This window comes from Streptomyces sp. NPDC054770 (assembly GCF_053611985.1).
Genome location: NZ_JBSHBL010000009.1, coordinates 57,672 through 115,342, shown reverse-complemented (window position 1 = coordinate 115,342; position 57,671 = coordinate 57,672). Strand labels below are relative to the sequence as shown.

General features: G+C 72.3%; 43 protein-coding genes (2 of these 43 cut by a window edge). 27 read left to right on the top strand and 16 right to left on the bottom strand.

All coding sequences use genetic code 11. The features are described from left to right. Nucleotides 1-725, bottom strand: partial view of a helix-turn-helix domain-containing protein gene (locus tag ACWGKQ_RS11230; RefSeq protein WP_453291628.1) — the 5' portion only. The gene continues 640 nt to the left of window position 1, outside the view; 725 of the gene's 1,365 nt are visible here — the first part of the coding sequence; its start codon is at nucleotides 723-725; its stop codon lies beyond the left edge, outside the window. A gap of 177 nt (nucleotides 726-902) precedes the next feature. Here ACWGKQ_RS11230 and ACWGKQ_RS11225 point away from each other — a divergent pair, with 177 nt between their 5' ends. The 3 genes from ACWGKQ_RS11225 (at nucleotide 903) to ACWGKQ_RS11215 (ending at nucleotide 2,920) form a co-directional block, all read left to right on the top strand. Further along, on the top strand, nucleotides 903-1,523 hold the full coding sequence (locus tag ACWGKQ_RS11225) for a hypothetical protein (protein WP_453291627.1): 621 nt from the start codon (nucleotides 903-905) through the stop codon (nucleotides 1,521-1,523). Nucleotides 1,524-1,702: 179 nt separating this feature from the next. Continuing rightward, a complete protein-coding gene (locus tag ACWGKQ_RS11220) occupies nucleotides 1,703-2,164 on the top strand; it encodes a hypothetical protein (protein ID WP_453291626.1) in 462 nt (153 codons plus the stop codon). A gap of 306 nt (nucleotides 2,165-2,470) precedes the next feature. Next, entirely contained in the window at nucleotides 2,471-2,920 is a 450-nt protein-coding gene (locus ACWGKQ_RS11215; protein ID WP_453291625.1) for an ATP-binding protein, read from the top strand. A gap of 91 nt (nucleotides 2,921-3,011) precedes the next feature. On the opposite strand, the gene ACWGKQ_RS11210 is transcribed toward ACWGKQ_RS11215, so the two are convergent. Both ACWGKQ_RS11210 and ACWGKQ_RS11205 read right to left on the bottom strand, forming a co-directional pair. Continuing rightward, nucleotides 3,012-4,046 (bottom strand): DUF2637 domain-containing protein, encoded by a 1,035-nt coding sequence (locus tag ACWGKQ_RS11210; RefSeq protein WP_189266992.1) that lies wholly within the window; start codon nucleotides 4,044-4,046, stop codon nucleotides 3,012-3,014. A 340-nt stretch (nucleotides 4,047-4,386) separates the two neighbouring features. Beyond that, nucleotides 4,387-5,211 (bottom strand): (2Fe-2S)-binding protein, encoded by an 825-nt coding sequence (locus ACWGKQ_RS11205; protein ID WP_453291624.1) that lies wholly within the window; start codon nucleotides 5,209-5,211, stop codon nucleotides 4,387-4,389. 162 nt (nucleotides 5,212-5,373) lie between these two features. Between ACWGKQ_RS11205 and ACWGKQ_RS11200 the strand changes: the two genes are divergently transcribed. Continuing rightward, nucleotides 5,374-6,141, top strand: a complete 768-nt coding sequence (locus ACWGKQ_RS11200) for a GntR family transcriptional regulator (RefSeq protein ID WP_453291623.1) — start codon at nucleotides 5,374-5,376, stop codon at nucleotides 6,139-6,141. A gap of 189 nt (nucleotides 6,142-6,330) precedes the next feature. On the opposite strand, the gene ACWGKQ_RS11195 is transcribed toward ACWGKQ_RS11200, so the two are convergent. From ACWGKQ_RS11195 to ACWGKQ_RS11185, 3 genes are all read right to left on the bottom strand, one after another. Continuing rightward, a complete protein-coding gene (locus tag ACWGKQ_RS11195; RefSeq protein WP_453291622.1) occupies nucleotides 6,331-6,831 on the bottom strand; it encodes a DUF2231 domain-containing protein in 501 nt (166 codons plus the stop codon). A 74-nt stretch (nucleotides 6,832-6,905) separates the two neighbouring features. Next, nucleotides 6,906-7,673: a hypothetical protein gene (locus ACWGKQ_RS11190; RefSeq protein WP_453291621.1), complete on the bottom strand. Its 768-nt coding sequence runs from the start codon at nucleotides 7,671-7,673 to the stop codon at nucleotides 6,906-6,908. Between the two features lie 168 nt (nucleotides 7,674-7,841). Next, entirely contained in the window at nucleotides 7,842-9,515 is a 1,674-nt protein-coding gene (locus tag ACWGKQ_RS11185; protein WP_453291620.1) for a PucR family transcriptional regulator, read from the bottom strand. Between the two features lie 374 nt (nucleotides 9,516-9,889). Here ACWGKQ_RS11185 and ACWGKQ_RS11180 point away from each other — a divergent pair, with 374 nt between their 5' ends. The 5 genes from ACWGKQ_RS11180 to ACWGKQ_RS11160 all read left to right on the top strand — a co-directional run bounded on the left by ACWGKQ_RS11180 (nucleotide 9,890) and on the right by ACWGKQ_RS11160 (nucleotide 16,708). Beyond that, nucleotides 9,890-10,780, top strand: coding sequence for an FAD binding domain-containing protein (locus tag ACWGKQ_RS11180; RefSeq protein ID WP_453291619.1), 891 nt, complete (start codon nucleotides 9,890-9,892; stop codon nucleotides 10,778-10,780). After that, a complete protein-coding gene (locus ACWGKQ_RS11175) occupies nucleotides 10,780-11,367 on the top strand; it encodes a (2Fe-2S)-binding protein (RefSeq protein WP_453291618.1) in 588 nt (195 codons plus the stop codon). Before ACWGKQ_RS11180 ends, ACWGKQ_RS11175 begins: the two co-directional genes overlap by 1 nt. Before the next feature lie 5 nt (nucleotides 11,368-11,372). Then, complete coding sequence (locus ACWGKQ_RS11170; protein WP_453291617.1) at nucleotides 11,373-13,769, top strand: xanthine dehydrogenase family protein molybdopterin-binding subunit; 2,397 nt, start codon at nucleotides 11,373-11,375, stop codon at nucleotides 13,767-13,769. 169 nt (nucleotides 13,770-13,938) lie between these two features. After that, on the top strand, nucleotides 13,939-15,399 hold the full coding sequence (locus ACWGKQ_RS11165; protein ID WP_453291616.1) for an NCS2 family permease: 1,461 nt from the start codon (nucleotides 13,939-13,941) through the stop codon (nucleotides 15,397-15,399). A 151-nt stretch (nucleotides 15,400-15,550) separates the two neighbouring features. After that, nucleotides 15,551-16,708 (top strand): XdhC family protein, encoded by a 1,158-nt coding sequence (locus tag ACWGKQ_RS11160; protein ID WP_453291615.1) that lies wholly within the window; start codon nucleotides 15,551-15,553, stop codon nucleotides 16,706-16,708. 195 nt (nucleotides 16,709-16,903) lie between these two features. On the opposite strand, the gene ACWGKQ_RS11155 is transcribed toward ACWGKQ_RS11160, so the two are convergent. Next, nucleotides 16,904-17,557 carry a Crp/Fnr family transcriptional regulator gene (locus ACWGKQ_RS11155; protein ID WP_453291614.1) on the bottom strand — a complete coding sequence of 218 codons (654 nt, stop codon included), beginning with the start codon at nucleotides 17,555-17,557 and terminating at the stop codon, nucleotides 16,904-16,906. Nucleotides 17,558-17,671: 114 nt separating this feature from the next. Next, complete coding sequence (locus ACWGKQ_RS11150; protein ID WP_453291613.1) at nucleotides 17,672-18,112, bottom strand: SRPBCC family protein; 441 nt, start codon at nucleotides 18,110-18,112, stop codon at nucleotides 17,672-17,674. A 156-nt stretch (nucleotides 18,113-18,268) separates the two neighbouring features. Between ACWGKQ_RS11150 and ACWGKQ_RS11145 the strand changes: the two genes are divergently transcribed. Continuing rightward, entirely contained in the window at nucleotides 18,269-19,294 is a 1,026-nt protein-coding gene (locus ACWGKQ_RS11145) for a DUF2278 family protein (RefSeq protein WP_453291612.1), read from the top strand. Between the two features lie 146 nt (nucleotides 19,295-19,440). Further along, complete coding sequence (locus ACWGKQ_RS11140; protein WP_453291701.1) at nucleotides 19,441-20,637, top strand: cytochrome P450; 1,197 nt, start codon at nucleotides 19,441-19,443, stop codon at nucleotides 20,635-20,637. A 3-nt stretch (nucleotides 20,638-20,640) separates the two neighbouring features. Here the strand turns inward: ACWGKQ_RS11140 and ACWGKQ_RS11135 are convergent, their stop codons facing one another. Then, nucleotides 20,641-21,429: a polysaccharide deacetylase family protein gene (locus tag ACWGKQ_RS11135; RefSeq protein ID WP_453291611.1), complete on the bottom strand. Its 789-nt coding sequence runs from the start codon at nucleotides 21,427-21,429 to the stop codon at nucleotides 20,641-20,643. 125 nt (nucleotides 21,430-21,554) lie between these two features. On the opposite strand from ACWGKQ_RS11135, the gene ACWGKQ_RS11130 reads away from it, so the two are divergent. The 3 genes from ACWGKQ_RS11130 (at nucleotide 21,555) to ACWGKQ_RS11120 (ending at nucleotide 23,656) form a co-directional block, all read left to right on the top strand. After that, nucleotides 21,555-22,196 (top strand): phosphoribosyltransferase, encoded by a 642-nt coding sequence (locus ACWGKQ_RS11130; protein ID WP_453291610.1) that lies wholly within the window; start codon nucleotides 21,555-21,557, stop codon nucleotides 22,194-22,196. 16 nt (nucleotides 22,197-22,212) lie between these two features. Then, nucleotides 22,213-22,632 (top strand): TIGR03668 family PPOX class F420-dependent oxidoreductase, encoded by a 420-nt coding sequence (locus tag ACWGKQ_RS11125; RefSeq protein ID WP_453291609.1) that lies wholly within the window; start codon nucleotides 22,213-22,215, stop codon nucleotides 22,630-22,632. Between the two features lie 61 nt (nucleotides 22,633-22,693). Beyond that, nucleotides 22,694-23,656, top strand: coding sequence for a serine/threonine-protein kinase (locus ACWGKQ_RS11120; protein ID WP_453291608.1), 963 nt, complete (start codon nucleotides 22,694-22,696; stop codon nucleotides 23,654-23,656). Nucleotides 23,657-23,719: 63 nt separating this feature from the next. Here ACWGKQ_RS11120 and ACWGKQ_RS11115 read toward each other — a convergent pair whose 3' ends face one another. Then, a complete protein-coding gene (locus tag ACWGKQ_RS11115) occupies nucleotides 23,720-26,122 on the bottom strand; it encodes a SpoIIE family protein phosphatase (RefSeq protein ID WP_453291607.1) in 2,403 nt (800 codons plus the stop codon). Between the two features lie 260 nt (nucleotides 26,123-26,382). Here ACWGKQ_RS11115 and ACWGKQ_RS11110 point away from each other — a divergent pair, with 260 nt between their 5' ends. The 3 genes from ACWGKQ_RS11110 to ACWGKQ_RS11100 all read left to right on the top strand — a co-directional run bounded on the left by ACWGKQ_RS11110 (nucleotide 26,383) and on the right by ACWGKQ_RS11100 (nucleotide 27,991). Beyond that, nucleotides 26,383-26,613 (top strand): response regulator transcription factor, encoded by a 231-nt coding sequence (locus ACWGKQ_RS11110; RefSeq protein WP_453291606.1) that lies wholly within the window; start codon nucleotides 26,383-26,385, stop codon nucleotides 26,611-26,613. Nucleotides 26,614-26,691: 78 nt separating this feature from the next. Next, nucleotides 26,692-27,855 carry an NAD(+)/NADH kinase gene (locus tag ACWGKQ_RS11105; protein ID WP_453291700.1) on the top strand — a complete coding sequence of 388 codons (1,164 nt, stop codon included), beginning with the start codon at nucleotides 26,692-26,694 and terminating at the stop codon, nucleotides 27,853-27,855. Further along, nucleotides 27,827-27,991 (top strand): hypothetical protein, encoded by a 165-nt coding sequence (locus ACWGKQ_RS11100; protein ID WP_453291605.1) that lies wholly within the window; start codon nucleotides 27,827-27,829, stop codon nucleotides 27,989-27,991. Before ACWGKQ_RS11105 ends, ACWGKQ_RS11100 begins: the two co-directional genes overlap by 29 nt. A gap of 33 nt (nucleotides 27,992-28,024) precedes the next feature. Here ACWGKQ_RS11100 and ACWGKQ_RS11095 read toward each other — a convergent pair whose 3' ends face one another. Beyond that, on the bottom strand, nucleotides 28,025-28,219 hold the full coding sequence (locus tag ACWGKQ_RS11095) for a hypothetical protein (protein WP_453291604.1): 195 nt from the start codon (nucleotides 28,217-28,219) through the stop codon (nucleotides 28,025-28,027). 165 nt (nucleotides 28,220-28,384) lie between these two features. Between ACWGKQ_RS11095 and ACWGKQ_RS11090 the strand changes: the two genes are divergently transcribed. Continuing rightward, the gene (locus tag ACWGKQ_RS11090; RefSeq protein WP_453291603.1) at nucleotides 28,385-29,701 is read left to right on the top strand and encodes an amidohydrolase family protein; all 1,317 of its coding nucleotides are present in this window, start codon (nucleotides 28,385-28,387) and stop codon (nucleotides 29,699-29,701) included. A 51-nt stretch (nucleotides 29,702-29,752) separates the two neighbouring features. On the opposite strand, the gene ACWGKQ_RS11085 is transcribed toward ACWGKQ_RS11090, so the two are convergent. The 3 genes from ACWGKQ_RS11085 to ACWGKQ_RS11075 all read right to left on the bottom strand — a co-directional run bounded on the left by ACWGKQ_RS11085 (nucleotide 29,753) and on the right by ACWGKQ_RS11075 (nucleotide 32,636). Continuing rightward, the gene (locus ACWGKQ_RS11085) at nucleotides 29,753-30,598 is read right to left on the bottom strand and encodes a GNAT family N-acetyltransferase (protein ID WP_453291602.1); all 846 of its coding nucleotides are present in this window, start codon (nucleotides 30,596-30,598) and stop codon (nucleotides 29,753-29,755) included. A 45-nt stretch (nucleotides 30,599-30,643) separates the two neighbouring features. Next, on the bottom strand, nucleotides 30,644-31,549 hold the full coding sequence (locus tag ACWGKQ_RS11080; protein ID WP_453291601.1) for an alpha/beta fold hydrolase: 906 nt from the start codon (nucleotides 31,547-31,549) through the stop codon (nucleotides 30,644-30,646). A 145-nt stretch (nucleotides 31,550-31,694) separates the two neighbouring features. Further along, on the bottom strand, nucleotides 31,695-32,636 hold the full coding sequence (locus ACWGKQ_RS11075; RefSeq protein ID WP_453291600.1) for an aldo/keto reductase: 942 nt from the start codon (nucleotides 32,634-32,636) through the stop codon (nucleotides 31,695-31,697). A 144-nt stretch (nucleotides 32,637-32,780) separates the two neighbouring features. Here ACWGKQ_RS11075 and ACWGKQ_RS11070 point away from each other — a divergent pair, with 144 nt between their 5' ends. Beyond that, nucleotides 32,781-33,371, top strand: a complete 591-nt coding sequence (locus ACWGKQ_RS11070) for a TetR/AcrR family transcriptional regulator (protein WP_453291599.1) — start codon at nucleotides 32,781-32,783, stop codon at nucleotides 33,369-33,371. Nucleotides 33,372-33,393: 22 nt separating this feature from the next. On the opposite strand, the gene ACWGKQ_RS11065 is transcribed toward ACWGKQ_RS11070, so the two are convergent. Both ACWGKQ_RS11065 and ACWGKQ_RS11060 read right to left on the bottom strand, forming a co-directional pair. Further along, nucleotides 33,394-35,124: a hypothetical protein gene (locus tag ACWGKQ_RS11065; protein WP_453291598.1), complete on the bottom strand. Its 1,731-nt coding sequence runs from the start codon at nucleotides 35,122-35,124 to the stop codon at nucleotides 33,394-33,396. A gap of 134 nt (nucleotides 35,125-35,258) precedes the next feature. Then, on the bottom strand, nucleotides 35,259-36,332 hold the full coding sequence (locus ACWGKQ_RS11060) for a substrate-binding domain-containing protein (RefSeq protein ID WP_453291597.1): 1,074 nt from the start codon (nucleotides 36,330-36,332) through the stop codon (nucleotides 35,259-35,261). 111 nt (nucleotides 36,333-36,443) lie between these two features. On the opposite strand from ACWGKQ_RS11060, the gene ACWGKQ_RS11055 reads away from it, so the two are divergent. From ACWGKQ_RS11055 to ACWGKQ_RS11020, 8 genes are all read left to right on the top strand, one after another. Next, nucleotides 36,444-36,950 (top strand): MarR family winged helix-turn-helix transcriptional regulator, encoded by a 507-nt coding sequence (locus ACWGKQ_RS11055; protein ID WP_453291596.1) that lies wholly within the window; start codon nucleotides 36,444-36,446, stop codon nucleotides 36,948-36,950. A gap of 211 nt (nucleotides 36,951-37,161) precedes the next feature. Further along, nucleotides 37,162-37,494: a WXG100 family type VII secretion target gene (locus tag ACWGKQ_RS11050; RefSeq protein WP_453291595.1), complete on the top strand. Its 333-nt coding sequence runs from the start codon at nucleotides 37,162-37,164 to the stop codon at nucleotides 37,492-37,494. 32 nt (nucleotides 37,495-37,526) lie between these two features. Then, nucleotides 37,527-37,817 carry a WXG100 family type VII secretion target gene (locus tag ACWGKQ_RS11045; RefSeq protein WP_453291594.1) on the top strand — a complete coding sequence of 97 codons (291 nt, stop codon included), beginning with the start codon at nucleotides 37,527-37,529 and terminating at the stop codon, nucleotides 37,815-37,817. A gap of 2 nt (nucleotides 37,818-37,819) precedes the next feature. Beyond that, nucleotides 37,820-38,434 carry a hypothetical protein gene (locus tag ACWGKQ_RS11040; RefSeq protein WP_453291593.1) on the top strand — a complete coding sequence of 205 codons (615 nt, stop codon included), beginning with the start codon at nucleotides 37,820-37,822 and terminating at the stop codon, nucleotides 38,432-38,434. Nucleotides 38,435-38,494: 60 nt separating this feature from the next. Further along, nucleotides 38,495-41,719: a WXG100 family type VII secretion target gene (locus tag ACWGKQ_RS11035; RefSeq protein WP_453291592.1), complete on the top strand. Its 3,225-nt coding sequence runs from the start codon at nucleotides 38,495-38,497 to the stop codon at nucleotides 41,717-41,719. 160 nt (nucleotides 41,720-41,879) lie between these two features. Further along, the gene (locus tag ACWGKQ_RS11030; RefSeq protein ID WP_453291591.1) at nucleotides 41,880-42,314 is read left to right on the top strand and encodes a YbaB/EbfC family nucleoid-associated protein; all 435 of its coding nucleotides are present in this window, start codon (nucleotides 41,880-41,882) and stop codon (nucleotides 42,312-42,314) included. A gap of 42 nt (nucleotides 42,315-42,356) precedes the next feature. Beyond that, nucleotides 42,357-42,722: a hypothetical protein gene (locus tag ACWGKQ_RS11025; RefSeq protein WP_453291590.1), complete on the top strand. Its 366-nt coding sequence runs from the start codon at nucleotides 42,357-42,359 to the stop codon at nucleotides 42,720-42,722. Next, a protein-coding gene (locus tag ACWGKQ_RS11020) for a WXG100-like domain-containing protein (protein WP_453291589.1) crosses the window boundary here: on the top strand, nucleotides 42,719-57,671 show its 5' portion. The gene runs 10,334 nt beyond the window's last position; the window shows 14,953 of its 25,287 coding nt (coding positions 1-14,953); it begins with the start codon at nucleotides 42,719-42,721; its stop codon lies off the right edge, out of view. The genes ACWGKQ_RS11025 and ACWGKQ_RS11020 overlap by 4 nt, the downstream gene beginning before the upstream one ends.

Below are 57,671 nucleotides of genomic sequence, written 5' to 3'. Positions count from 1 at the left end.
GTGCCGGGTGTGTTGTGGCCGGCGGGGGAGGAGGTCCCGGCGCCGCCCGAGGAGGAGGGGGACGAGGGGGACGGGGTGCCCGAGGTGCGGTTCGGCGCCGGGCCGGTGGCGGCGGCGCCGCGGTGCTCGGCGTCGCCGGCGGCGGTCCTGGTGGAGGAGCCGGTGTCCCGGACCGCGCTGCCGGCGTCCGGCCGGTCGTCCGGGAGCGCGGCCAGGCTGCCCAGCGTCGCCAGCACCACGGTGACCACGGCCGAGGCGACCAGCGTGCGCCGCCGCCGGTACCAGGGGCGGGCGCCGGGGGCCGCTTCCGTTACAGGGGCCGCTTCCGCTGCTGGCGCCGCTTCCGCTAACGGCTCGGCGGCGGCTTGCGGCTCCTGCGGGATCTGCGGGATCCGCTCTTCCGCCGTCGCGGGTCCGGCGCCCTCCCCGGTGCGCGGTCGCTGGCGTGCTGCCACCGCTCGCAGCCAGTGCTCGTGCAGAGCGAGCCGTTCCTCCGGTGCCGCCCCGCAGAACGCGGCAAGCCGTTCCACCGGAGCGAAGTCCAGCGGTACCGCCTCGCCCGCGCAGTAGCGATGCAGGGTGGAGGTGTTCATGTTCAGGCGGCGGGCCAGGGAGCCGTAGCTCCGGTCCGTACGGTCCTTCAACTCCCGCAGCAGCGCCGCGAACTCCTCGACGTCGTCGCGCACCGGCACCTTCCCCCGCTCGTCCGTATCCCAGGCACTCATATACCTGCACGTCAGCAGGGCTGGGATGGTTCCAGGCCGGCGAAACGGACGGTGACCGTTGCCGTTCGGCGAGGTGACGGCCGATGCTTCTGGTGTCGCACCGACCAGGGCCGGACCGACCATCCGGCGCCGTCGGCGGCATCCCGCACCCATGCACCGACCCACGGGGGATCAGTCATGTCCAAGCGCACCCGAGCAGGCGCGCTCACCGCATTCGCCGGCGCCGCACTCGTCGCCGGCACCGCGCTCGCCGCTCCCGCGGCGGCCGCACCCAAGGCGCCCGGCTTCCTCACCGCGGCCGACCTGCCACCGCGGGCCGGCTCGTCCTGGACGGCCGGCAAAGTCACCGCCGGCATACCGGACGAGGTCAGGCAGGACACCTGCGTGGGCGTCGCGCTCGGCGGCGGCCAGGACTCCTGGTACCGGGAGTTCCGGACCGACCTCGACACGAGTGCCCGTCAGATCAGTGCCGAGCTGCCCAGCGTCAGGGTGGCGAAGGGCCGGTTCGCGAAGCTCGACGAGGACATCGTGTCCTGCGCGGACCGGATCGAGATGGACGATCCGGCGACGCAGGCCACGTTCCAGGACCACGGCACCCTGCCGGTGGGGGACGGCGCCCATGTCTACGCCCTGCACACCGTGACGTCCTGGGGCGCCAGTGACATCCGGCTCGTCTCCATCGGCCGGGAGGGCCGCACCGTCACCGTCGTGGACTGGGGGCAGCTGGGCGACTTCGCGGACGCGCCCGTGAAGGCCTTCAAGAAGACCACCACCACGGCCGTGAACAAGCTCCACTGACCCACGCGAGGACCGGGGCCGCCCTCTCCCTCGGGGGAGGGGAGGGCGGCCCCTGACACAGAACAGCAAGAGACAGCAGGACAGCAGGACAGCAGGACAGCAGGACAGCAGGACAGCAGGACACAGAACAGCAAGACACCGGACAGCAAGACACCAGACTCGGAAAACGGGGAACAGACATGAGCAGCAAGACCCGCGCCGTCCTCACCGCCGGCGTCCTCGCCGTGGCCCTCGGGCTCGGCGCCACCGCCCAGGCCTCGGCCGGCGCACCGCGTACCGTCAGCGGCAACCCTGCCGACAACATCAGCCGGATCGCCGACTTCTACGGCGCCTACATCGACGCCGAGAGCGACCCGGACGGCAGCGGCAACCTGCCCACCGCGCTGCGTGCCTACTACATCGCCCCGACCTACCTGAAGAAGCTGAAGGCCTGGGAGAACCGCGAGCACGCGGACGGGGTGCTGCGTGCCCAGAACACCCCGCTCAAGTGGAAGGTCACGGAGACCGGCACCGGTAAGTACACGGAGGCCGTCGTCACGCTCACCTGGAGCCGCAACACGACCACGAAGCTGGTCGTCGACATGACCCGCGACACCCACAAGATCGTCAACATCGGCACCAAGGGCCTCGGGGGCAAGTAGCCGGAAGGTCGGCTTTCGGCCAGGTTCGCCGGTGCCGCGGACCGCGTGAAACAGCTCGGGGGGTTGCGTACGGGGCTGAATCACGCCGGGTCCGCGGCACCCTTGGCGCGTACGGGACGGTCCGGACGGAGACGTACGGGCCGGAGCGGACCCGGGACTTGGCCGAACACCCGGTCGTCATCGGCGTGACATGACTGGCCCGTGCCCGAGCGGGCATGGATCCCGTGAACGTGTTCGATCAGGAGGGGATCCGGCAACAGCGTGCGGGCGGGGGTCATGAACAGTCAGGCACGAGGGGGCGGTCCCGTGGCCATCGGGGCCTCCTCGGCGCAGACGGCGGGGGAAGAGACCGACACGACGGAACGGGGACACCCGCCGCAGTTCAGACGCCGACTGGGGCGGTCCGACCTGCGGGCGGTGCCCGAGACACGCAGGGAACTGCGCGAACTGCTGCGGCACTGGGGGCGTCCCGGCCGCTCCGAGATAGCGGAACTGCTCACCAGCGAGCTCGTCACCAATGCGCTCGTCCACACGGACCGCGAGGCGGTACTGACAGCGGTCGTGGAGCCGGGCCAACTGCGGGTGGAGGTACGGGACTTCGTGTCCCGCAGGCCGCGGATCTGCGCCCCGGACACCGACGACGGCACCCACGGCCGGGGCCTGGTGCTGGTCGACGCCTTCGCCGACGCGTGGGGCGTCCAGGCACACGAGGTCGGGAAGTCGGTGTGGTTCGAACTGGACGCGGAGGCCGCTTAGCGAGGCCACGGCCGTAGTACGCACAACGGGACGGGGGCGTGACCCTGATGGTCACGCCCCCGTCCCGAAGTACCGTACGGCCGGCCGGTGATCAGCCGAACTGCTGCTCCAGGTCCTTGAGCTTGCGCTCCAGGGAGTCGAGGCGCGGGAGCGCCATTGTGTCGTCCTCCGCGGTCAGGTCGACCGTGATCGGGTCAGACCCTTTGCGGACGGGCTGAAGGGAGGGCCGCTGGCGTACGGGCAGCTGCTCCGGCGCCGATATGGCAGGCTCCGCAGTGGGCTGGGAGGCGCGCTCCACCTGGTGCTGCACCTCGTCCTGCCGGCCGCGGCCGACGAAGCCGCGGTGGCCCCGGCTTATGGCCTTGAGCTGGGCCCGCTCCAGACGGTCCTGCTCGCGGCGGCGCAGCCGGTTCGTCTCCTTCTGCCGCTTGTCCTCGCGCACCTCGTCGACCGCCTCGTCCAGGCTGCGCACGCCCTCCAGGAGCATCAGCGACCAGGCCTTGTAGGTCTCACGGGGGGCCCGCAGCCAGCGGACGATGCGGATCTGCGGCAGCGGACGCGGCACCAGGCCCTGCTCACGCAGGGCGGCCTTGCGGGTCTGCTTCAGCGCACGGTCGAAGAGGACGGCGGCGGACAGCGACATGCCGGCGAAGAACTGGGGAGCGCCCGCGTGGTCGACACCCCTGGGCGCGTGCACCCAGTTGAACCAGGCCGCGGCGCCCGCGAACGTCCATACGAGTATCCGGGAGCCGAGGGCCGCGTCACCGTGGCTCGCCTCGCGCACCGCGAGGACGGAGGAGAACATCGCCGCGCCGTCCAGACCGAACGGCACGAGGTACTCCCAGCCGTCGGAGAGGCCGAGGTTCTGCTGGCCGAAGCCGACCAGCCCGCGGAACGACAGGGCCGCCGCGACCGACGCGGAGGCGAACAGGAGCGCGTAGGAGACGGTGCCGTATATGGCTTCCTTGCGCCGGCGGCGCTCCTCGCTGCGCTCCCACGAGTCGTCCTTCGCGTGCTCCCCGCCGGACCGCTTGGAGCGCGCGAGCACCGCCACCGCGACCAGCATGCCCAGGAGCAGTACGGCGCCGGGAAGCAGCCAGTTCAGCGATATGTCGGTCAGTCTCATCTAGGGGTCCCTTGCATTGGGATAGGGCGTATCGCCCGCCATAGTGGCCCAATCCCACTGGCCCTCAGGGGGTTTCGGGGCAAGAGGCCGCCAAGGAAGTGCAAGGGGATGCCCCAGGGCGGCATTCTGCTCGAACTGCCGCATGAGGGGCGGGAGTTGAGTTCGAGTAAGACTACCCATACGGGTGGTTCCTCGGAAAGTTCCTGCGGCAAGTGAGGAAGTTGTGAATTCCCTGTCCCCGCAGAAGTGCTCCTGCCACCGGCGATCTTAGTGGATGCCGGGCGGTGCCGCGTCCCGGGGGTCGGAGCCCCGGCCGGCCCGCGCGCGGCCTGAGGGTGGCTCAGGCCGCCGCGGCCGCCGCGAGTTTGGCGATCCGGTCGTCGTCGCAGGTACGCGGGCAGGTGGCGCAGGTGTCCTCGGGGCGCAGGGTGTAGTACATGCAGCAGCTCGCCCGGTCCCGGGTGGGCAGCGGCTCCCCGGCCGGACCGGTCAGCACCCGGAAGGCGGCCGAGCCGACGTACGGCTTGGTCGCGCCCGGCAGCAGCTGTTCGAGTTCGCGTACGGCCCGCGTCTCGTCCCCGAGCAGACCGGCGACGTACCAGAGCCCCTCGACGACCTCGTCGGTCGCCATGCCCCACAGGGCCCGCCCGCGCCGCCGCATCCGCGGTCCGAAGCCGCCGAGGACCGGCTCCAGGTGCTCGGCCACGGCCGCCCGCACCTCGGCCCGCAGCGCCTCCTCGCCGCCGACGACGACCGCGCCGGGCAGCGCCGCCGCCGGGTCGCCCGGAAGGCAGGCGAAAGAGGCGACGCGCACGGCCATCCGGCCCGCCGTACGGTCGTACGACACCGCGGTCGCGGGGAGGCGGGGGACCCGGCGGGCCAGGAACCAGGGCAGGGTGATCAGGAGGCAGGCGGCCCAGCCGTAGCGGTGCAGGCCGAAGGTCGCGACCACGTCCGGGCGGCCCGGCTTCCCCTCGTCCCGCAGGATCTGGTCCTCGTCCCAGGCCAGGAAGGCGTCCAGGCCCGGACCGCCGGCCGCCAGCTCGGCGGCGCCCACCCAGCCGCCGCCCCGGGGTGCCGCGTCGTCCGGGCCCAGCTCCGTGACCACCAGGTCCGGGCAGACCTCGGTGAGGCGTGCGTAGGCGGCGGAGACGGGGGAGATCATGGACTACCGCCGATCGAGTGAGGTCGACTGCCAGATAAGTAAGCCTTACCTTACCCACCCGTTCGGAAATTTGAACCAGCGCCTTGTGCGCCTAAGGTGCTTGACGGACAAGTAACAACCCGTCGTTAATGACCCGAGTGCCGACGAGCCGGAGGAGGACCCGTGAACCAGCGCGCGCACGCGGCTCCCGCCGAGACGGCCAGGGTGCCGGCGCAGTCGCGGTCCGAGGAGGCGGCGCGGGAGGCGCCCGGATTCCCCGCCGGCACGCCGGCCGCGCGCGGCGAGCACACGCACAGCGAGCGGCCGATCCCGCAGCCGAGGCCCGCCGTGCAGCGGGCGTCCGTGCGCGGGCAGATCCTCGACGCGTTGCGCACGGCGCTGGTCGGCGGGGAGCTGGCACCCGGCGAGGTGTACTCGGCGCCGGCGCTGGGCGAGCGGTTCGGGGTCTCCGCGACGCCGGTGCGCGAGGCGATGCAGCAGCTGGCCCAGGAGGGCGCGGTCGAGGTCGTACCCAACCGCGGCTTCCGGGTCGTGCAGCGGGGCGCGCGCGAGCTGGCGGAACTGGCCGAGGTGCGGGCGCTGATCGAGGTGCCGGTGATGATGCGGCTGGCGCGCAGCGTGCCCGGCGAACGGTGGGCCGCGCTGCGGCCGCTCGCCGAGGAGTCGGTGCGGGCGGCGGCGACCGGGTGCCGGGTGACGTACGCGGAGGCCGACCAGGCCTTCCACCGGGCGGTGCTGGCCCTGGCGGGCAACGAGCAGCTGGTCCAGATCGCGGAGGACCTGCACCGCCGCGCGGTTCCGCTGCGCGGGGCCCGCGCCGACCTGATGGCGGACGCGGCGGAGCATGCGGCGCTGCTGGAGGCGTTGATCGCGGGGGAGCTGGACGCCGTGCGGCGGTTGGTGGCCGGACATTTCGCCGCCGCGGGCTGAGGAGCGGGGCGGTTTGCGCGGAGTCGCGCCGTAGAGGTGGCGGCCGGGGGCCGGGCGCGGGCGCGTCGTGGCTGATCGCGCAGTTCCCCGCGCCCCCTTGGGGCGCGCTGCCCAGCCGTGTCTTTCATCCAGCCGCGGGCGGCACCCGGCAAGTGCCGGTAAGCGTCACCACCCGCGGCCCCAGCCCCCTCAGCTGCCCTGCGCCGTCTTCTGGTACGCGTCGTGCCACGCGGCCTTCGCACCCGAGTCGCCTATGCGGTACACGTCGACGACCGCGCCGGCCGCCACGGCAACCGACAGCACGCCCACCACGATCCGCACCGGGAGGGCCGACCAGCGGCCGCCCTTGCCGGGAGCCTGCTCCGCCCCGCCGCGCCGCGTCGCCCACCACACGACCGTGGCCAGCACGAACAGGCCCAGCGCCCACGGCAGCAGCCCGTCACCCAGTTCGGTGTGCCGGCGGACCAGGGTGTCCTCGGTGACGTGCCGCTCCAGCCACTCACCGGCCTGGGTCGTCAGCGGCACGCTGACCAGGGCGACCAGGGCGAGCGCGGGCAGCAGCACGCCCAGCCGACGAGCGGCCCGCGGCCACAGCGCGGCCGCCACCAGGGCGAGAGCGGTCAGTGGAACCAGGACGACGACGATGTGGACCAGCAGGACATGGGCCGGCAGGCCGTTGATGGTGCTCATGGCGAAGCGCTCCTGAGGAGGTCGGGGCGCGCCAGCCTGGCACAGTAAACTCTCAGTTTTCTCTGAGGTGCTTCTCAGGCGGTCGCCGCCCCCGGCGCGGGCGGTGTCAACTGCTTCGCCAGCCACGTCGGGACGCCGCCCAGGAGGCGGAACAGGCGGCCTGCCTCCTCCCGCAGGCGGGACGCCTCCGGCTCGGACTCCGTGTCGGCGAGGGAGGCGAGAGCCGGGGCCGTACCCACCAGGTAGCCCAGTTCCTCCCGGATCCGCAGCGACTCCGCGAAACCATGCCGTGCCTCCGCCAACTCCCCGTCCCGCAGCGCCAGTCCGGCCAGATGGCGCCAGGTGAAGGAGAGCAACAGCGGGTCGGCGTGGGCGGTGGCCGCGGCGTGGGCCCGGCGGTACGCGGCGCGGGCCGCCTGCGGGGAGCGGGTGAGGTTCTCCGCCAGCAGACCCCGGCGGAAGTCGAGGAGAGCCCGGCCCGGCGCCCCCGGAGGGATCAGCGCGGCCGCCCGACCGAGCGCCGCCCGCGCCTCGTCGGCCCGGTCCCGGACGCCGTGCAGCGTGGCCGCGTAGGCGAGTTGCCCGCGCTCGCAGGCGGCAGCCCCCCGCTCCTCGTCGGCCCGGGCCACCGCCTCCGCCGTCCGCAGCGCGTCCTCGGCCTCCTCCCAGCCCCGCTCGGTGTACAGACACCGCTCGACCATCAGCCCCGCCCGCTGCAGCGAGGACGCCGGGGTGTCCGACGGCAGCAGAGCCGCCGCGTCGGCCCAGCAGGCCCGCGAGCGCAGCCGCCACACCGCGGTCTGGAGCGGATCGTCACCAGCGGTCGTTCCGTTCCCAGACATGGCGGAGTACGCCACGTTGCCCTCCCCTAGCGCGCCGTCGAGCAGTGAAGTGGTGGCCGCATTCCAGCACCGATCGCCGCGCGGGGCCAAGAGGGTGGGTGAATAATTTCACAAAGTCGTGGGACGGCGACGGCACTTGGCGCGAGCCGGTCGCACGCCCGCGTGACCTCAGCTCATCCGCAACGCCAAGAAGAAATCGAGCTTGTCCTCCAGCCGGGACAGGTCCCGGCCCGTCAACTGCTCGATCCTCCCCACGCGATAGCGCAGCGTGTTGACGTGCAGGTGGAGACGGGTGGCGCAGCGGGTCCAGGAGCCGTCGCAGTCGAGGAAAGCCTCGAGGGTGGGGATCAGTTCGGCGCGGTGGCGGCGGTCGTAGTCCCGCAGCGGGTCCAGCAGCCGCGCGGTGAAGGCGCGGCGGACGTCGTCGGGGACGAAGGGGAGCAGCAGGACGTGCGAGGCCAGCTCCTGATGGCCGGCCGCGCAGACCCGGCCGGTGCGGGCGGCGGCCACCCGGCGGGCGTGCCGGGCCTCCTCCAGGGCCCCGCGCAGCCCCTCCGCCGAGTGCACGGCCGCGCTGACGCCGAGAGTGATCCGGCCGTCGTCGTCGAGGCCCGCCGACAACGGACCCCGCACCGACTCCAGGAGAGCCTCGGCGTGGATGCCGGACTCGGAGCCGTCGTGCTCGGCGGTGACGGCGGGCAGCGGGACCAGGGCGATCGCCTCGTCACCGGTGTGGGCCACCGCTATCCGGTCGGAAGGCTCCGGGCCGGTCGCCAGCGGATCGACCAGGATCTCCTCCAGGAGGGACTGGGCCACCGGGCCGCCCTCCACCTCGCCGCCGTCCCACTCGACACGGGCGACGACCACCTGCCAGTGCGGGGCCGCGCCGAGACCGGGCAGCAGGACCGGGGCGGCCACCCGCAGGCGGGCGGCGATCTCGGCCGGGGCCGCGCCCGTCTGGACCAGCTCCAGGACCTCCTGCGCCAGCCTGCGCCGCACCGTACGGGCCGCGTCCCGGCGGTCGCGTTCGACGGCGATCAGCTGGGTGACGCCCTGGAGCAGGTCCAGCCGCTCCTCGGGCCAGTCGCCCGCGTCCGCCTCGACGGCCAGCAGCCAGTCCGACAGCACCGTCTCGCGTACGTCCCGGGCGCCCTGCGGGGAGCGGCCGCTGGAACGGATCGGGAAGAGCGAGTAGGTCGTGCCGTCGAGCAGCACGCGGTACGGGCCGCGGCGGCCGGTACGGGTGGCGGCCAGGTGCTCGGCGGCCAGCCCGGCGCAGGCCTCGGCGGGCAGCGCGGGCCCCGACACCTTGGAACCCGCGATCAGGCGGCCGGCCGGGGAGAGCACCCAGGCCCGCAGGTCGAGGTCGGAGCCGAGCAGGTCCAGGACCACGTCCGGGCCGCCGCCCGCCGGGCCCGAGGTCATCATCCGCCGGTGCCGGTCCACGACGGCCGCCAGATCCCCGGCCCGCTCACCGCTGACCTGCCGTACGACATGCTCGGTGATCGTCGCGAAGGCCACCGACTCGTGGACCGCGAAGAGCGGGAGACGATGGCGGGCGCAGGCCACCACCAGATCCTCCGGGACATCGCCCAGCTCCGCCTCACCGGCCGCCAGCGCGACCACCCCGGCCTGCACCAGGAGTCGTACGAACGGCTCGGAGTCCGCCCCGTCCCGGCGCCAGGCCAGGCCCGTCAGCACCAGCTCACCGCCGGAGAGGTAGCGGCTCGGGTCGCGCAGGTCGGTGGTCATGACCCCGCGCACGGTACGGTCCAGCTCGTCCTCGCCGCCGAGCAGCCGCAGGCCCAGCGCATCGGTGTCCAGCAGTGCGCGCAGCCGCATCTCGTCGCCGCCGTTCTGTGTCTCGAAATCTACGATGAATCATGAAGGGTCACGGGTGAGGCACCCGGACGGGCGGGTCCGCGGGCCGTCACCAAGGGTCGCCGGACCGCAACCGACGGCGGCCAGGGCGTTTCCTGCGTTTCCACAGGAAGACCAGGAGGTTACTGATGACCCCCGTTCATACGAATCTACAAGATGCCCGTGCTGGCCAGCCAACTCCTTCATGGTTTCAGTGACTGACCCCGCCGGAGTAAGGGGCGGTGTACTGACGTCATTCCGCGTTAACAGGACATGAACGAGCCGGGCCCGCCGCACACGGATTGGCTCAATCCGCACGACTCACGAGACTCACGAGACGGAGAAGAGAGCCGGTCATGGACTTCCTTCGCCCCGCCAGCTGGGAGGAGGCGCTCGCCGCGAAGGCCGAGCACCCCACCGCAGTGCCGATCGCGGGTGGCACCGATGTGATGGTCGAGATCAACTTCGACCACCGCCGGCCCGAGTACCTCCTCGATCTCAACCGCATCGGCGATCTCTACGAATGGGAGACCGGCGAGAAGAGCGTACGGCTCGGCGCCTCCGTCCCGTACACCCTGATCATGGAGAACCTGCGCACCGAACTGCCGGGCCTGGCCCTCGCCTCGCACACCGTCGCCTCCCCGCAGATCCGCAACCGCGGGGGCGTCGGCGGCAACCTCGGCACCGCCTCCCCGGCCGGCGACGCCCACCCCGCGCTGCTCGCGGCCGGCGCCGAGGTCGAGGCCGAGTCGGTACGCGGCACCCGGCTCATCCCCATCGACGACTTCTACACCGGCGTCAAGCGCAACGCCCTAGCGCCCGACGAACTGATCCGCGCGGTGCACGTGAAGAAGGCCGACGGCCCGCAGCAGTACTCGAAGGTCGGCACGCGCAACGCCATGGTGATCGCCGTGTGCGCCTTCGGACTCGCCCTGCACCCCGAGACGCGGACGGTCCGTACCGGCATCGGTTCCGCCGCCCCGACGCCGGTGCGCGCCAAGGTCGCCGAGGACTTCCTGAACGCGGCGCTCGACGAGGGCGGCTTCTGGGACAACGGAAAGATCATCACACCGTCGGTCGCCAAGCAGTTCGCGGACCTGTGCGCCGCCGCCTGCAACCCGATCGACGACGTCCGGGGCACCGCCAGCTACCGCCGCCACGCGGTCGGCGTGATGGCCCGCCGGACGCTCACCTGGACCTGGGAGTCGTACCGCGGCACCACTCATCAGAAGGGGAGTGTCGCCTGATGCGCGTCAACTTCACCGTCAACGGACGCCCGCAGGAAGCCGACGATGTGTGGGAGGGCGAGTCCCTGCTGTACGTGCTGCGGGAGCGCCTTGGCCTGCCCGGTTCCAAGAACGCCTGCGAGCAGGGGGAGTGCGGGTCGTGCACCGTCCGGCTGGACGGCGTACCGGTGTGCTCGTGCCTGGTCGCGGCGGGGCAGGTGGAGGGGCGGGAGGTCGTCACGGTCGAGGGGCTGGCGGAGTTCGCGGAGCGGCGGGCCTGTGGGGCGGCCGATGCCAGTGCTATGTCACATGTCACGCGTGACACTTCAAAGAACTGGCAGCCCAAGCCCCCCTCCGACTCCCAGACCGGCGAACGCACCCCCCTCTCCCCCATCCAGCAGGCCTTCATCGACGCCGGCGCCGTCCAGTGCGGTTTCTGCACCCCCGGTCTGCTGGTCGCCGCCGACGAGATGCTGGAGCGCAACCCCAGCCCATCCGACGCGGACATCCGCGAGGCGCTCTCCGGCAACCTGTGCCGCTGCACCGGCTACGAGAAGATCATGGACGCGGTCCGCCTCGCGGCCGCCCGGCAGGGAGAGGCGGTCTGAGCGACATGCCCACCAACAGCGCCCCTCTCGGCACTCCGACCAAGGTCACCCAGGGTTCCCAGACCAAGGGCGGCATCGGCGAGTCCACGCTCCGCCCGGACGGCACCCTCAAGGTCACCGGCGAGTTCGCGTACTCGTCCGACATGTGGCACGAGGACATGCTCTGGGGCCAGATCCTCCGTTCCACGGTCGCGCACGCCGAGATCGTCTCCATCGACACCAGCGAGGCCCTCGCCCAGCCCGGCGTCTACGCCGTCATGACGTACGACGACCTGCCCACCGAGGTGAAGAACTACGGCCTGGAGATCCAGGACACCCCGGTCCTCGCGCACGGCAAGGTGCGCCACCACGGCGAGCCGGTCGCGATCGTCGCCGCCGACCACCCGGAGACCGCCCGCCGCGCGGCCGCCAAGATCAAGGTCGAGTACCGCGAGCTGCCCGTCATCACCGACGAGGCCTCCGCGACCGCGCCCGGCGCCGTGCTGGTCCACGAGGGCCGCGACGACCACCACGTCGGCCACGTCCCGCACCCCAACATCGTGCACCGTCAGCCGATCATCCGCGGCAACGCCGACGAGGCCGCCAAGAGGGCCGACGTCATCGTCAAGGGCGAGTACTACTTCGGCATGCAGGACCAGGCCTTCCTCGGCCCCGAGTCCGGGCTCGCCGTCCCCGAGGAGGACGGCGGCGTCCACCTCTACATCGCCACCCAGTGGCTGCACAGCGACCTGCGCCAGATCGCGCCCGTCCTCGGCCTGCCCGAGGACAAGGTGCGGATGACGCTGTCCGGCGTCGGCGGTGCGTTCGGCGGCCGCGAGGACCTGTCGATGCAGATCCACGCCTGCCTGCTGGCCCTGCGCACCGGCAAGCCGGTGAAGATCGTCTACAACCGCTTCGAGTCCTTCTTCGGCCACGTCCACCGCCACCCGGCCCGCCTCTACTACGAGCACGGGGCAACGAGCGAAGGCAAGTTGACGCACGTCAAGTGCCGGATCGTGCTCGACGGCGGTGCCTACGCCTCCGCCTCCCCGGCCGTCGTCGGCAACGCCTCCTCGCTCGGTATCGGCCCGTACGTCGTCGACGACGTCGAGATCGAGGCCATCGCCCTCTACACCAACAACCCGCCCTGCGGCGCCATGCGCGGCTTCGGCGCGGTCCAGGCGTGCTTCGCCTACGAGGCCCAGATGGACAAGGTCGCCAAGCAACTCGGCATGGACCCGGTGGAGTTCAGGAAGCTGAACGCCATGGAGCAGGGCACGATCATGCCGACCGGCCAGCCGGTGGACTCGCCCGCCCCCGTCGCTGAACTCCTGCGCCGGGTCAGCGCGATGCCACTGCCGCCCGAGCGCCAGTGGGAGAGCAGCGAGGGCGCGGACGTACGGCAGCTGCCCGGCGGTCTGTCCAACACCACCCACGGCGAAGGCGTCGTCCGCGGTATCGGCTACGCGGTCGGCATCAAGAACGTCGGCTTCTCCGAGGGCTTCGACGACTACTCGACCGCGCGCGTGCGGATGGAGGTCGTCGGCGGTGAGCCCGTCGCCGTCGTGCACACCGCGATGGCGGAGGTCGGGCAGGGCGGTGTGACCGTCCACGCGCAGATCGCGCGCACCGAGCTCGGCGTGGCACAGGTGACCATCCACCCGGCCAACACCCAGGTGGGCTCGGCCGGTTCGACCTCGGCCTCCCGGCAGACGTACGTCACCGGCGGCGCCGTGAAGAACTCCTGCGAGCTGGTCCGCGAGAAGGTCCTGGAGCTGGGCCGGCGCAAGTTCGGCACCTACCACCCGGCCTGGGCCACCGCCGAACTGCTCCTGGAGGGCGGCAAGGTCGTCACCGACGGCGGCGAGGTGCTCGCCGACCTCGCGGACGTCCTCGGCGACGAGGCTGTGGAGATCGAGGCGGAGTGGCGGCACCGCGCGACAGTGCCCTTCGATCTGCACACCGGGCAGGGCAACGGCCACGTCCAGTACAGCTTCGCCGCGCACCGCGCGGTCGTCGAGGTCGACACCGAACTGGGCCTGGTCAAGGTGATCGAGCTGGCCTGCGCGCAGGACGTCGGCAAGGCGCTCAACCCGCTCTCCGTCGTCGGCCAGATCCAGGGCGGTACGACCCAGGGCCTGGGCATCGCGGTGATGGAGGAGATCATCGTCGACCCGAAGACCGCGAAGGTCAGGAACCCGTCCTTCACGGACTACCTGATCCCGACCATCCTCGACACGCCGACCATCCCGGTCGACGTCCTCGAACTCGCCGACGACCACGCCCCGTACGGGCTGCGCGGCATCGGCGAGGCCCCGACCCTGTCCTCGACCCCGGCCGTCCTCGCGGCGATCCGGAACGCGACCGGGCTGGAGCTCAACCGCACACCGGTACGCCCGGAACACCTGACGGGCAACGCATAACACCGCCCAACGGCACCCCGGCGCCGGGCAACCGCTCAACTCCCCGGCGCCGGCCACCAAAGCGTGCACCTCCGGGCCGTCCCCCGGGTCATGCACTTCCCAAATCCCGCGCGTCGCCGAGGCAACCGGCATGCGTAGGGGGCCCCTGTGAACCTTGGGAGACGGCACCATGACCCAGCAGTCACTGGAACCCAGGGCGACGGCCGACGACGCGGGCGAAGGCACCCGCGTCCCGGCCGGACGTTCCTGGCTCGACCGGTACTTTCACATATCCCGGCGAGGATCGAGCGTCGCGCGTGAAGTGCGCGGCGGCGTCACCACCTTCATGGCGATGGCGTACATCCTCCTGCTCAACCCCCTGATCCTGTCCGGCAAGGACGCGGCCGGGGACACCCTCGGCCAGAAGGCGCTGATCACCGCGACCGCGTTCGCGGCGGCCTTCACCACGCTCCTGATGGGATTCGTCGGCAAGGTGCCGCTCGCGCTCGCGGCCGGCCTCTCCGTCTCCGGCGTGCTCTCCTCGCAGGTCGCCCCGCAGATGACCTGGCCGCAGGCGATGGGCATGTGCGTGATGTACGGCGTCGTCATCATGCTCCTGGTCGTCACCGGCCTGCGCGAGATGATCATGAACGCGATCCCGCTCGCGCTCAAACACGGCATCACCATGGGCATCGGCCTGTTCATCGCCCTCATCGGCTTCTACAAGTCCGGCTTCGTGCACCAGGGCAAGGCCACCCCGGTCACCCTCGGCCCCGCGGGCGAACTGGCCGGCTGGCCGGTGCTGCTCTTCGCCGGCACCCTGCTGCTGATCTTCATGCTCCAGGCCCGGAACGTCCCCGGCGCCATCCTGATCGGCATCATCAGCGGCACGGTCGTCGCGGCCGTGCTGAACGGGCTCGGGGTCGTCGACCCCAGGCAGTGGGCCAGCGGCGCCGCCCCCGAACTGCACGGCTCCGCCGTCTCCATGCCGGACTTCTCGCTCTTCGGGCACGTCGAGTTCGGCGGCTGGGGCAAGGTCGGGGCGATGACGGTGGCGATGATCGTCTTCACTCTCGTGCTCGCCGGGTTCTTCGACGCGATGGCCACCATCATCGGCGTCGGCACCGAGGCGAAGCTGGCCGACGACCGGGGCCGGATGCCGGGGCTGTCCAAGGCGCTGTTCATCGACGGCGCGGGCGGCGCGATCGGCGGGGTCGCGGGCGGCTCCGGCCAGACGGTGTTCATCGAGTCGGCGACGGGTGTCGGCGAGGGCGCGCGCACGGGCCTCGCCTCGGTCGTGACCGGACTCTTCTTCGCGGCCTGCCTGTTCTTCACCCCGCTCACCGCGATCGTGCCGCAGGAGGTCGCCTCGGCCGCCCTGGTGGTCATCGGCGCGATGATGCTGATGAACGCCCGGCACGTGGACTGGGCCGACCGGGCCACCGCCATTCCGGTGTTCCTGACGGTCGTCCTGATGCCCTTCACCTACACCATCACCACCGGTGTGGCCGCCGGCGTCATCTCCTACACCGCCATCAAGGCAGCTCAGGGCAGGGCACGGGAGATCGGGGCATTCATGTGGGGCCTGACAGGGATCTTCCTGGTCTATTTCGCACTCAATCCCATTGAGAGCTGGCTGGGCGTCCACTAGGACGCTCCGCTCGGAGAGCCGTGAACGGGCCCGTGGTCGGGTGCGGGTCCGTTCGGGCTGGTCGCGCCCACGCGGCGGAGCCGCAGATTGATACAGCCCCGCGCCCCTTCGGGGCGCGCCATCCCTGACCTTGTGAGAAGGAGACCGAGAGATGCTCGACATCGCCGAGGAGCTGAACCGGTGGGTCGCTGATGGGCGGGACTTCGCCGTGGCCACGGTGGTGGCGGTCGGTGGGAGTGCGCCGCGTCAGCCCGGGGCCGCTCTCGCGGTGGATGCCGAGGGGACCGCCGTCGGCTCGGTCTCCGGCGGGTGTGTGGAGGGTGCCGTGTACGAGCTGTGCCGGCAGGCGCTCCAGGACGGGGAGACCGTTCTGGAGCGCTTCGGGTACAGCGACGAGGACGCCTTCGCCGTCGGCCTGACCTGTGGCGGTGTCATCGACATCCTCGTCACCCCGGTACGGGCGGCCGATCCCGCCCGGCCGGTGGTCGCGGCCGCGCTGGCCGCGGCCGTGCGCGGGGCGGCGGCGGCCCTCGCGCGGGTCGTCACCGGGCCGGCGGAACTGCTGGGCCGCGCCCTCCTGGTGGACGGCGACGGCTCCCACGAGGGCGGTTTCGGCGCCCATCCCGAGCTGGACCGTACGGTCGCCGCCGAGGCGGCCGCCTTCCTGGACGCGGGCCGCACCGGCACCCTGGAGATCGGAGAGCAGGGCTCTCGGTGCGGAGCACCGCTCACCGTGCTGGTCGAGTCGTCCGTCCCGCCGCCCCGGATGATCGTCTTCGGTGCGATCGACTTCGCGTCCGCGCTGGTGCGGGTCGGCAAGTTCCTCGGCTACCAGGTGACGGTGTGCGACGCGCGCCCCGTCTTCGCGACGCGGACCCGCTTCCCGGAGGCCGACGAGATCGTCGTCGAGTGGCCGCACCGGTACCTGGAGCGCACGCACGTCGACGGCCGTACCGTCCTGTGCGTCCTCACCCACGACGCCAAGTTCGACGTCCCGCTGCTCCGGCTCGCCCTGCGCCTCCCGGTGTCCTACGTCGGCGCGATGGGCTCTCGCCGCACCCACCTGGACCGCAACGAGCGGCTGCGCGAGGTCGGCGTCACGGAGCTGGAGCTGGCCCGCCTGCGGTCGCCCATCGGCCTCGACCTGGGCGCCCGTACGCCGGAGGAGACCGCGCTGTCGATCGCGGCCGAGATCGTCGCGAACCGCAGGGGAGGCAGCGGGGTCTCCCTGACGGGCGCGCACACCCCGATCCACCACGACGTGACGTCTTCGCAGGCCCCGGCGCGGCGGATCGGGTCGGTGGCCTAGCTCCCCCTGACGGCCATTCCGGCGTGCTCCCCCGGAGCGCCCGGTCCGTTCCCCCGATCTTGGCCGTACCGGTCCGGGCGCCAGGGGACGATGGAAGCGCCTTCACGGCCGCCGTACAGCGTCAGATGACGCATTCGGCGCCGGGAGTTCCGTTCTCATGCAGGCGGCCTGCACGCGTGAGGCAGGCGTGCCGGCTCACTCCTCGGCCCAGCGCCGCAGTCCCGCCAGGTCGAGTACGACGGTCCGCCCGCGCCGGGTGGCCACCAGGCCCTCCTGCTGCATCGCCCGCAGACAGCGCACCACCGACTCCCTGGACGCCCCGCTGGCGGCGGCCAGTTCACGCTGGTTGACCTGCACGGCGACGGCGCCCGGCAGGGTCTCGGGGGCGGCCGAGCCGTACTCGACGGCGAGCCGCACCAGCAGTCCGGCGACCCGGGCGCGGGTGGTGCGGGCGCCCTGTTCGGCGCGCAGCCCGTCGGAGTCCCGGATCCGGCCCACGACACTGCGCAGTACCGACAGGCAGAGACCGGGGTCGCGTTCCAGGAGCCGTACGAAGGCGTCCGAGGCCACGACCAGGCCTGCCGTGCGGCGCATCGCGGTGACCGTGGCGCCCCGGGGCCGGCCGTCGATGCTGGAGAACTCGCCGAGGAGTTCACCGGGGCCGCGCAGGGCCAGCAGACTGGTGTAGCCGTTGGCCGAGTCGACCGTCACCTTGACCAGGCCGTCGGTGAGCAGGACGACGGAATGGGCCGCCTCGCCCTCCCGCATCAGCACTTCGCCGCGGGCCCAGCCGCGCGGGTGCCCGGCCTCCCGTAACAGCTTCACTTCCCCGGGCGAGAAGAACGCCACCTCCGAGCCTCCCGGTCACATCGACCCCCGGCGGCCGTGCGGCGCCGGACGGCCACTGTCCAACGTGCGGCCGGGGTCTGCCAAGGGGCGGGCCGCCGGCCGCACGGCGACCCGTCAGGGCCGCCGGAGCAGTGAGTTGACGGCCCGTCCGAACACGGCCCGGGACGTCCGGCGCACCAGCGGGTCGAAGACCGACGGCAGCCACCGGATCCGCAGTTCCTCGTGCCAGACCACCCGGGTACGGCCGCCGGGCCCCGGGTGCACCTCGATCTCGGCCCAGCCGCGCACCACCCGGCCGTGCTTGACCAGACGGCACCGGCCGGAGCCGTCGTCCCGCGGAGGCTCCCAGACGGTCACCTCCATGGGATCGTCGAACGAGAGCGGCCCGAACCCGGAACGGGCCACGAAGACCGTGCCCTCGTGGGTCGGGGGATCGGTGAGCACGGTGATCCGGGTCAGCGGGACCACGTCGGCGTGCCGCGACCAGTCCGTGAGCCGGCGCCACGCCTCGTCGATCGGCAGCGGAGCCGTCCGCTGGAGAAGGAAGTTGACCACGGCACGATGGTAGGGAAGCGGCCACCCTCCGCGGGTCCTGCACCGGGTGTTCACAGGACCGACAGATTCGCCCAACCCCGGCCGAGGCCCCTCCGGGCCCCGTACGATTCCCGCCATGGCGGGCAAACCGCCCGCCTTCACGGGGAGTTGGTCATCATGCCGTTGAAGACCTATGGCGTACTGGTCGGCCGGGCCGTCGACACCCGGCGCGAGGGCGCCGCCGACAGCCCGCACTACCAGATCCACCTCACGGACGAGTCCGGCATCCACTACCGGGCCGCGGTCAACGTCCTCTCGCAGGAGAAGCCCGCCGAACTGCTATACCTCGTCGACGACGACTTCCGGCACCCCCTCACCGCCCGCCTGGACGGCCTGACGGGCGGCTGGCACACCCTGCCGCCCGGCCCCGGCGGCCCCAACCTCGACTTCGTCCGCGGCAACCTCTTCGACCCGGCGAAGATGCGGGTCCTCCCGGCGGACCGCTCCGGACCGGACAACGACCTGGCCGACCTGCTCGACCACTACGTCCGGCGCGCCGTCGACGACTCCGATGCCCGGCTGTACCTCTTCGGCGAGCGGTGGGGGCCCGAGACCGGCGTCAAGGACAAGGTGTTCGGCTTCCTGCCGGGCAACGGCGTCCACGACATCCATATGAACCAGGGCAACAGCGGCCGCTTCAGCGCCGACGACGGGGTCTGGCAGGACGGCGGACTGCTCATCCGTCTCCCGGCCGACGGCCAGGGCGCGGCGGCGCGCTGGGTCGGGATCTTCCTCGCCTTCCAGAGCCAGGCCTGGCACACCGACGACGTCACCGGCCACACCCTCCCCGACGTCGACTCCTCCCGTCCCGCCCCCGGCGACCAGCCGGTCCGGATCGTCGCCGCGCTGGTCAACCCGGCCGGCCCCGCCCCCGAGGCGGAGACGGTCACCCTCCTCAACGCCTCGCCCGCCCCGGTCGACCTCACCGGCTGGCGCCTCCTCGACCGCATCGGCCAGGCCTCCCCGGTACCGGCCGGCCCGCTCGCCGCCGGCGCCGCCCGCACCGTGCCGCTCTCCGGCGGCGCCCGACTGGGCAACCACGGCGGCGAGATCACCCTCCTCGACGCCGCCGGGCTCAAGGCGCACGGCGTCTCGTACACGGCCGAACAGGCGGCCCGCGAAGGATGGTGGGTCGTCTTCTGACCCGGCTCTGTCGGGAGCGCACGGCGGTACGGCACCATGAGCGCGGTCCGTACCGTCGTCGTTGTCGTCCCGGGGGGCGTCTCGTGGAACACGATCTGCACGACAGCCAGGACAGCTGGGACAGCCGGGACGGACTCGACGATCTGATGAGCGAGCCCTACCCGCTCTACACGCGGGCACGGGCGGCGGAAGGGCTCGTGCGGGTGCCCGAGCTGGACGCCTGGCTGGTGGCCCGGGACGCCGACGTCCGTGAAGTGCTGCGCCGCCCGGAGGAGTTCTCGTCGGCGAATGCGTTACGGCCGGACGTCATGCCGTCGCCCGCCACGCTCGCCGTGCTCGGCGGCGGCTTCGGCGGCCGGCCGGTCGTGGTCACCGCGGACGGCGAACGGCACCGGCAGTTGCGCGCGCCGCTGCTGCGCGCACTGGCACCGGCCCGGATCGCGGCGGCCGTACCGTACGCCCGTGAGCGCGCCGCCGCCCTCGTCGACGGGTTCGTGACGGCCGGCCGGGTGGAGCTGATGTCGGCCTACGCCGCGCGGCTGCCCGGCGAGGTCATCGGACGGATCGTCGGGCTCGACCCCGCCGACGTGCCCGTCGTCGTGCACGGCGGGCGCCGCGCCGAGGAGTTGCTGTTCCGGCCGCTGCCGGAGGCCGGGCAGATCGCCGCGGCGGAGGACGTCGTCGCCATGCAGCATGTCCTCGACCGCTGTGTCCGCGACCGGTACACACATCCCCGCGAGGACCTGGCCACGGAGATCGTCGCCTCGGTGAGCGAACCCGGGCACGCCGAACTCCCCCTGGAGCAGCGGCACGAGGCGGTCGCCCACCTCCAGAACCTGCTGATCGCCGGGCACCTGACCACCACCGCGCTGATCGGCACCACGGTCCTGCACCTGCTGAGCCACCGGGACCAGTGGGAGCTGCTCTGCCGGCAACCGGACCTGATCCCGGCGGCCGTGGAGGAGGCGGCCCGCTATGACGGCGCGCTCCAGGGCTTCCGCCGGGTCACCACCCGCCCGGCCACCCTCGCCGGCACCGAACTCCCGGCCGGCGCCGAGCTGTTCGTCGCCTTCGGCGCGGCCAACCGTGATCCCTCGCGTCACCCCCGCCCCGACACGTTCGACATCACCCGGTCCGCCCCCGCTCGCCACCTCGCCTTCGGCTTCGGCGCCCACGCCTGCGTCGGCGCCCAGCTGGCCCGCGAGCAACTCCGCATCACCGTGGCGGAGCTGACGCGCCGACTCCCGGAGCTGCGGCTCGCGGAGGACCGTCCGGTCACCACGCGCCCGACGATGATCCACCGCTCACCGGAGGAACTCCCCCTCGCCTGGGGGCCGTCCTAGGATCTAGGGCCGGTACACCTCGCCCGGCACGGGCTTGCCGGGGGCGAGCAGTTGGGGGACCGTCACGAACACGTAGCCGCGTTCCTTGAGGGCGTCGATGATGCCGGGGACGGCGGGCACAGTGCCCTTGTAGAGGTCGTGGAGCAGGATGATCCCGTCCCGGGAGGCCTGGTCCAGGACCCGCTTCTCGATCAGTGCCGAGTCGGTGGTCAGGTAGTCCTTCGCGGTCACGCTCCACAGCACCTCGGACAGGCCCAGCTGCCGGCAGATCCGGTGCACGTTCGCGTCGGTGCGGCCCTGCGGCGGGCGCATCAGCGTGGGCTTGTGCCCGGTGAGGTGCTCGATCGCGTCGTCGGTGCGGGTGAGCTCCTCGCGTATCTGCCGGTCCGATATCCGCGTGAGGATCTTGTGGTCCCAGGTGTGGCTGGCGACCTCGTGGCCCTCCGCCGCCATCCGCTTCACCAGTTGCGGGTACTTCTCGATGTGCCGCTTGCCCAGCAGGAAGAAGGTCGCCGGGACGTGCTTCTCCTTGAGGATGTCGAGCAGCCGGGCCGAGTTCTCACTGGGCCCCGCGTCGAAGGTGAGGGCGATGCACTTGGCCTCGCGGCAGTCGACGGTCCCGAACCGGGCCCGGCTCGTGGCCGTGGCGTGGTTGCGTACGTCGGCGGGGGAGGTCGTGTCGACCTGCGCGCAGCCCGACAGGGCCAGCGCCAGGGAAACGGCCGCGGCGATCGGGAACCCGAACAGCCGTCTTTCCCTCTTCGTGCTCGGAAGCTTGCTCCACAGTGGCATGCCGGGACTATACACACAGTGTATAGAATGCGTGTGCGAATTTATTCCGAGTGGGCTCGGCCTCCGTCACCTCCGGGTGTGAGCATGGAGGAAGGGGACCCGACCTCGCTCGGAGAGGACGTCCCATGCGCTACCGGGACCGTGCGCACGGCGGCCGTGAACTCGCCGCCGCGCTGGGCAGGTTGCGCGACGAGGGTGCCCTGCCGGACCCGATCGTGCTGGCCCTGCCCCGGGGCGGCGCGACCGTCGCCGCGGAGGTCGCGCGGGAGCTCTCGGCCCCGCTCGACGTGCTCGTCGTACGCAAGATCGGCGCCCCGCACCACGAGGAGTTCGGCGTCGGCGCGATCGCCGGGGACGACCCGCCGCTCCTCGACCCGGAGACCCTGGCCCACCTGGGCCTGAGCGCGGCGTCCCTGGCCCCCGTGGTGGAGCGGGAGCGGCAGGAACTGCGCCGCCGCGAGCGCCGCTACCGGGAGGGCCGCCCGGCGCCCGAACTGCGCGGCCGTACCGTGATCGTCGTCGACGACGGCCTGGCCACCGGCTCCACCGCCCGTGCCGCCCTGCGCCACGTACGCGGCCGGGGCCCTGCCCGGACCGTGCTGGCCGTCCCGGTCGGCGCGCCCGACTCCCTGGACGCGCTCGCCGCCGAGGCCGACCTCGTCGTCTGCCCGCTCCGGCCGGCCCTCTTCAGCTCGGTGGGCCAGTGGTACGACGACTTCGGGCAGCTCACGGACGCCGACGTGCTCGACGCGTTGCGCGGGACCTGACGGGGGAGGCGGCCCGGTGCCGGAACTGGCCGAGGACGAGGCGCGGCGGCGGTTCGCCGCGGCGCGGGTGGCCCGGCTCGCGACCGTGGACGGGAACGGGCGCCCCCACCTGGTGCCGGTCGTCTTCGCGCGGTACGGCGCGGACGGGATCGTCACCGCCGTGGACCACAAGCCCAAGACCACACCCCGCCTCAAGCGGCTGCGCAACATCGCCGCGCAGCCGTCGGTGTGCCTGCTCGCGGACGCGTACGACGAGGACTGGGACCGTCTGTGGTGGGTCCGGGCGGACGGCCACGCGACGGTGGTGCCCGCCGCCGCGGCCCTCGTCGAGCCGCTGTGCGCGAAGTACCCGCAGTACCGGGAGCGGCCCCCGGACGGTGCGGTCGTCCTCGTGACCGTGTCGCGCTGGACCGGCTGGCAGGCGGCGCCCTTCTGACCGGGGCGTTCGGCCGCCGCCGTTTCGCGCGGGTACCGCAATCCTGGATACGATTCGGGTGATGGCGACGCGCATCGCGGGCTACGAGGTCCAGGGTGAGATCGGGCGCGGCGGCATGGCCGTCGTCTACCGCGCCACGGACCTGCGCCTGGACCGGACCGTCGCCCTGAAGCTGCTGGCCCCGGAGATGGCCCGCAACGACACCTTCCGCCGTCGTTTCACCCATGAGTCACGGGTCGCGGCCGCCCTCGACCACCCCCACATCGTGCCGATCTTCGAGGCCGGCGAGACGGACGGCGTGCTGTACATCGCGATGCGTTACGTGTCGGGTCCCGACCTGCGCGCGCTGCTGGACAAGGAAGGCGTGCTGCCGGTGGACGCGGCGCTGCGGATCGCGGCCCAGGTCGCCTCCGCGCTCGACGCGGCCCACGAGCACGACCTGGTGCACCGGGACGTGAAGCCCGGCAACGTGCTGGTGGCGCAGGGCACGGACAGCGACCACCCGGAGCACGTCTATCTCACGGACTTCGGGCTCACCAAGAAGTCGCTGTCGCTGACCGGGTTCACGACGGTCGGCGAGTTCGTCGGCACGCTGGACTACGTGGCGCCGGAGCAGATCTCGGGGCGCCCGGTGGACGGCCGCTGCGATCTCTACAGTCTCGCCTGCGTGGTCTTCGAGATGCTGGCCGGCGGTCCGCCGTTCGTCCGGGACGAGGACATCGCACTGCTGTGGGCCCACCAGTACGACCGGCCGCCCGCGCTGAGCGAGGTGCGGGCGGGGCTGCCGCCGGCCTTCGACGACGTGTTCGCCACGGCCCTGGCCAAGGTTCCCGAGGACCGGTACGGCACCTGCCTGGAGTTCGTGGGCGCGCTGCGGTCGGCCGCGGGCGGCGCCGGTCCGGTGGAGGAGCCGGTGGAGGAGTCGGCCGCGGACCGGTCCGCCGACGGCCCCCCGACCGTCGGCCGGGACGCCGCCCGCAGCTCGCACCCGCCGGCCTGGGCCCGCCCGGTGTTCCGCCGATAAGCCGCCGAGGCCGACCCGACTCGTCGGCCTGTCAGCCCGGCAGCCCGTCAGTGCTTCGGCGCTTCAGTGCTCGGCGAGGTACTGCTCGGCCCAGACGGTCTTGCCGGTGCCGGCGTGCCGGGTGCCCCAGCGCTGGGTCAGCTGGCCGACCAGGAGGAGCCCGCGTCCCCCCTCGTCGTAGGTGTGGGCCCGTCGCATGTGCGGGGCGGTGTTGCTGGAGTCGAAGACCTCGCAGGTCAGGGTGTGCTCGTCGTGGATCAGGCGGAGCCGGACCGGCGGGCGGCCGTACCGGAACGCGTTGGTGACCATCTCGCTGACGATGAGCTCGGTGATGAACGCGGCCTCCTCCAGCCGCCACTCGGCCAGCTGCTCGGTGGCCAGCTTGCGGGCCTCGGCGACGGCGGCGAGGTCGAAGGGCAGCTCCCAGGAGGCGACCCGGTCGGCGTGCAGGGCCCGGGTGCGGGCCACGAGCAGGGCGATGTCGTCGTCGGGGCGGTGGGTGAGCATGGACGTCAGGACCCGGTCGCAGACGGTGTCCAGGCTCCGGGCGGGGCGGGCCAGCGCGGCGAACATCGTGTCGAGCGCGTCGTCGATGTCGTGATCGCGCGGTTCGAGCAGACCGTTGGTGTAGAGGGCGACCAGGCTGCCCTCGGGAAGCTCCGTCTCGTACGACTCGAAGGGCAGCCCGCCGAGGCCGAGCGGCGGTCCGGCCGGGACGTCGAGGAAGCGGACGGTGCCCGCGGTGACCACGGCGGGCGGCGGGTGGCCGGCCCGGGCGACGCAGAGCCGCCGGGTGACCGGGTCGTACACGCCGTACAGACAGGTCGTGCCGACACCGCCGGCGGTGTCGGAGGCGTCGTCGTCGCCGGCCTCCTCGGCGGAGAGGTGGACGACCAGGTCGTCGAGGTGGCTGAGGAGTTCGTCGGGCGGCAGGTCGACGTCGGCCAGGGTGCGGACGGCGGTGCGGACCCGGCCCATGGTGGCGGCGGCCCGCATGCCGTGGCCGACGACATCGCCGACGACGAGTGCGACCCGGGTCCCGGACAGCGGGATGACGTCGAACCAGTCGCCGCCCACCCCGGCCTGGCTGACCGAGGGCAGGTAGCGGGTGGCGATGTCCAGGGCCGCCTGCCGGGGCAGGGTCTGGGGGAGCAGGCTGCGTTGCAGCGTCATCGTCGTGGTGTGCTGCCGCTGGGCGTGGGCGGCGCCCTGGATGCTCGTGGCCGTGCGGGTCGCGAGCTGTTCGGCCAGCCACAGGTCGTCCGCGTCGAACGGCTCCGTCCGCCCGTTCCGGGCGAAGAGCGCCACGCCGAACGTGAGGTCGCCGGTCCTGAGCGGCACCGCCATCAGCGAGTGCGCCCCGCTCTCCCGGACCCATGCGGCGGCCCGCGGATCCTCCCGCGCCCAGCGGCTCACCACCTCGTCGCCGCCCGGGTAGACCGTGCCCCGCCCCTCGGCCAGGCACCGGCCCGACGGCGACCACGGCGGGCAGCGCAGCACGTCGCCCGAGGGCCGGGGGAGCGGCGGCCCGTCGGGCACCGAGTGCGCGGCGGCCCGGCGCAGGACGACGCCGTCGGGCGGCGGTGCGCCGTGCCCCGGAGCGTCCAGCAGGTCCACGGCGCAGACGTCGGCGAAGGCGGGGACGGCGACCTCGGCCAGCTCCCGCGCGGTGCGCTGCACGTCGGAGCTGGTGCCGATGCGCACCCCGGCGTCGCTCAGCAGCAGCATCCGGCGCCGCACCAGCTGCCGGGACGCGTCGGCGTGGGCGGTCAGGGCCACCGCGCGCACCCGGCCGCCCGAGTCCGTCAGCGGCATGAGCCAGGCGTGCCACGCCCGCTCCGGGTCGGCCGGGTCCAGATGGAGACGGATCTCCTGGGGCCCGGCGCCGTCCAGGACCTGCCGCATCCTCGACTCGGCCTCGGCGCTGCCCTCGTACGGCACGATGTCCGTCAGCCGCAGCCCGCGCATCATCCCCTCCGCCAGGTGCAGCGTGCGCTGCGTCGCGGTACTGGCCCGGGCCAGCCGCAGCCCCTCGTCGAAGACGGCGGAGACGCACGGCGACTGCTGGAAGGCCCATTCGCCGAGTGCCTGGCCGGCCGCCGCCGGGCCGGTGACGGCGGACACCACCAGCCACTCGGTGCCGCCCGGCCGCTCGCCGGAGGGCCTGCGGTGGACCAGGACGTCGCGGTCCAGCCGGTGCCCGTCCCGGTGCCGCAGCGCTGCGGTCCCGCTCCACCGAGGTCCGGCGGCCGCCTCCCGCCATTCGTCCCGGTCCGGTCCGGCGAGCAGTACGGCTGCCCGCCGCCCCAGGATCTCGGCGGGCGGGTAGCCCAGCAGCAGCCGGGCCCCGTCGCTCCACCCGGTCACCACGCCCCGCTCGTCGACCGTGACCGCGGCCGTCCGGGTCCCCTGCGGTACGGCGTGGGTCTGCGCCGGGTGGCTGGGAGGGGTGGGACGTCGTTCCATCGCCGCTCATCCTTCGCGGAACCTGCACGGCCGGCTCTCCCCCCAGGATGGTCCCGGCCGCCACGGAGCACCAATCCGCCGCCGCTGCCACCCCGGGCTCCCGGCGCCACGCCCGCCGACGGTTCCTGTGACGCGCCTGTGACAGTCGGCGGACAGGGTGATGACGTCGGGTTGTCAGGGTTTTGTAAACGGACAAATCGCCCCTATTGGTCAATCTTCACCTGGCCCATACCGACCGATCGCCTGCGAAGGACTCCCTCATGAGCTTCACCGCACTCACCCAGCACACCGAGACCGCCGCCGTCGCGCTGGCCCCGCGTGAGCGGGAGACGCTGAAGCACATCGCCGCGGGCTGCACCTACCTCCAGGCGGCCCGGCAGATGGGGCTCTCCCGGCACACGGTCGACGCCTACCTGCGCCGCATCCGCGCCAAGCTCGACATCAACACCACCGCCGAGCTCACCCGGCTGGCCATCTCCCTCGGTCTGTGATCCCGCTCCGCCCGACAGATCCGCCCCGCCCGTGACAGCGTGGGAGCAGCGGCCGGCAAGGGTGTCCTGGAGGCGGAGATGACGGTGAACGGGCTCGGACTGGTGGTGCACGGCGGGCGTACCGAGGCGGTGGACGCGGCCCGTGCGGTACGGGCGTGGGCGGCGGAGCACGGCGTGCGGTGCACGGACATCGACGTATGGCACGACGGCGGCCGGCACAGCTCCGGCGAGGAGGTCGCGGCCGCGGGCGACCCCGACCTGATCGTCACCCTCGGCGGCGACGGCACCTTCCTGCGCGGCGCCCGGCTCGCCGCCCGCAACGACGCGCTGGTCCTCGGCGTCGACCTGGGCCGGGTCGGCTTCCTGACCGAGGTGCCGGTCTGCTCGGTGCGGGAGGCGCTGGACGCGATCCGCGAGGACCGGTACACCGTCGACAGCAGACTGCTGCTCACCATGCGCGCCTCCCGGCGCCTGGAGATGCCGGCCGACATGGAGCGGCTGATGCAGTACGGCCGCGGGCCGCTGCTGCCGCCGCCCCAGGTCCGCACCGACTGCGAGCAGGACACCGACTGGGGCATCCCGCTGCACGTCACCGCCGTCAACGACGTGGTCCTGGAGAAGCTGTCCCGGGACCGCCAGGTCTCCGTCGGCGTCTACGTCTCCGGCCGGCTGCTGGCCTCCTACTCCGCGGACGCCCTGCTGGTGGCGACGCCGACCGGCTCGACCGCCTACAGCTTCGCCGCCGGCGGACCCGTCGTCTCGCCCTGCGCGGACGCCCTCGTCTTCACCCCGGTCGCCCCGCACATGGCGTTCAACCGCTCGGTCGTCACGGCCCCGAACGAGGCGGTCGGCCTGCGCGTCCTGGAACGCTCGGGGCAGGCCGCGGTCAGCGTCGACGGCCAGGTGCGCGGCGTACTGGAGCCGGGGGACTGGATCGGCGTGTATGCCGCCCCGGCCAGGCTGCGGGTGGTCCGGTTCGCACCGATGGACTTCTACGGCCGCCTGCGCGAGCGCATGAACCTGACCGACGCCCCGGCCGCGGTCGCCGACGGCACCCCCGCCCCTCTGTGGTCGCTGCGCACACCCCCGCCCGGCGACCTGGCCCATCTCTCCCTGCCGCTCATGTCCGCGGAGTACGCCGAGGCGAAAGAACCGTGCGTGGACGGGGACGACGGTGCCGCCCCGGCGCTGGGAAGGCCGGTCCTCCCAGGTCATGTGCAGGAAGGCGACAACACCCCGTGACCACCGGCTGCCCGGCCCGGCCGAGCACGTCTTCGTGCTCGGCGAGGAGTTCCGGCAGAGCCTCCCGCAGACCTGGGACGAGCAGCAGCGCACCGACGACGCCGTGACCCGCCCGGCGTCACTGACGCCCGGTTGACCAGCACGCCGGTCGACAACCCGCGCCGCTGCTTCAGCCGGCGCCCCGCCGCCGGGCCTCGCTCGGGGGTGCCCCGAACTCCGCCCGCAACGCGGTCGCGACCGACGCGTGACTGCCGAAGCCGCAGGAGCGCGCGACCTGCGCGACAAGTACGACGCCCGGCCCGGCCCGGCCCCGCCGGCCGTTCGCGGGCGCGCTGCCGCGCTCCTTGTGGAGTGTGGTGGCCAACTGCCTCAGGATCCGGCCCGGTTCGCGCCCGGCGCCTTCGCCGACGTGAGCGGTCTCACAGCGGCGCGGGCGAACTTGTGGGCGGCGTCGGCGTCTTGTCCGCGCAGCGCGGTGCGCTGCCGCGTGCCACCGAACGCCCCACCACGCATTGGACATTCCCCCCTCATGGCTGTTTCGCGACGTTTCCTCGCCCCTGTCGTCCTGCCCGCCGACCCGTCCTGTTCCGTGCTCCGGGACGCGGCGGTCGACGTCGGCCCCGACGGCCGTATCGCCTACTGCGGTCCGGCCGCCGACGCGCCCCCGGTCCCGGACGCCCACCCGCGCACCGCCCTGACCGGCATCCTCGCCCCGGGACTCGTCAACACCCACGCGCACTCCCCGATGACCCTGCTGCGGGGCCTCGGCGGCGACCTGCCGCTGCTGGCCTGGCTGCAGGACGCGGTGTGGCCGGCCGAGGCACGCATGACGTCCCGGGACGCCCATGCCGGCATGCTCCTCGGCTGTGTCGAGATGCTGCGCTACGGCGTGACCACCAGCGCCGAGATGTACGCGCACGCCGAGGCGGTGGCCGACGCGGCGCTGGCGGCCGGGAGCCGGGTCCTGCTCGCGCCCGCCTACTTCGACCGGCCCGGCGACGGCTGGCGCAGTGCCGTCGACGGGATCGGCAAGTGGATCGACGCCGACGGCCTGCGCTTCGGCCCGGGCGAGCGCATCGAACTCTGCTACGGCCCGCACTCCGCCTACACCCTGCCGCCCGAGGCCCTGCGGGCGACGGCCGAGGAGGCGGGCCCGCGGGGCGCCCTGGTCCACATCCACGTCGCGGAGACCCAGGCCGAGGACGCCGAACTGCGGGCCCGGCACGGCTCAGTCCCCCGGCTCCTGCACGACACCGGGCTCCTGGACGGGCGGCTGCTCGCGGCCCACGCCGTGCACCTGTCCGGCACCGACATCCGGCTGTTCGCGGAATCGGGCGCCGGGGTCGCCCACTGCCCGGGCTCCAACGCCAAACTCGCCTCCGGCACCTCCCCCGTGCACGCCCTGCGCGCCGCGTCCGTCACCGTGGGCCTCGGCACCGACGGGCCCGCGAGCAACGACGACCTCGACCTGTGGGAGGAGGCGCGGCTCGCGATGATGTTCAGCCGCCTCGGCACCGGCGACCCGCTGGCGCTCACCGCCGCCGACGCCTTCCTCATGGCGACCTCGGTGGGCGCCGCGGCCCTCGGCCGGACCGACATCGGAGCCCTGCGCCCGGGCAACTGGGCGGACATGGTCCATGTCTCGGTCGACGGACCGCAGTTCGCGACCGGTGTGGACGTCGAGGACGAGCGGCTGCTCGCCAACCTCATGTGGGCGGCCGGCTCCCGCGCGGTCCGGGACGTCTGGGTCGCGGGCGAGCAGGTGGTGGCGGACGGCGAGACGGTCCGCACCGACCGTACGGCCGCGCAGCGTGCCGCCGCCGAAGCGGCGGCACGCGTCGTCTGAGCGGCACGCGTCGAGCGGGCGGGACGCGTCGTCCGGCGCGGTGCCGCCGGGTCAGGCGGCCGGCTGCCAGCTCCAGTTGCGGCGTTCGTAGGCAGGCTCGAAGCCGAGGCGGAACATGTTGTGCAGGGAGGAGTTGTGGGTTCCGGGGGCCTCGACGCCGGTCTCGGCGACGAGCGTCCGGCACCCCAGCTCCTGTGCCCTGCGGGCGCGGGCGGCCAGCAGCGCGCTCTGGCCGCCGCGCGCACGGGCGTGCGGCAGGACGGCACCGGCGAAGAACTGGGCCGTCTCGCCGCGGACGTACATCGTGCCCGTGCCGACCAACTCCCCCTCCAGCCAGGCCGCGTAGGGATGCCAGCCGGACTGCCCCGCGCTGCCGGCCGCCATCCGCGCGTACGGCTCGACCGGCATCCCGAACGCCGTCATCATCACCTCGCCCCAGACGTTGGCCTGTTCGGCCGCCACGGGGGCGACGAGGATCCCGTCGGGGGAGCGGCCGGGCGCGTCGGCGCGGGCGACGGCCTCCTCGACCGGGCAGACGAGCTTCACCCAGGACGAGTCGGACGCGGTGATGCCCTCCCGCTCGCAGATGTCCGCCCAGTCCTCGGGCAGGAAGGCCGGGGCGATCTGGAGGACGGCCTGCGGGGTGCCCGCCGCGCGGTAGAAGTCGCACACCTCCCTGATGACGTCCGCGGTGACGGGGGTACTGACCCCGAAGCCGAGGGCCTTGCTCCAGAAGCGGGTGACGTCGTCGGTCATCGACAGCACCACTCCGCCGCCGATGCGTGCGGCACTCATGCCGAGCGCGGTGCGGACGGAGTCGGGCGCCCCGGTCTGGAAGCGGAAGAGCGCTTCGGCCTCGGACTGTTCGGCGACGGCCGGCTGAACGAATGTGGTCATGGGTCTGATTCTCTTTCGGGTCGTTCTCTCGGGGAGCCGGATCGCCTAACGGCCGGTCGTCACGAACCGGGTCACCGTCTCCGCGAAGGCCGCGGGTTCCTCCAGGTGGCCGAAGTGCCCGCTGTTCTCCAGGATCACCAGCTCCGAGCCGGGGACCAGGGTGTGCAGTTCCTCGGCCCAGCGCACGCCGCAGATGAAGTCGTGGCGGCCGACGAGCACGAGGGTGGGCACGGTGAGTTTGCCGAGGTCGGCGCGGTCGTCGATGAGGATCGGGGACAGGTCCTCGTCCAGACCGGAGATGTAGGTGGCCCGCACGGCGGCCCGGACCGGCCCGAACCCTTGCTCCCGGCCCCAGTAGTCGGCGAAGTAGGCGGGGAACAGCCCCTGGGCGACAGCGGATTGCGCCGCGTCGTCGGTGGCGGCGGGGATGGCCCGGAAGGCGGCCAGGACCTCGGGGAGCCCGGGGTGGCCGGCGTGCCGCTCGGCGAACGCCTCCACCTGGCGCACGGTCTCGGCGCCGTGCTCGGGACCGGTCACCGGCAGGCTGTCGTACAGGATCACCCCGGCGAGCCGCTCCGGGTGGTGCAGGGCGTGGTACTGGGCGACGAAGCCGCCGTGCGAGTGGCCCAGCAGGTGCACCTCGGGAACGCCGAGGTGGTCGAGGAGCGCGCCGAGGAACCGGCTGTAGCGGGCCCGGGTGTAGCCGTTGGGGTGGGACGGCAGCCGGTCCGAGGCCCCGCTGCCGACCGGCTCCGGGTAGACGACCGTCAGGTGCCGCTCCAGCTCGGGCATGCGCAGGTACTCCCAGTCGATGCCCGGGCCACCGGAGTGCGCGACGCACACCGGCCCCGTGCCGTGCACGTGGTACCGCTGCACGAGGCCGTCGACCTCGACGGTGTGCGTTCCGGTGGCCAAGGGACCGGCCAGGGGATCGGTCAGGGGCGTGGTCATGTTCTTCTCCCTGTACTGCGGGTTCTTGGGACACCGGCAGGACGGGGCGGAGAAGGGGAAGTTCGACCCGGATCATGTGAGGGCGGTCACAGTCACCGCGTCCCCGGCGCGGGCGGCTTCGCCCCGGTTCGGGGGGCGTCGTCGTTCAGTAGCGGCCGCCCACCGTCCGCGCGGCCAGCCCGTCCAGCGCGGCGGTCTCGTCGGCGGTCAGCTCGATGCCCGCGGCGGCCACGTTCTGCTCCAGCCACTTCACGCGCTTCGTGCCCGGGATCGGCACCACGGGAACCCCGAGGTGCGCGCCCCTGGCCTGCACCCAGGCCAGGGCCAGCTGCGCCGGCGCCACGCCCTTCGCCTCCGCCAGGGCGCGGACGGTGTCCGCGATCACGTCGTTGTCCGTCGTCCGGAACCGGGGCAGCCGCCGCCGCGCGTCGCCGGCCGGCAGCGCGGTCACGTCGACCGTGCCGGTCAGGAAGCCGCGGCCGAGCGGCGAGTACGCCACCAGGGCCACGCCCAGCTCGCGCAGGGCGTCCCCGACGGTCGTCTCCACGTCCCGGGACCAGATCGAGTACTCGCTCTGCACCGCCGTGACCGGGTGCACGGCGTGGGCGCGGCGCAGCAGTTCGCCGTTCACCTCGGACAGGCCGATGTGCCGGATCTTGCCCTCCTTCACCAGCTCCGCCATGGCGCCGACGGACTCCTCGATCTCGGCGTTCTGCGGCGGCCGGTGCAGGTAGTAGAGGTCGATGTGGTCGACGCCCAGCCGCAGCAGGGAGGCATCGCAGGCGCGCCTGATGTAGCCCGGGTCGCCGCGCAGTGCCCAGGTGTCGCCGCCCATGCGGTCGATACCGGTCTTCGTGGCGAGCCGGACCTCGTCCCGCCGGCCCGCGATGGCCCGGCCCACCAGCACCTCGTTGTGCCCGAAGGCGTAGGCGTCGGCGGTGTCGATGAGGGTGACACCCAGGTCGAGGGCCCGGTGGATGGTGGCGATCGCGTCGTCCCAGCTGGTCGGGCCGTATCCCTCGCTCATGCCCATGCAGCCGAGCCCCTGGGCGGAGGTGGTGAGGTCACCGAGAGAAACCGTGTTCATGGAAATGACTCCGTTCGATGTGCGCGGTGCGTACGATGGGGATACCGGAGGATCCTCCGGTAGCAATGACGTTAATGGAGGATCCTCCGGTAAGCAAGTGGGCAGAATGCCCGGTACGGTGACCGGCCTGGAGGGGAGTACGGCATGAACGAACAGGGACCCGCACGGCCCGTGCGCGCCCACGCCCGCCGCAACCGCGAGAAGCTGGTGGCGGCGGCCCTGGCGGAGTTCACGCGCACCGGCAAGGACGTGCCGCTGGACAGCATCGCCAAGGCGGCCGGGGTCGGCATCGGCACCCTCTACCGGCACTTCCCGACCCGGGAGTCCCTGGTCCTCGCGGCCTACGAGCACGAGGTGGACCAGCTGTGCGCCGACGCGGCGGACCTTCTCGCGACCCTGCCGCCGGACCGGGCGCTGAGCGAGTTCATGGGCCGGCTGGCGGGCCTGCTCGTCACGAAGCAGCACATGTCCGAGGCGCTGCGCTCGGGCGGCGCGGAGGAGTCGTACTCGAAGGTCTACGACACCATCGACACGCTCTTCACCGCGGGCGTCGCCGCCGGGACGCTGCGGTCCGACATGGAGACGGCCGACGTGGTCCGGGTCATGGGAGGCCTGCTGCGGCTGGACGTGGCCGGCGACTGGAAGGGCCAGGCCGACCGCCAGATCAGGCTCGTCATGGACGGCCTGCGAACGGGAGCTCCGGCCCGCGCGACAGGGCGCGAGCCGGAGCGGTAGTGGCTGTGGCGGCGGGCCTCGGTCAGTCCGCGGACCGTACCGTCGGCATGGCGAGCGCGACCGGGCCGGTCTTGCAGGAGTCGTGGCAGTCCTTCTCCAGGCTGCAGCACAGCGAGCAGATCGCGCCCGAGTGGAACGGGCAGCCCGCCACGTCCGGCCGCTCGAAGTCGGTCGCGCACACCGTGCAGGTCAGCGTGGCCGCCGACGGCAGCCCGTCCGGGCCGAGCAGCGGTTCGGCCAGGTCGTCGACGCGGGCGATGTAGTACTTCCCCTTGGTCAGCACCGCGAACAGCGGCGACAGCACCATCGCCAGGAACAGCGCGATGAACGGGGAGTACGCCTTGCCGTACTCCCCGAACGCGTTGAAGTACGCGGCGATCGAGACAGCCGACGCGATCAGCATCGAACCGAAGCCGACCGGGTTGAAGTTGTGCAGATGGGCGCGCTTGAACTCGATGTACGACGGGCTGAGCTTCAGCGGCTTGTTGATGACCAGGTCGGCGACGACCGCGCCGATCCAGGCGATCGCCACGTTGGAGTAGAAGCCGAGGACGGTGTTGAGGAAGCCGAAGACGCCGCCCTCCATCAGGGCCAGCGCGATGCCGACGTTGAGGAAGATGTAGACCACGCGCCCGGGGTGACGGTGCGTCAGCCGGGAGAAGAAGTTCGACCAGGACAGCGAACCGGAGTACGCGTTCGTCGAGTTGATCTTTATCTGGGAGAGGATCACGAAGAACGTGGCGAGACCCAGCGCGACGGGCGCGGCGAACGTCCTGAAGCCGGACACGTACTGCTGGATCGGCTCGTTCGCCTTGGCCAGGCCCACACTGCCGGCGATGTAGAAGGCGAGGAAGGCGCCGCCGATCTGCTTGGCGGCCCCGAGCACCACCCACCCCGGACCGGCGGAGAGCACCGCACCCCACCACTTCCTGCTGTTCTCGGGCGTCTTGTCCGGCATGAACCGCAGGTAGTCGACCTGCTCGCCGATCTGTGCGATCAGTGACAGCGCCACACCCGCGCCCGCGCCCACCCCGAGCATGCTGATGCTCGACCCGGTCGGCGAGTTGCCCGCGAAGTGCGTGAACTCCGAGAACTTGCCCGGCTCCTGGATCGCGATGGACACGAACGGCGCCACCATCAGCACCAGCCACACCGGCTGCGTCCACACCTGCATCTTCGACAGCGCGGTCATGCCGTAGATCACCAGTGGCAGGATGATGACCGAGCAGATCAGGTAGCCGACGGCGAGCGGGATGTGCAGGCCCAGCTCCAGGGCCTGCGCCATGATCGAGCCTTCGAGGGCGAAGAAGATGAAGGTGAAGCTGGCGTAGATGACCGAGGTCAGCGTGGAGCCGAGGTAGCCGAAGCCCGCGCCCCGGGTCAACAGGTCCATGTCGATGGAGTACTTGGCCGAGTAGTACGAGATCGGGATGCCGGTGAGGAAGATGACCACGGCCGCGGTCAGGATCGCCACCATCGCGCTGGAGAAGCCGTTGGAGATGGCGATCGAACCGCCGATCGCGAAGTCCGCGAGATAGGCGATGCCGCCCAGCGCGGTGGTCGCCACCACGTAGGGGGTCCAGCGCCGGAAGGACTTCGGCGCGTACCGCAGCGAGTAGTCCTCCAGCGTGTCGTTCTGCGCCCAGTCGTTGTACGTCCGTTTGCCGTCCGCCCCCGGGCCGTCCGTTCCCGCACCGGCCGTCCCACCGTCCGCCACGGCCGGCGGCGCCTCTTTGCCGACGATCTCCGTCACGACTCGTTCCTCTCTCGTCCCCGGTCGTTTGCACGGAAGAGTCGCGGTGCGCTGTTTCCCGAACGTTTCACCTGCTTTAAAAGACAAAGCTTGATACTTCCCGGGGGAAGTATCGGCAAGCGCCGGGACTGACCTCAGAGTTGGGCGACGACATGGAAGTCGAAGGCGTCCGCCCGTGCCAGGTACAGCCGTTGGGCGAGATGGTTGTCGCGCAGCCGCACCACGCCCCGCGGGCCCTCGTACGACACCGCGTCCCCGACCGCGCACATCGCCCGCACGTCCAGCGACCGGGCCCGCTCGGCCAGGGCCGCCAGCAGCCGCACCCCCTCGAAGCACGACTCGCCCAGGCTCCCCATCACCGGGGCGTGCACACCGAACCGGGCCGCGTGCCGGGCGCCGAAGTCGAGGCTCTCGGCGGTCGCGAGGGTCTCGAAGAAGCCGGCCGCCGCCCACAGCCCGTCGGTGCCGTCCGCGCCGGTGGCCAGCAGGATGTTCTCGTCCATGTGCGTGCTGAGCCGCAGGCACCGCTGGTGCAGCCCGTAGCCGGCGAACGCCCGGTTGAAGCGGGCCGCGTCCGCCCCCACCAGCAGCATCAGCACCGCGTCCGCCTCACACCGCTCGATCCGGCGCAGCACCGGCCCGAACCCGTCCGTGCCCAGCGGCACGAACACCTCGTCCCGCACCCGCCCGCCGCACTCCCGCGCATACGCCCGCGCCGTACGGGCGGTCACCCGGGGCCACACGTAGTCGTTGCCCACCGTGCACCAGCGCCGCACCCCGGCCGACTCCGCCAGCAGCCGCATCGCGGGCCGCAGTTGGGCCACGTCGGTCTCACCGGTCAGGAACACGCCGGGAGTCCGCTCGCCACCCTCGTACTGCGCGGTGTAGACGTACGGCACCCGGCCCGCGACCCGGGGCAGCAGCGCCTGCCGTACCGCCGAGGTGTGCCAGCCCACCACCCCGTCCACGGCGCCCAGCGAGACCAGCGCCCCGACCTCGGCCGCCACCCGGGCCGGCGGCGCCCCGCCGTCCACCGTGACCAGCCGCACCTCCCGGCCCAGCACCCCGCCGACGGCGTTCAGTTCCTCCACCGCCAGCCGCGCGGCCGACTCGCAGGACGGCCCGAAGACCCCGGCCGGCCCCTGCAACGGCACGACCAGGGCGAGCAGCAGCGTGCCGGGTACGCCACTCGGCGGCGCCGGACGCATCGGCCACCTCCGTGCGGGCATGGGGAACGCGGATTCCGGTCCCGGGCCCCGGCGCCCTCGCGGAGGCTCGTATTCTGCGCGCACAGTAGACCTACCGGAAGGACACCGGCAATGCCGTCCGTACCCTCCTCGCCGGACCTCGCCCACCTCCTCAGCCATGCCGAGCGGCGGGTCGTGCGGCGGCTGGCCGCGGTACTGGCCGAGGAGGACTGCACGGTCGAGGAGTGGCGCGTCCTGTCGCTCGTCGGGGACGGCCGGGGACACCCGATGTCCGAGATCGCCGACCACGCCCTGATGCCGGCACCCAGCCTGACCAAGCTCGTCGACCGCATGGTCGCCGACAACCTGGTCCACCGCCGCCCCGACCCCCACGACCGCCGCCGTGTCCTGCTCCACCTCACCCCGCGCGGCGAGGACCTCCACCGCCGCGCCGCGCACCGCGTCAGCGCCGACCAGACCCGCCTGTTCGACGAGACGGCCGACGGGGAAGCGCTGGCGCACCTGCTCCGCCAACTCACCGCGGCGGCCGGGGTCCCGCTCACGGCGACCGCCGACGACGAACGGCAACCGGCCGCCGCCGACGCCCGGCGCGCGGCCGCCCGCAGCACTTCCGGCTGAGCGGCCGACCGTGTCCGACGCCGGAGCCCTTGCCCGGCCCGGGCGTCGGATCCGGGCACGGACAGGCAGATCTGCCAAGCAGCCGGGCAGCCGCCCGGGTTCGGCGGGCTGCCGTCCGCAGCCGTTGCCCACCATGGGAGTCGGATCAGTCGGCGACCCCGTGCGCGTGCGTGTCGGTGGTCGTCGCGACGGCCTACCGAAAGGAGGAGGCGTGGCCTCCACCCAGGTTGATATTCAGGGAATGATCACCGCCCGGGGAGCCTTCCAGGACGCCCTGGGGCACACGACCAGTGCCTACAGCCAGATGGACGGGCAGATCTCCAGTCTGGTGGGCAGCTGGAGCGGCGACGCGTCGAACGTCTTCCAGCAGGCCATGCAGGAGTGGCTGGCCGACTTCAGCAAGGTCAACGCCGCGCTCCAGAAGATGCTGGACCAGCTGGTCGCGAACACCAGCGTGTACGACGGCGTGCACGGCACCACCCTGGACAGCGCCACGGGGGTCCGCAGCGCCATGGGCAACGGTCTGCCCAACTTCCAGATCTGACCGCGGACTTCCGAGACAAGGAGCACACCACCATGCCTACCTACAGCGTCGACATGCAGCAGGTGGACACCATCGTGGGTGAGATGAGCGCCATCACCCAGAAGATCAACCAGACCCTCTCCGACCTGGAGCAGCAGGCCCAGAGCTCGCTGAGCGAGTGGACCAGCGACGCGCGCAACGTCTACACCGAGGTCAAGGCGCAGTGGGACGCCGCCGCCGCGGAGATGACCCGGCTGGCCGGCAACGCCACCACCACGCTCGGCAACATCAACGGTTACTACAGCGACGGAGAGCGCAAGGGCGTGCAGATCTGGGGGAACTGAGCATGGATCCCGCCAACCCGGGGCATCCGGCGCCCGGCACGCCCCCGGTCAAGACCACGCCCGACCCGTACTCCGGGCCGACCCAGATCGATCCCGGCCACGGCACGGTGAACCCCGACGCCGGGAAGTTCCAGCCGCCGGCCGTGCCCTCCGGCAGCGGCAGCGGCAGCAAGACCCAGGTCGACACCCAGCCGATGGAGGTCTTCGCCTCCAACATGGATCAGCTGGTCGACCCGGTCCAGAAGGCCCTGGACCGCCTCGGCGGCATCGACGTGCACGCCGGCGCCTTCTACGACGGCAACGTCATCCGGAAGGACCTGAACGGACCCAACGGGGACGACGGGCTGAAGAAGAGCCTGATGGCCGTCCTGCACGACCTCACCGAGGGTCTGACGGACATCGCCAAGGGCGTCCGGGACATCGCCGGCCAGTACAGCAAGGTCCATGACGCGTCCCTCGTCGACGTGAGCGCCCTGACGAAGGCCATGCAGCCGGCGCAGGCCGACTTCGACGCGCTGGCCAAGGACGACGGCGGATCGACCACCCCATCCAGTGGCACGTCGAGCGGGTCGTCCGGCAGCGGATCGAACAGCCCCGACGGCACCAAGGGCAGCTGACCCACCGTGGGCGGGCCCTCCCCTCCCGCCCACGGCAGGGCCTGACAAGACGGGAACGCCATGCCCGACAACAACGACAAGTACAACGGCGGCGGGTTCACCCAGGGCAGCGACGGCGCCGTCTACGGGGACAGCGGCAGCGACCCCGGCTCCACGTCGGACTACGACAACTGGGACTGGAAGCAGATCCAGGCCGCCATCGTCGGTATGTCGGCTGGCGTCCACAGCCAGGCCAACGAGGACCACGCCGCCGCGGTGGCCTCCCCGCAGTCGCTGCAGGACGCGGCCGACATCCTGGCCGAGGTGCAGGGCGTCCTCGACACCGTCGCCCAGTCGCTGACCGCCCAGTCCAAGGCACTCGCGGGGGACAACGGACCCTGGCAGGGCGCCGCCGCCGACGCCTTCGTGGACATGATCGACGGGTTCTCCAAGCAGGTGCAGGCCAACGTGGAGGCCCTGGCTGGCGGCGCCACCGGCGCGCACAACGTCCCCCAGCAGGTGGCCGACAACGCGGTGAACCTGGCCAACGCGCAGCGCCTGATCGGGGAGATCGACGCCTGGTACGCCAACCAGGCGCAGCAGATGGGCGTCAAGCCGATGAGCAACGGTCTCATCCCGATCAGCCAGAAGCCGCAGCTCGTCGAGATGATGACCAACGACATGCGCAAGGTGCTCAAGAGCCTTGCCGGCAACTACCGGGTCACCATCGACAACATCAAGTCGCCCTCGCCGATCGGCAGTCCGGCCAACGGTGCGCCTGCCACGGACCCCCTGCCCGACACCTCGGTGCCGGACGGCCTCTCCACCCCGGACACCGGCAGCGGCCTGGACCCGGACACCGGCGCGGGGCTCGACACCGGCTCCGGTGCGGGTCTCGACCCGAACCCTGCGGCGGACGGTGCCGCGGGGCTCGGCGGCGACGGTGCCGCCACGCCCTTCTCGGGCGCGCTCGACACCGGCGGCGCCGCCGACGGCGGCGGGGGAGCGCCGACCGCGGACGGCCTGTCGCCGGACAACCTCCTGGCCACGCCGTCCGCCTTCCCCGGCGACACCGGCACGGACACCGGCACCGGCACCGGCGCGGACACCGGCATCGGTACCGACGGACTGCCCGGTGACGTCTCCGCCTTCCCGGGGGACACCGGTACCGGCACGGGTGCGGGTGCGGGTATCGACGGGCTCTCCGGCGACGCCTCCCCGTTCCCCGGTGACACGGGTACCGGGGTGGACCCGGCGGTGGGCTCGGGGGTGGACCCGGCCGGACTGGGCGGTGACGTCACGGGCTTTCCCGGGGACACCGGTACGGGTACGGGGACGGGTACCGGCGGCTTCGACCCCCAGACGGCGACCGCGCTCCCGCTGCCCGGGTTCTCCGGCAACACCGGCACGGGGGACTCCGCGTCGGCCAACCCCGGCCTCGCCGACAGCGGTTCCGCCTTCACCGACGACGAACTGCCCGCCGCCTTCCCCGGCGACACCGGCCTCGGCGGCACCGGCACCGGCACCGGCACCGGCACCGACACCGGCACCGGCACCGGCATCGGCACCGGCTCCGGCTCCGCGGGCCTCCCCGGCACCGGCGGGCTGGACACCCCGTCGGCGTTCCCGGGCGGCCTCGGCCTGGAGTCGTCCGGTCCCACGGCCGACGGCAGCGCGAACCTGCCGACGACCACTCCGGCGGCGTTCCCCGGAGCCACCGATGTGGCGGTGCCGGACGCGACCTCGGGCGCGGGCACCGGCACCGGCACCGGCACCGGGATGCCCTTCCTGCCCTCCGGCATGGGGGCGCCCGGAGCTGCCGGAGCGGCTTCCGGGCTCACGGAGCCGAGCGACTCCTCCGGCCTCCTCGACGGTGCCGCGGAGCCGTGGACGGGTTCGACGGGCACGGATCCCGTCGACATGCCCACGGCGGACACGGCGGCGCTCCCCGGAACCGGCAGCCTGGATCTGCCGACCTCGACACCGACGGCGTTCCCGGGCGGCGAGGAACTGCCGCCGGGTGCCGCCGGGCAGGGCGCGGGCACGGGCACGGGGATGCCCTTCCTGCCCTCGGGCATGGGCGCGCCGGGGGCGGGGGCCGCTTCCGGGACCGCGGAGCCGAGCGACTCCTCCGGTCTCCTCGACGATGTGGCGGAGCCGTGGACGGGCACGTCGGGTACGGATGACTCCGTCGACGTGCCGACCGCGGGTACCGCGGCGCTGCCCGGGACGGCCGGCCTGGACCTGCCGACGTCGACACCGACGGCGACGGCGTCGGCGCTCCCGGACGGCGTCGGCGCCTTCCCGGCCGCGGAGGAGCCGGCGGCGGGCACCGCCGGGGCGGGCTCTGGGATGCCGTTCCTGCCCTCGGGCATGGGCGCGCCGGGGGCGGCGGGGGCCGCTTCCGGGACCGCGGAGCCGAGCGACTCCTCCGGCCTCCTCGACGGGAGCAGTGGTCCGTGGGAGGAGGACGGCGGTCTGCCGGCGGGTTCCGTGGAGGAGACCGGTGGAGCGGTCGCGGCGGGCGGCGCCGCGCTGAGCCTGCCGGCTCAGGCGGACGGGCGCCGGGGCGCGGAGCCGGAGCCGGAGTCGGGACGGGCATCGGAGACCGCCGGTCTGTCGGCCGAGGAGACCGAGTGGGCCGCGTGGGCAGACCCGGCGACGGACGAACCCTCGCTCGGCGCGCCGCCGGAACCACCGTCCCGCGAGGCGGCGCTGCTGGGTGAGGCCGCGCTGGTGGCCGCGGTCGCGCTGAGCGGCCGCACCGGCCGGACCCGGGAAGAGGCCGCGCCGGACACGGAGCCCCCGGCACCCGGTCCTGCCGAGGAGGCCCCCGCCGAGGAGGCCCTGGCAGCGGCGGCCACGGAGGCCGAGGAGGACTTCGCCGCCTGGGACCGTACGGACGGCTCCTTCGTTCCGCTGCTGCTGAGCACCGCCGTCGAGGAGGAGGCCGACGGGCCGGCCGCGCGGTTCTCCCGGGAGGACGAGGAGACCTGGACGGGGGATGCGGGCGCGACGGGCGCGCGAAGCGACGCGACGGCGCCGTCGTCCGGCCTGGTCACCTGGCAGCCCAGCCGCCGGCACCCCTCGGGGCCGGGCACCCCGGAGGGCTTCGGCCCGCCCGTGGGCGGCCTGATGTGCGCGGACGTCCCCTACGACCCGGAACTCGACGAACAGGACGGGGAGGACGGCGGGGAGGGCGAGGACGACGAGCGGAAGCCGGCCGCCGTCAGCGCCGCCGACCTCCTGGTGCAGGACAACGGGGTCTGGGGAGCCCCGGACGACACCGACGACGGCTTCCTGTGACGGCCCCGCGACAAGGCCGTACGGACACATCCGGGAGTACGAACGGGACGAGCGCCCGGAAGGAACTGGAAGTCGCGGCCCGGGCCGGGGCTGACTGGACGCGGGTACGGCCGCGGGGAGCGGTGCCCCTGACAGAACCACGCGGGACGGAGGACGGGCGTTGTCCGGGTACGAGCAGGAGATCGAGCAGTTGCTGGCGGACTACCGCGCACGACGGGACGAGGCCGACTCGGTCCGGCACCGTATCAACCGGGTCACCGGCACCGCGACGGCGCCGCGGCGGGTGGTGAAGGCGACCGTCAGCGCCCGCGGCGAGCTGGTCGACATCGACTTCCCGACCGGCGCGTTCCGGCGGATGACGCCCAAGGAACTGGCCGACGTCCTCAAGACCACCATCGCCGAGGCACGGGCCGCGGCACTCGCCGAGATCGACTCCATGGTCTTCGACCATGTGCCGCTGGGCCTGTCGCCGTCGGCGCTGCTGTCCGGCACCGCGGACATCGGGCAGTTGCTGCCCGCCGAACCGGAGTCGCAGGAGGCCATGCGGGACTTCCTCAAGCACGGCCTCTTCGAGAGCCGGCGGGACGACTCCTGACGGTGTGTCATATGTGTTTCGCCGAGCGGAGAGGGATTCGGTATGGGTGAGCGATTCGGTGCGGACACCGACGAGATCGGCAAGCAGCTGCCGTATTACGAAGGATTCACGAACGACCTGGGCAAGGCCGCCGGGAATTTCGAGAGCCTGCCGCTGGATCCCGAGATCTGGGGTTCCGACGCCCTCGGCAAGCAGTTCGAGGCACAGTTCGTCCCCGCGCTCCGAAGGCTCACCGACGTCGTGCACGGGGTGCACGGGGTGAGCCTGGAATTCATGGACGGCACCGATGCCATGAACGTGAACCTCGGCAAGATCGGGGACGTCACCACGGAGGCGGCCGAGGGACTGCGGCGCGGCAGCGGTACCCCGGAACACCGCCCGGCGTCGGGATCCGGTCCGCACGAATGAGCCTGAAGATTCCGCCCGAGCTGGACTGGGTGGCCAAGATCGCGGTGGGTCAGGACTTCCCGAAGGGGGACGAGGACCGGCTGCGCGGGCTCGGCGACGCGGTGGACGCCGCCGCACAGCACCTGTCCCGGCTGGTGGGCGTGCTGGACCCGGCGACGGCAGGCGTGCTCGCCGCGGTCGGCGGCCAACTGCACGACGAGTACCAGCAGTACACGCGGAACATGGCGACGGTGCTGCCCAACGTGGCCTCGTCGACCAAGGGACTGGGCGAGCTGGCCCGGGAGACCGCCGTACAGATGGAGTACACGAAGTACTCGCTGCTGCTGCAGATCATCTGGCTGGCGTACGCGCTGACGGAGCTGTTCGCCTGGGGTCTGCCGGAGGCGGCCGGCGCCGTCGTCAAGGGCGTACAGGCGATCTGCCGGCAGATCCTGCTGGCCGCCCTGCGGAACGCGGCGATCGGCACCGCGTTCATGGTGGGCTCGGACGCGGCGGTACAGGTCGTCCAGTTCCTGAAGGGCGACCGCACGCACTGGGACCTGCGCAACACGCTCCAGGCGGCGGAGGGCGGGGCGATCGGCGGCGCGTTCGCCGGCGTCTTCAACGAGGTCGGCCGGCTGGTCGCGCCGAAGTTCGCGGCCTCGCTGGCCGGGCAGCTGACCGCGGGTGCGGCGACCGGGGTGGCCACGACCCTGACGATGGACGGCATCAACGGGTTCGACGGCGCCGGTCTCACCGCCGGCCTGGCCGCCGTCTCCGGCGCGGTAGGCGGACTGTACGGAGGGCGCAAGGCCAAGACCGGGGAGGGCGCGGGGGACATCGAACTCCCGGGCCATTTCGACCTGCCCGACCTGCCCGACCTGCCCGGCGCGGGGGACCTGTCCGTCCCGCCCGCGGACGGCGACGGGGCGGGCGCCGGTTTCGGAGTACCGACGCCCGAGCAGGCCACCGACGGGGCTTGGCTGCGCGGGCAGTGGGAGGGCACCGAGCCGGGTTCCGCGTCTGGTGCCACCGCCGACACACCGGGCACCGCCGCGGCCCACGTGGTCGCCGAAACGCCCGACAGGGCGGGGGCCTTCGCCGAAGGTGTCGCGGAGACCGGGGGCACCACGGCGGGTGCGGGTGCGGGTGCGGGTGCGGGTGCCGGTGCCGGTGAGCGGGTGTCGGCCGTGTCGGCCGGGACCTCGCCGTCGAGCCGTGGGGCGGTGGTCGAGCGGGCCGTCGCGGAGGCTCGGGAGCCGTTCGACACCCACTTCACCACCTGGGCCCGCGCGCTCCCCGACGCCGAAGCGCGGGAGCACCTGCTGACCGAGCCGGGCGCCGCCGTACGCGTGCACCGGGCCGCATGGCAGGCCGTCACCGCGGACATCCGGACGGCGTCGCAGACGTCGCCCGCCGTGCGCGAGGGGTCCACCGGGCAGGCCCGTCAATTGGCCGAACCGGCGGCCGTGCACGGCCTGCTGGACCGCGCGGTGGCCGCCGACATGCGGCAGGTGGCAGCCGGGCGCGCTTTCGAGGACGCCGTACCCACCGCAGGTCACGGCGCGGGGGCCGAGGGTGTCCTGTCGCCGGCCGGGCGGGAGTCGTTGCGCCAGGAGTGGTCGGCGCAGACGCGGGCCGACCACGACGCCGTCTTCGGCCGCCTGAGCGTGGCCGACCGCACCACGCCGGCCGAGGCGGTGCGGCCCACCGCGGACACGGTCCTCACCGGCAGCGGCGGGACGACCGGAGCGGCCACGCACGTGGAGACCGGGACGGCAACGTCCGGCTCGGCCCGGGACGTCACGCCGGAGCATCCGGTCACCGGCACCCATCTCACGGCCGGCGGCCCGGAGCGCACGGCGTCGGCACCGGACCATCGGACCGCCGACGCGGCAGGCCCCGCCACGGCCGGCACGAGGCCCGTCACGGCCGGTACCGAAGCCGGCACGTCCGCCGAGCCCCGCCCGGACGCGCTCGACCTCGGTTCGCGTACGGGCTCCGACCCGGCCACGGTAACGACGGCGGATCCGGGATCGACGGCCGGTTCGGGGCCGCGGGCGGACGCGGGATCGACGGCTGAGACGGCGACGACGGCGCACGCGGCACCGGCATCGGCAGCGGATACGGGGTCGGTGGCACATCCGGCGTCGATGGCGGACGCCGGAGCGACCGTGCACCCGGCAGCGACGGCGGACACGGCACCGACCATGCACCCGGAATCCACCACGCACCCGGAATCCACACCGCCCTCGCCGTCCGGCCCGCACCCGGCGTCCGGTCCGGCGGTCATGGAGCGGCGGCCCGAGGCCGTGTGGCAGGAGCGGGTCGCGGCGCGGGTGACGGAGTTGCCTTCCCGGGTGGACGGCCAGCTCGGCCGGGAGCAGGCCGCACGTGCCGCCGTCGTGGCCGTGCAGAGTCCCGCCGGGGAATCGTGGCACCGGATTCTGCCCGCCCTCGGCTCCCGTTTCACCGACACCTTCGGGTTGCGGGACCACCCTCTGGAGGTAGGCCCGGACAAGGAGTCCGCGGCCGCGGTGTCCCTGACCGGCGCCGTCCAGTCGCACGCTGAGCGCCCCGACGCGCTCACCGCCACGCCGTCCGCCGGTGAGGCGAGCCCCGGCGGAACGTACCTGCGTGAGGCGCAGTACCACGTGGCCAGGGCGGCCGCCCGTGACGCGGCGGTCGGTGGCGCCGTCACCGAGGCCCGGGCCGTCACGAGGGAGAACGACGGCATTCCGCCCGCCCTGGCCCAGCGCAGCATCGACGCGCATCGCACGCGCGTGGCTGACCTGTTCGACACCGTCGTCCCCGGCCGCTCCCCGCTCGCGGACACCACCGCGTCGGAACCGGGCAGGGCGGACACCGCGGACACCTCCCCGGGTACCGGTGCACTGGACGGGGCCACCGTCTCCTGGCTCACCCGGCGCGCCGACCTCACCGCCCGGCTCCGCGCCGATCTGGACGCAGGGCGAAGCGGCCGCGAAGAGACGGCGGCCGCTACCCCGCCGCACGACCCGGGAGGCACACCACCCGCCCCGGGCAGCCGGACCACGGACGTGGCGGGTCCCGGAAACCGTCCGCCCAGGCCCACGTCCGGAGAACTGCCCGGCTTCACCACCAGGTTCACGGCCCCGCCGGACCACGACCGGGCCCCGGCCATCCACCCGTCCACGGACGCGACCCCACCGGTGCCGACGGCAGGCATCGCCCACGCCACGGCGCGCGACACGTACTGGCGGGGATTCCGGGCGGAACGTGACAGTGAGCTGAACACGCGGCTCGACCTGGAGGCCGGGTTCGAACGGGTCTCGAAGGACCTCCCCGGCGAAGTGGGCCGGGCCGTCGAGCGGTACACGGCGGCGGACCTGTTCGCCGGCCGCCATCTGGAGACCGTGCGGACCGAGGACGGACATCCGGCGGCCTCCGGTACTCCGCTCACGGTCGTCGAGGAGTCGTACCGGGAGCAACTGCACGACGCCTACCTGCTGCTCGCGAAGGAGGCGGGCGGCGGCGTGGTGTCCCAGGCGCGGTGGCAGGCGGTGCACGGCGCGCTGCGCGAGCAGGCACCCGTGCACGCCGAGCGGATCGCGACCCGCCGGCGCGCCCTGGACCTGTTCGCGGGGGAGTTCGACGGGGCGGTGCGGGACTTCCGCCGGCAGGACGTGTTCGGCGGACGGTACCTTCCCGAAGGCGGCGACGACGTGGCCGGCGCCCTGCACCGTGACCCGGCCGCCCTGGCCGACCGGCTGCGGCATCCGCTACCGGACGACGTGCCCGCCACCCTGGCCGATGTCCGGCTACGGGCCATGCTCGGCCACGCCCGCGCCGTGGACACGGCGTTCACCGAACGGATCCGCCAGGAGACCGCGAGGGCGGTGGACACCGCGCTCGGCAGGAGCGGCTCCGGCGGGGCGGAGACGGGCTCGCCGGCGGCCGGGCGGAGCAGGGCGGCCGACCCCTTCGCCGACGACAGCGTGCGGGAACTGCGTACGACTCTCGACCGGCAGGTGCGGGAACTGAGCGAGCGCGAGCGGTCGGCGGGCGGTGCCCTGAGCGTCCTGGACCGCGAACTGGCGGTGCCGGAGGACGACCTGCGGGGCCAGTACGCACTGCAGGAGGCGCGCGACTGGGCCCGCGAGTCGTTCGGCAATGACCTGCGGTCGGCGTTCGCGCGCATCCACGCCGACCCGGACGGGCCGGCGGGGGACCCTGCCGCGGCCTGGGAGAGGCATGTCGAGCAGGCCACCACGGAGGAGGCGATCGCCGCGCGGCTGGCGTACGCCGAGTACCGCCACCTCCGGATGGCCGAGGCGGAGCGCGCCTTCGAGCAGGCCCACACCGACTTCCAGCGCTCCCACACCCTCACCCCGCTCAGCGAGACCCAGCGCGACCGGGTCCACGAGGAGTGGACGAAGGCCGCGGAACAGGCCGTCGAGGACCACTGGTTCGGCCACCTCGGCCGCCCCGACTTCCGCAGCCCCGCCCCCGGCGAGGACGGCCTCCGGGCCCCCGGGCCCCGGCCCTTCGACGACGCCCTGCCCAGGCTGCGGGACACGCTCCCGGCCAGGTTCACGCACGAGACGGACCTGGAACACGTACTCTCCGACGCCGGCAAGGACTTCCACACCCTCGTCGGCCACCCCGACAGCCGCTTCAGCCACCGGCACTCCGTCCGGGACACCACCCTCGACAGCCTCGGCAAGGCCTTCCGCGGGGAGACCGTCGCCGCGTACGACAGGGCCTGGTCGCCGGCGGCCCACGACATCACCGCCTGGCTCGCCCACGAGGCCCGCCACGAGAACCTCTTCGAAGAGACCCTGACCGCCCACGCGGCCACCCCCCTCGCCCCCCGCGAACCTGACGTGCCGCCCGCCCCGGCACCCCACCCGGCTGGGGAAAGCGGTACGGCCCGGCCCGCCGACGGACACACCGACGCCGCCGCGGACGCCACGGCGGGCGGCGTGGGCAGGCTCGGGGAGGGCAGCGAGGGCATCACCGTGACCGAGGGCGCAAAGTCCGCCGACGGGGCGGGGCCGAGCAGGCCGGAAACCGCCGCGCTGTCCGACGGCACCGACGAGCGAACGCCGCCGCCACCGCAGCCTGCCACGGCGCCGCAGACCGCGGCGGAACGCTCGGCGGGCCATGCGGCCGTCGCGGAACCATCGACTGGAGCCGACGCCCCCGCCGGACCCGTGCGGGATTCCACGCCGGACACAGCCGCCCCGGGGGAGCACGTCCTGGCGGACGCCCCCGCCCCCGCCACCCACCACCCGGCGCCCGCCCCTCGCGCCGCCGAGCGCCCCGGGCACACCGACACCCTGTCCATGGGCGGCGAGGAGCTGCTTCAGCTCCGGAGCGAGCCGAGTGGGGTTCCGGCACCCCTGCAGCACGCACAGCCGCGCCGGCTCTTCCACGAAGGTCCGCGGTTCGACGCCAGGAGCACCGAACCGCACGACGGGACCCCGCTGCACGAGCTCAAGGTCAGGATCGCGTTCTCCGACCGCACGACCGCAACGGACGCCGCTACCGCGCTGGAGCGGGTGCGCAACGGCGTCGCCCGCCGGTTCAACAGCGTGGGCCCGTACGCCCACGGCGGACGCCTGCACGTCACCGTGCAGCAGGTGCCCCTGGACCAGAACCCGCACCTGACCGTCGACCTGGCGGGCCCCGGCCAGGCGGCGGACACGCACAGCTGGCCCTCGAACGCCGAACCCCAGTACTACGCCGACCGCCTGGGCGTCCACATCGGGCTGATGAACGACTTCGTCCTCGACCCGGCGGAGACCGCGGCGTCACCCACCGCCTCCCAAGTGGTCCCGGTCGCGTGGCCGACCTTCGAGCAGCGGTCGCTCGCGGCCGTGACCGGCCGCCCTTTCCTGGTCGACCACACCGTCACCGACGACGGCAGTCCACTCACCCACGTCGAGCTGATGGTGGAGCTTCCCGACCTCACCCACCAGGCCCCGTCGGTCCGTGACTCCCTGCGTACGTATGTACGTGGAGTCATCGACGACGGTTTCGCCCCCGTCCTTCCGCACCTGGCAGCTGGAGCGGCGACCAGCGCGTCGGTCCACTTCGTGCCCCCCGGCCACGGCGCCCTCATCCACGTCACCACCGACCCGGCCACCGGCAGTTGGCGCGTCAACACCTCCACCCAGGCCCTGTTGCCCCAACTCGCAGCCGCCCTCATCCCGGCGCGGCCCGCCACCGACGCCCTCCCGGAGCTGTCGGACGGCACCACGGACACCGACAGCCGGTCCGGCGTCGCGGACAGGGACGGCGAGGGCACGTTCTTCGTCCCGGACGACGCGCTCGGCGAGCCGGAGACCAGGGTCCGCACCGACGGCGTGTACGGCCTGGAACCCTTCAAATCCCCTGTGCAGGAGGACGGTTCCCAGGCCACGGCCTGGCTGAGGGAGGTGACGGACCACAACCAGGCATGGACGGCGGCTCAGGACACCGACGTGCCCGCGCGGGAGGCGTTCGATCCGGCCTTCACCCCCGACTCGCTCCCCTGGCTCCTCGCCGCGGCGAACACCGAGCTACGACGGCTGAAGTGGCCTGGCGCAGCCCTCGACCTGCCCACCCTGGTCGAGCACCTCAATACGCAATCCACCGCGGAGCGGCTCCACCAGCCCCTTGGCCAGCGCGGCGAGAGGATCGCCTGGACCATCGCCAACCACAACAGGCCCGTGCGTCTGCCGGGAGGCTCAGTCAACAGAGGCCAGTTCAGGGAGGACCTTGTTCGCGGGCCGGGCGCTGCTGTCCCTGCCCCGCGTGGGCAGCGCGCTGTCCGCTCGACCCCGGCCGCCGCCGGGGCGGCGAGCGTCCACGCCACGACGGCGCCCTCGCCGCAGGAGCAAGTCGCGGCAGCGGTCCGGGAGTTGAGTGTCACCATGCGCGTGGACAGGGTGGACGCGATGGGCCCTGATCCGTTCGGCATACGAGCGGTGCCACCGGCACCGGAGTTCCTGCGTCCGGGCGGCCACGCGTACAACTTCGACGAGCTGCAGGCCGAGCAGCGAGCCGCGTTCTTCCGAAGGCTCGACCTCGCGCGACCCCGGCAGCTCTCCGCAGCTGTGCTGTCCCCTCATGCGCTGCCGTCGGACCCGCAGAGCACGACATCCGGCGCGGTCACGGGCCGCGGTTCCGGCTTCGGTGTCAAGCGCCAGAAGATCCCCCACCAGGTGCACAGCATCTGGTTCGGCACGCCACTGCACGACGACGGACCCAACGGCGCACGCACCGACTTCCGGCGCAACATCACCGAAGGCGCGCGCCGCAACCCGGGGTTCGACTTCGTGCTGTGGACGGACGTCAGCCGAGCCGAGGTCACTGTGGTCCAGGCCCGGACGTTCCGTTCCGGCACGGCGACAGACCGGCAGCGCAAGATTGGGGAGATGCTCGACTGGGCACTGGCGACCGACAACATCCGGCTCATCAGCATCGACGAGGTGTTCAACCGTGACACACCGATGGCCCTACAGGTCGAGGTCCTGACCGAACGGGCCCGTGGTGGGAAGTCGTACGCGGTCGCCAGCGACATCGCCCGGGTGGGGATCCTGCACCGTTTCGGCGGCGTTTACACCGACGGTGACAACCTCATCCACGATCTGCGCCGGCTCGTGCAACAAGTCGCCCGACGCCGGGACGGCTTCGCCGTGATGCGCGCCAACATCCCCCGAGATGCCAACGACGCATCAGGGCGGGACACTCGCACCCCGAACAACGCCGCCATCGTCGCGGTCGCCCGAAACGACGCCACCCGCTACTACTTGGACATCCTTGGAGAGAACTATCGGCTGAACCTGCCGCAGTTGTTGCGCCGTGCTTTCCCGAATCTCGACCGGCACGGAGTGACCGACGACGCCATCGGACAGGACAACACCCCTTACAACGGACTGCACCAACCATCGATCGAGGTTGTGCACCGTACCGGCCCCAACAAGCTCACCTTCGCCCGCCTCGCGGAGCGGCTCGGCGTTGTGGGCACCGCGGCGGAGAACCAGAACCTGCCCGGCGATCGTTTCCGGCTCGGCGCTGTCCCGCCCGAAGCAATCACGGTGCAGACGCGGGATAGTTGGAATGCGGGCTACTCCTCCGGATCGGTGACCCCGCATGCAGTGGCCCCGGACCTGCTGACGACAGCGCTGCGCCAGACTGTGGCCGATCTGCACGCCGAAATGAGCAACCGACCGGGTGGACTGCTCCTGCGCCCGGTGAGCCGCAGAGCTGGTGACCTGCCGCCGGCCTACCGGATTCCGTTCTGGACACAGGCCCTTGGACTGTTCCACCGATCACTCGGCGGTGCCACGGCCGGCGTCCGGTGGGTCGCTCGCCAGGACGCCGAGCTGCCGGCCGACGGGTATCAAACCGCTCGCAGGCTCTTCCCGGAAGCGGAATTCATCGGCCGCGTACCGGACGAACTAGTGCAGTCCGTGCAACTGGAGGTCAGCAGGGCCTTGGGGCAGCCCGGCTTGCCAGCCGGCGTGAATGCGGAAGCGATACGCGAATACCTGCGTACACTGCCGCCGCACCTGGTCGCGCAGCCCCTGCAAGCCATCGGCCAATCGTTCGCCCGGACGGTCACCCACAGCCGATCACCCGGTGAACTCACCGTCCAAGCACCGCTGCCCAGCCGCTCTGCCGGCACGAGGCAGCCCAGTCAGCCGCAGAGCCGGTCCTACGGAACCGGCGGACACTACGGTGCGGGGGGTGCCATCGAGCCGTCGACGTACCCGTCCGGAGCCGGGGACGTCCTCCTCGAAACCGCTGCCGGACCATCCGGCCTCCAGACCACACCGCGTGCCGCGGAGAAGACCCGCGCCACGGTCGACGTTCCGACCGATGCGGACCTGGGCGGCACAGAACCACCTGTCACGGACCTGACCGGCATCGATACGGCCGGCATGGACGATGCCGCTCGCGCCGCTCTGACCGAGGCCTCCGGCATCCTCCAGTCCCACGCACACTTCCCCCCCGTCATCGGTGCCGATGACGCTGCCGAACACACACGCGCAGAACAGCGCGTCGCTCTGCTGACCGTCTTCGAGGCCCTGCGGAACGGAGGACGTGCCCAGGCCGAGCAGGCCGCCCGCGGTATCGCGCAGCAAGGCATGCCAGGAGTCACCGAGGTCCCGGAATTGTCGGTCGGCACCCGTGCGTTGCCCCGACCGCCTGTAGGGGCTCCGGGGGTATCGTCCGCCGCGGAATCGGCCGCACAGGGTTCCTCCTCGGCTTCCGGCAGTGGCCAGGCTCTGTCGAAGACGACGCCGTACGACGCGTGGAACGCCTTTGAAGCCGCGAACCCGGACAACGCGAACGCCGTGCTGGCGGCGGCCCAGGAGCGTATCCCGGACGAATGGGGGGACAGCGAGGACGCGATCAAGCGGGCCTACGCCTCGCTGACGCCGAACCAGAAGGCGCAGACGCGGCTGGGCCAGGCCGACTTGCTGGCCAATATCGTCCTCGCGGGCCGGGCCTACGCCGGTCCGCGAGGCGGCGCCGTCGGCATGGAAGCCGAAGCGGTCTGGGTGCGTGTGAACGTGCCCGACAATGCCGACAGCGAACTCCTCGGGGGTTACACACCGGTCGTGAGCGGCCGCGCCTTGGTTGTGGTCCTGGACGGCGTCACCAGGGACCAGGCGTTCCTGGAGGTGGTGAGCAAGCCGCTCGCGGTCCTGGACGGTGACCGTGGCCGACCTACTCCGGAACAGTTCTTCCGTGAGTTCGATGCTCTGCGCAACCTGCTGGTCTCGAACAACGGCCGGACTCTCGGCGAGGCCTTCTCCGGGAGCGATTTCACCTACCCGAGAGAAGTCGCCTCGTTGCCGCTCCGCCATGTCAGGTCGAGGTACGGGGTCGACTTCTACGGAATGCACTTCACCGTGGGGATCCCCGTATCCTCACTCTACGAACTCCTGATCCACGCACGCGAGTCCGCACCGCGACACCTGTTCCGGGTCAGGCAGTACATCGACAACGGACTGATGCTCGGCAACGAGATCGCCGCGCTCTATGCCACGCAGTTCATGCCGGCCCTGTCCGGGCGCCGACTTCCCGCGCACGCGGCGGAACTGCTGGCTGAGCACGACGACATCAGTACGGTACGCGGCTTCCTCGCACTCATGTTCACCCAGGCCGCCGCCGTGGGCTCCTGGTACGCGCTCGCACACCACAGTACGAACAAGAACGTGCCCATGGGGAAGAACCTCACGGCGGTGGCTTCCCGCACCTCACTTGCGGGCATCAGAGGAAGTCTTCCACCGCACCTCCGGCAGTTCCTCCACAGCAACGCCCATCACATCAAGGACCGCATAGGGGCGTACTTCCGGCGTGCTCTCCGCGTGGACCACGAGCACGCAACAGAGTTCCGCCGCTTGACCGACGGTCCCCCGGAAACCCTCTTCCACCTGCCGAGCGTACGTCCGGCAGAGGACAGCCCGAGCATCGGCGAGTACCTGGACGCCGGGCTGCGTGAGGCACCACCGGTCGACGGCACGGACCAGGCCTTCATGCTCGGGATGCACACCGATTTCGACGGGCTGGACGACAACGGGGGCGGTTTGCGGGTACCGCTCGTCCTGGTGGAGATGCGGCACTATGGATCGCTCCTCTCGACGCCCGACGAGGTCCGAAGCTGGTTCGACACGCTTGCGACGACGGAAAGGGCCATGTACGAGGCGTCTGCTCGCCGCCGGCAACAAGCGGTTCCGCAGCGCACGATCGACTGGGTCGGCCGCCTGATGGCCAACGGGCACCCCGTCGCGGCCGCGTTCCGGGATTTCCTCGATGCGGTGGCGACGCTGGAGACAGCCTTCCCCCAGAACGTCAATGACGGCCTCTTCCTGACCGCTGACGACGTCAACGTCATCGCCAGGGGCGTCGGTGCGGCGGCCGGCAGCCCTCATCCGTCCGGGCGACATCAGGCGGCGGCGGAGCAAGCCCGTGGCCGAGTAGGCTCTCTGGCTCGGCGCATCACCGGCTGGTACGCGCGGGCGGATCCGGAACAGCACGAACTGCTGGGGCGGACGGTGGAGCAGACGGTTCAGTTGCTGGACCTGTTCCGAACGACAGCTCCCGCGAACACCGGCGGTCCGAGGCCTGCCACCGGTCCCCGCATGGACAACACCATGGACCAGCTCGCGGCGCGGACAAGTCGGCTTCGACTCGGTGAACCCGGCGACACCACAGCTTCTATGCCCGCACCCTCCGGCACTCCGCGGACCGAAACCCGCCGGGGTGGGACGGGCGGGTACCGCGCAACCGGCAGCGGGACACGCTATTCCGGCGGACCCTACGGTGCGGGGCGTGCGGCCGGGCCGTCGGCGCACCCGCCCGGAGCCGGCCACGTCCTCCCCGAATCCGCTGCCGGACCATCCGGCCTCCAGAGCACACCGCGCTCCGTGGAGAAGGCCCCTGCCACGGTCGACGCCTCGGCCGACGCGGACCTGGCCGATGTGGACCTGGCCAACGCGGACCTCGCCGGCACGGACCTGACCGGCATCGATACGGCCGACATGGACGATGCCGCTCGCGCCGCTCTGACCGAGGCCTCGGGCATTCTCCAGTCCCACGCACACTTCCTCCCCGTCATCGGCACGGACGGCCGTGCCGAACAGTCACGCGTACAACAGCGCGTCGCTCTGCTGACCGTCTTCGAGGCCCTGCGGAACGGAGGACGCGCTCAGGCCGAGCAGGCCGCCCGCGGCATCGCGCAGCAAGGTATGCCAGGAGTCACCGAAGTCCCGGAGCTGTCGGCCGGCACCCGCGCGTTGCCCCGACCGCCTGTACGGGCTCCGGGGGTACCGTCCGCCGCGGAATCGGCCGCCCAGGATTCCTCCTCGGCTTCCGGTAGTGGCCAGGCTCTGTCGAAGACGACGCCGTACGACGCGTGGAACGCCTTTGAAGCCGCGGACCCGGACAACGCGAACGCCGTGTTGGAAGCGGTCCGGGGGCGTATCCCGGATGAATGGGGGGAAAGTGATGACGCGATCAAACGGGCCTTCGCCTCGTTGATGCCGGATCAAAAAGCACGGACGCAGACGGCCCAGGCCGACATGCTGGCCAATATCGTCCTCGCGGGCCGGGCCTACGCCGGTCCGCGAGGCGGCGCCGTCGGAATGGAGGTCGAACACGCATTCCCTCTGCGCGGTTCCACTCCGGGGATTGATTTCGGAGCGGTGCTCGCCGAGCATGTCTCGGGTGCCACCATCAGCCTGGACGGCTGGACATTCTGGCATGGGTCCGACGGGCGGCTGTACCCAACGCGTGTCATGGCGGCACAGGTAGGAGGCCAGCCCCGGGCGGAGAAACTTGGGATTCCCGAGATTGTTCTGCCACCTATGACCGCCCTGCGGCAGGGTGATACCAGAGGATCCGATCTGCAGAGCGGTCTCGAATTCCTGCGCCAGACAAGAGATCTGTTGGAGTCCGCCCGTACGGTACAGGGCGGGATGGACTTTGGTTCCATTTTCCGGCGTGAGCTGGGGTGGACGGTCACGGAGACGGGGCGAGATTTCAGGAGTGTGCCGCCCGCGAACCTGGCTTTTGGTAAGCCGCGCACATTCGGTACCCAATTCACGGTGGGTGTTCCGGTCGGTGGCCTCACCCATATGCTTGATTTTGTTCTCACGAACCTGGGATCCCCTGAACTGGCCCACTTGATGTTTACCGGCCGTGACGTCGCCGACAGTGTCGCCTCGCGGTACGTCGAGCGTGCGCTGGGCCAGCCCGTTCATCCGCGGTTCATTCCCTTTCTCAGGGGGTTGGCCGGCGTGGAAGAACTGCACGGTTATACCTGGCTGCTGTTCAATCACGTGGCTGCGAACCCGGCCCGTTCGCGTTTCTTCCCGGGTGTCGATTACCTGATCAAAAACATGCTTCCGGCCGCATCTCGGACTCCTTTCTGGGTATGGCGCAATACTCTGCCCGATCAGGCTAAATTATTTCTTGAAGATAATGAGGCAAATTTTGTAAGTCTCTTCGCTGGAGGGCTGCGGGCGCTTCTGCGACGCCCGGAACAACAAGGCCCGGACGACACCGCGGGCGTGCTGGACGAGCAGATCGCGCTGCCCCATACGAGCTGGCGGGGAACCAATAGAGAATACCTTGTCGCCGGACTCAGGGGCAGGGTCTCGCAGTTCGACACGGTCAAAATGGTGGACTATCTCGATCTCGATACCAATAACGGCCGTCTGGGTATTCCGCTCGGCCTTGTCGAACTTCGGCGCTTCGGCCCGAAGGGGGGCGCGCTGACCACCGAAGGAACGGTGGAGGCGCTTCACGCGATCGCCCGATCGGCGCAAGACGCGTACGACCGGGCCGAAGGCAGCGGAACGGGAAGGACACTGCGCCCTGAGGATGCCGCGCGCGTACTCACCGATCCGGTGATCAACGCCGTGCAACAGCTGTTCTCCTCCGTCCGAACAGTGAACGTGCCTGGGCCGGGGGCGGGCAGACGCCCACTTCTCACGCTGGACGACCGCGCCCAGATCGCCGACCTCGCGACGGCTCTTGCAACAGGCCACCCTCCGGTGGGGGGGAGCAGCCCGTCTTCGCCACTCCGGGAACGCATTGAGCTGCTGGCCGGGACGCTGCAACAGGCGCTGCGACGGGCGCCGTCCGATCCCGCCGCGCGGCAGCAGTACGAGACCGCGCTGCATGCCGTCCGAGCCGCCGGCACCGCGATCGACGGTGCGATCGTCGGTCGGCGGCAGCACCCTGAGCACCGAGTTGTCCCCCAGGGCGGGAGCCGCCCGCCCGTCGGCCCCCCTGGGGTTGCCCACTCGGTCCATCCCCAGAACGTGGTCGATGCGGTCCACACCGAGGTGAACACCGCACTTCGCCACTGGAACTGGCCGCATGGCGAAGCATCCCGCGACACCGTGATCGCCCACCTCAACAAGTACTCCGCCGACGGCCTGCGACACCGACCGGCCAATCGCATCGGCGCGGAGATCGCCGGCATCATCGCCGGCCGCGGCGAAGCTCCCGGCCTGCGCGCGGGCGCGCGGACAGCCGGCGCCGACATGCTCGGCCCGCCGGATCCGTCAGGCAGTACGGCCGGAACCGCGCGGACAGACACGGCGCCCGCCGTGACACCAGGACCTGTACCCGAGCCGGTGCCACACGTCTCCCGGCCGCAGGCATTCCTGGACTTCCGGTCACCGGACGTCACCATCCATGACCCGGCCGGGCCCGACAACCTGGCCGGGGCCGTGCCACCCGAGGAGGCACGCCCGCCCCAGCCACCACCGTCCACGGACCTCGGAACCGCCCCCACAGCCGCAGCAACGGAGAGTGGCGCAAGGACAACCGACGGGGACACATCGGCGTGGGCAGGCAGCGCCGCGAACACGTCCCGGCCCACCGCCCTTGACCTACGAACCAGTGATGCCGCCCCGCCGGTGGACCGGCTACTCGGCAGCCCTCCTCGAACTGTGACGGATGATCACGGACTGTCAGATCGTCCTGGTCTCGAGGACGTTCCCGGTTCGGAAGTGGAGAACAACGACGGCACCGAGCCCGTGAAACGGCCTCCCTGGTACGCCGACCACGGCATGCTCGGCGTGCACACTCTCCGTGGTGCCGTCGGCTGGTCGCGCGACGAGGCGGGCGGCCATGCCCGCGCGATCGCGGCGGAGCTCGCCGACCGGGACCTGGCGCGGGCCGTCGAACCGCACCTCGCCGAACTGCTCACCGCACAGGGCCCCGCCGCATGGCACTCCCTCCTGGCCGGCGGGCGGATGGTGCCGCTGGACGGACGGGTGGTGTGGCTGCGGCCGGTGCTGCACAACTTCAGGCCGGCCGAGGCGCCGCCCGCGGCGGATCAGGTGCGGGACTACAAGGTGCGGTACGCCGCCACCTTCGTCCAGAACTCCGAGAGCCGGACGACCACCCGGACCGCGGACACGCTGCTGTTCACCGCCCTGAACCTCAAGACGGCGGTGGCATCGGCGTTCGTGG

Coding starts and splice junctions, on each gene's coding strand:
- ACWGKQ_RS11105 (WP_453291700.1), top strand. CDS start 26,692: ATGACGGTGAACGGGCTCGGACTGGTGGTGCACGGCGGGCGTACCGAG.
- ACWGKQ_RS11120 (WP_453291608.1), top strand. CDS start 22,694: ATGGCGACGCGCATCGCGGGCTACGAGGTCCAGGGTGAGATCGGGCGC.
- ACWGKQ_RS11025 (WP_453291590.1), top strand. CDS start 42,357: ATGGGTGAGCGATTCGGTGCGGACACCGACGAGATCGGCAAGCAGCTG.
- ACWGKQ_RS11145 (WP_453291612.1), top strand. CDS start 18,269: ATGCCGTTGAAGACCTATGGCGTACTGGTCGGCCGGGCCGTCGACACC.
- ACWGKQ_RS11085 (WP_453291602.1), bottom strand. CDS start 30,598: ATGACCACATTCGTTCAGCCGGCCGTCGCCGAACAGTCCGAGGCCGAA.
- ACWGKQ_RS11070 (WP_453291599.1), top strand. CDS start 32,781: ATGAACGAACAGGGACCCGCACGGCCCGTGCGCGCCCACGCCCGCCGC.
- ACWGKQ_RS11060 (WP_453291597.1), bottom strand. CDS start 36,332: ATGCGTCCGGCGCCGCCGAGTGGCGTACCCGGCACGCTGCTGCTCGCC.
- ACWGKQ_RS11080 (WP_453291601.1), bottom strand. CDS start 31,549: ATGACCACGCCCCTGACCGATCCCCTGGCCGGTCCCTTGGCCACCGGA.
- ACWGKQ_RS11135 (WP_453291611.1), bottom strand. CDS start 21,429: ATGCCACTGTGGAGCAAGCTTCCGAGCACGAAGAGGGAAAGACGGCTG.
- ACWGKQ_RS11130 (WP_453291610.1), top strand. CDS start 21,555: ATGCGCTACCGGGACCGTGCGCACGGCGGCCGTGAACTCGCCGCCGCG.
- ACWGKQ_RS11035 (WP_453291592.1), top strand. CDS start 38,495: ATGCCCGACAACAACGACAAGTACAACGGCGGCGGGTTCACCCAGGGC.
- ACWGKQ_RS11205 (WP_453291624.1), bottom strand. CDS start 5,211: ATGATCTCCCCCGTCTCCGCCGCCTACGCACGCCTCACCGAGGTCTGC.
- ACWGKQ_RS11075 (WP_453291600.1), bottom strand. CDS start 32,636: ATGAACACGGTTTCTCTCGGTGACCTCACCACCTCCGCCCAGGGGCTC.
- ACWGKQ_RS11225 (WP_453291627.1), top strand. CDS start 903: ATGTCCAAGCGCACCCGAGCAGGCGCGCTCACCGCATTCGCCGGCGCC.
- ACWGKQ_RS11140 (WP_453291701.1), top strand. CDS start 19,441: ATGAGCGAGCCCTACCCGCTCTACACGCGGGCACGGGCGGCGGAAGGG.
- ACWGKQ_RS11210 (WP_189266992.1), bottom strand. CDS start 4,046: ATGAGACTGACCGACATATCGCTGAACTGGCTGCTTCCCGGCGCCGTA.
- ACWGKQ_RS11180 (WP_453291619.1), top strand. CDS start 9,890: ATGGACTTCCTTCGCCCCGCCAGCTGGGAGGAGGCGCTCGCCGCGAAG.
- ACWGKQ_RS11170 (WP_453291617.1), top strand. CDS start 11,373: ATGCCCACCAACAGCGCCCCTCTCGGCACTCCGACCAAGGTCACCCAG.
- ACWGKQ_RS11165 (WP_453291616.1), top strand. CDS start 13,939: ATGACCCAGCAGTCACTGGAACCCAGGGCGACGGCCGACGACGCGGGC.
- ACWGKQ_RS11185 (WP_453291620.1), bottom strand. CDS start 9,515: ATGCGGCTGCGCGCACTGCTGGACACCGATGCGCTGGGCCTGCGGCTG.
- ACWGKQ_RS11220 (WP_453291626.1), top strand. CDS start 1,703: ATGAGCAGCAAGACCCGCGCCGTCCTCACCGCCGGCGTCCTCGCCGTG.
- ACWGKQ_RS11055 (WP_453291596.1), top strand. CDS start 36,444: ATGCCGTCCGTACCCTCCTCGCCGGACCTCGCCCACCTCCTCAGCCAT.
- ACWGKQ_RS11160 (WP_453291615.1), top strand. CDS start 15,551: ATGCTCGACATCGCCGAGGAGCTGAACCGGTGGGTCGCTGATGGGCGG.
- ACWGKQ_RS11045 (WP_453291594.1), top strand. CDS start 37,527: ATGCCTACCTACAGCGTCGACATGCAGCAGGTGGACACCATCGTGGGT.
- ACWGKQ_RS11175 (WP_453291618.1), top strand. CDS start 10,780: ATGCGCGTCAACTTCACCGTCAACGGACGCCCGCAGGAAGCCGACGAT.
- ACWGKQ_RS11040 (WP_453291593.1), top strand. CDS start 37,820: ATGGATCCCGCCAACCCGGGGCATCCGGCGCCCGGCACGCCCCCGGTC.
- ACWGKQ_RS11100 (WP_453291605.1), top strand. CDS start 27,827: ATGTGCAGGAAGGCGACAACACCCCGTGACCACCGGCTGCCCGGCCCG.
- ACWGKQ_RS11190 (WP_453291621.1), bottom strand. CDS start 7,673: ATGTCTGGGAACGGAACGACCGCTGGTGACGATCCGCTCCAGACCGCG.
- ACWGKQ_RS11115 (WP_453291607.1), bottom strand. CDS start 26,122: ATGGAACGACGTCCCACCCCTCCCAGCCACCCGGCGCAGACCCACGCC.
- ACWGKQ_RS11195 (WP_453291622.1), bottom strand. CDS start 6,831: ATGAGCACCATCAACGGCCTGCCGGCCCATGTCCTGCTGGTCCACATC.
- ACWGKQ_RS11090 (WP_453291603.1), top strand. CDS start 28,385: ATGGCTGTTTCGCGACGTTTCCTCGCCCCTGTCGTCCTGCCCGCCGAC.
- ACWGKQ_RS11110 (WP_453291606.1), top strand. CDS start 26,383: ATGAGCTTCACCGCACTCACCCAGCACACCGAGACCGCCGCCGTCGCG.